This window comes from Arthrobacter sp. 05N33_2, assembly GCF_056397425.1.
Genome location: NZ_JBFTNJ010000001.1, coordinates 508091 through 564777 on the forward strand (window position 1 = coordinate 508091; position 56687 = coordinate 564777).

52 protein-coding genes (2 of these 52 running past the window's edge) are annotated in these 56687 nt (G+C 67.7%); 32 read left to right on the forward strand and 20 right to left on the reverse strand.

Annotation, left to right across the window (positions count from 1 at the left end):
• The 7 genes from AC1DHX_RS02360 to AC1DHX_RS02390 form a co-directional block, all read left to right on the forward strand.
• A protein-coding gene (locus AC1DHX_RS02360; RefSeq protein ID WP_476859621.1) for a lyase family protein crosses the window boundary here: on the forward strand, positions 1-58 show its end. It extends 1490 nt beyond the left edge of the window; only the last 58 of its 1548 coding nucleotides appear in the window; its start codon lies beyond the left edge, outside the window; the stop codon is at positions 56-58.
• Positions 51-869: an alpha/beta fold hydrolase gene (locus tag AC1DHX_RS02365; RefSeq protein WP_230007407.1), complete on the forward strand. Its 819-nt coding sequence runs from the start codon at positions 51-53 to the stop codon at positions 867-869. The genes AC1DHX_RS02360 and AC1DHX_RS02365 overlap by 8 nt, the downstream gene beginning before the upstream one ends.
• On the forward strand, positions 866-1351 hold the full coding sequence (gene pcaC, locus AC1DHX_RS02370) for a 4-carboxymuconolactone decarboxylase (RefSeq protein WP_476859620.1): 486 nt from the start codon (positions 866-868) through the stop codon (positions 1349-1351). The genes AC1DHX_RS02365 and pcaC overlap by 4 nt, the downstream gene beginning before the upstream one ends.
• Entirely contained in the window at positions 1348-2547 is a 1200-nt protein-coding gene (locus AC1DHX_RS02375) for a thiolase family protein (protein WP_476859619.1), read from the forward strand. Before pcaC ends, AC1DHX_RS02375 begins: the two co-directional genes overlap by 4 nt.
• 18 nt (positions 2548-2565) lie before the next feature.
• On the forward strand, positions 2566-3225 hold the full coding sequence (locus tag AC1DHX_RS02380) for a 3-oxoacid CoA-transferase subunit A (protein WP_476859618.1): 660 nt from the start codon (positions 2566-2568) through the stop codon (positions 3223-3225).
• 1 nt (position 3226) lies between these two features.
• Positions 3227-3934: a 3-oxoacid CoA-transferase subunit B gene (locus AC1DHX_RS02385; RefSeq protein WP_476859617.1), complete on the forward strand. Its 708-nt coding sequence runs from the start codon at positions 3227-3229 to the stop codon at positions 3932-3934.
• Positions 3935-3995: 61 nt separating this feature from the next.
• Positions 3996-4802 (forward strand): IclR family transcriptional regulator domain-containing protein, encoded by an 807-nt coding sequence (locus AC1DHX_RS02390; protein WP_476859616.1) that lies wholly within the window; start codon positions 3996-3998, stop codon positions 4800-4802.
• Positions 4803-4855: 53 nt separating this feature from the next.
• On the opposite strand, the gene AC1DHX_RS02395 is transcribed toward AC1DHX_RS02390, so the two are convergent.
• Positions 4856-5092, reverse strand: a complete 237-nt coding sequence (locus AC1DHX_RS02395; protein ID WP_476851420.1) for a hypothetical protein — start codon at positions 5090-5092, stop codon at positions 4856-4858.
• Between the two features lie 172 nt (positions 5093-5264).
• Between AC1DHX_RS02395 and AC1DHX_RS02400 the strand changes: the two genes are divergently transcribed.
• Positions 5265-6224 (forward strand): diacylglycerol/lipid kinase family protein, encoded by a 960-nt coding sequence (locus AC1DHX_RS02400; protein ID WP_476859615.1) that lies wholly within the window; start codon positions 5265-5267, stop codon positions 6222-6224.
• A gap of 63 nt (positions 6225-6287) precedes the next feature.
• On the opposite strand, the gene AC1DHX_RS02405 is transcribed toward AC1DHX_RS02400, so the two are convergent.
• The 3 genes from AC1DHX_RS02405 to mscL all read right to left on the reverse strand — a co-directional run bounded on the left by AC1DHX_RS02405 (position 6288) and on the right by mscL (position 8484).
• Positions 6288-7169, reverse strand: a complete 882-nt coding sequence (locus AC1DHX_RS02405) for an ACT domain-containing protein (protein WP_476859614.1) — start codon at positions 7167-7169, stop codon at positions 6288-6290.
• 96 nt (positions 7170-7265) lie between these two features.
• Positions 7266-7859: a DinB family protein gene (locus AC1DHX_RS02410; protein WP_476859613.1), complete on the reverse strand. Its 594-nt coding sequence runs from the start codon at positions 7857-7859 to the stop codon at positions 7266-7268.
• Positions 7860-7953: 94 nt separating this feature from the next.
• Positions 7954-8484, reverse strand: a complete 531-nt coding sequence (gene mscL / locus AC1DHX_RS02415) for a large conductance mechanosensitive channel protein MscL (RefSeq protein ID WP_476857685.1) — start codon at positions 8482-8484, stop codon at positions 7954-7956.
• 243 nt (positions 8485-8727) lie between these two features.
• On the opposite strand from mscL, the gene AC1DHX_RS02420 reads away from it, so the two are divergent.
• Positions 8728-9807 (forward strand): FUSC family protein, encoded by a 1080-nt coding sequence (locus tag AC1DHX_RS02420; RefSeq protein ID WP_476859612.1) that lies wholly within the window; start codon positions 8728-8730, stop codon positions 9805-9807.
• Positions 9808-9820: 13 nt separating this feature from the next.
• Here the strand turns inward: AC1DHX_RS02420 and AC1DHX_RS02425 are convergent, their stop codons facing one another.
• Positions 9821-11122, reverse strand: a complete 1302-nt coding sequence (locus AC1DHX_RS02425; protein ID WP_476859611.1) for an MFS transporter — start codon at positions 11120-11122, stop codon at positions 9821-9823.
• A gap of 133 nt (positions 11123-11255) precedes the next feature.
• Here AC1DHX_RS02425 and AC1DHX_RS02430 point away from each other — a divergent pair, with 133 nt between their 5' ends.
• The 4 genes from AC1DHX_RS02430 (at position 11256) to AC1DHX_RS02445 (ending at position 14926) form a co-directional block, all read left to right on the forward strand.
• Positions 11256-12035: an IclR family transcriptional regulator gene (locus AC1DHX_RS02430; RefSeq protein WP_476859683.1), complete on the forward strand. Its 780-nt coding sequence runs from the start codon at positions 11256-11258 to the stop codon at positions 12033-12035.
• A 93-nt stretch (positions 12036-12128) separates the two neighbouring features.
• Complete coding sequence (locus AC1DHX_RS02435) at positions 12129-13319, forward strand: 4-hydroxybenzoate 3-monooxygenase (RefSeq protein ID WP_476859610.1); 1191 nt, start codon at positions 12129-12131, stop codon at positions 13317-13319.
• 117 nt (positions 13320-13436) lie between these two features.
• Complete coding sequence (locus AC1DHX_RS02440; RefSeq protein WP_043436380.1) at positions 13437-13829, forward strand: nuclear transport factor 2 family protein; 393 nt, start codon at positions 13437-13439, stop codon at positions 13827-13829.
• Between the two features lie 44 nt (positions 13830-13873).
• Positions 13874-14926 carry an FAD-dependent monooxygenase gene (locus AC1DHX_RS02445; RefSeq protein WP_476859682.1) on the forward strand — a complete coding sequence of 351 codons (1053 nt, stop codon included), beginning with the start codon at positions 13874-13876 and terminating at the stop codon, positions 14924-14926.
• Here AC1DHX_RS02445 and AC1DHX_RS02450 read toward each other — a convergent pair.
• The 5 genes from AC1DHX_RS02450 to purB all read right to left on the reverse strand — a co-directional run bounded on the left by AC1DHX_RS02450 (position 14865) and on the right by purB (position 23157).
• On the reverse strand, positions 14865-15299 hold the full coding sequence (locus tag AC1DHX_RS02450; protein WP_079555099.1) for an acyl-CoA thioesterase: 435 nt from the start codon (positions 15297-15299) through the stop codon (positions 14865-14867). The genes AC1DHX_RS02445 and AC1DHX_RS02450 overlap by 62 nt on opposite strands.
• 70 nt (positions 15300-15369) lie before the next feature.
• A complete protein-coding gene (locus AC1DHX_RS02455; RefSeq protein WP_043436378.1) occupies positions 15370-15873 on the reverse strand; it encodes a GNAT family N-acetyltransferase in 504 nt (167 codons plus the stop codon).
• A 160-nt stretch (positions 15874-16033) separates the two neighbouring features.
• A complete protein-coding gene (locus AC1DHX_RS02460; protein ID WP_476859609.1) occupies positions 16034-20890 on the reverse strand; it encodes an NAD-glutamate dehydrogenase in 4857 nt (1618 codons plus the stop codon).
• 156 nt (positions 20891-21046) lie between these two features.
• On the reverse strand, positions 21047-21718 hold the full coding sequence (locus AC1DHX_RS02465) for a histidine phosphatase family protein (protein ID WP_476859608.1): 672 nt from the start codon (positions 21716-21718) through the stop codon (positions 21047-21049).
• A complete protein-coding gene (gene purB / locus AC1DHX_RS02470) occupies positions 21715-23157 on the reverse strand; it encodes an adenylosuccinate lyase (protein ID WP_476851431.1) in 1443 nt (480 codons plus the stop codon). Before purB ends, AC1DHX_RS02465 begins: the two co-directional genes overlap by 4 nt.
• Positions 23158-23427: 270 nt before the next feature.
• On the opposite strand from purB, the gene AC1DHX_RS02475 reads away from it, so the two are divergent.
• Positions 23428-23733, forward strand: a complete 306-nt coding sequence (locus AC1DHX_RS02475; RefSeq protein WP_476859607.1) for a hypothetical protein — start codon at positions 23428-23430, stop codon at positions 23731-23733.
• Positions 23734-23756: 23 nt separating this feature from the next.
• Positions 23757-25211 (forward strand): hypothetical protein, encoded by a 1455-nt coding sequence (locus tag AC1DHX_RS02480; protein WP_476859606.1) that lies wholly within the window; start codon positions 23757-23759, stop codon positions 25209-25211.
• Here AC1DHX_RS02480 and AC1DHX_RS02485 read toward each other — a convergent pair.
• Positions 25162-25548 (reverse strand): phage holin family protein, encoded by a 387-nt coding sequence (locus AC1DHX_RS02485; protein ID WP_028277592.1) that lies wholly within the window; start codon positions 25546-25548, stop codon positions 25162-25164. The two genes, AC1DHX_RS02480 and AC1DHX_RS02485, sit on opposite strands and share 50 nt — an antisense overlap.
• A 128-nt stretch (positions 25549-25676) precedes the next feature.
• Between AC1DHX_RS02485 and AC1DHX_RS02490 the strand changes: the two genes are divergently transcribed.
• The 4 genes from AC1DHX_RS02490 (at position 25677) to AC1DHX_RS02505 (ending at position 30739) form a co-directional block, all read left to right on the forward strand.
• Positions 25677-26795: a histidinol-phosphate transaminase gene (locus AC1DHX_RS02490; RefSeq protein WP_476859605.1), complete on the forward strand. Its 1119-nt coding sequence runs from the start codon at positions 25677-25679 to the stop codon at positions 26793-26795.
• 147 nt (positions 26796-26942) lie between these two features.
• Entirely contained in the window at positions 26943-28208 is a 1266-nt protein-coding gene (gene pdhA / locus AC1DHX_RS02495) for a pyruvate dehydrogenase (acetyl-transferring) E1 component subunit alpha (protein WP_476859604.1), read from the forward strand.
• Positions 28208-29188, forward strand: a complete 981-nt coding sequence (locus AC1DHX_RS02500) for an alpha-ketoacid dehydrogenase subunit beta (protein ID WP_090582226.1) — start codon at positions 28208-28210, stop codon at positions 29186-29188. The genes pdhA and AC1DHX_RS02500 overlap by 1 nt, the downstream gene beginning before the upstream one ends.
• A 9-nt stretch (positions 29189-29197) precedes the next feature.
• Positions 29198-30739 (forward strand): dihydrolipoamide acetyltransferase family protein, encoded by a 1542-nt coding sequence (locus AC1DHX_RS02505; RefSeq protein ID WP_476859603.1) that lies wholly within the window; start codon positions 29198-29200, stop codon positions 30737-30739.
• Between the two features lie 104 nt (positions 30740-30843).
• On the opposite strand, the gene AC1DHX_RS02510 is transcribed toward AC1DHX_RS02505, so the two are convergent.
• Positions 30844-31182 carry a hypothetical protein gene (locus AC1DHX_RS02510; RefSeq protein ID WP_476851437.1) on the reverse strand — a complete coding sequence of 113 codons (339 nt, stop codon included), beginning with the start codon at positions 31180-31182 and terminating at the stop codon, positions 30844-30846.
• Between the two features lie 256 nt (positions 31183-31438).
• Between AC1DHX_RS02510 and AC1DHX_RS02515 the strand changes: the two genes are divergently transcribed.
• Positions 31439-33082, forward strand: a complete 1644-nt coding sequence (locus tag AC1DHX_RS02515; protein WP_476859602.1) for an AMP-binding protein — start codon at positions 31439-31441, stop codon at positions 33080-33082.
• A gap of 4 nt (positions 33083-33086) precedes the next feature.
• Here the strand turns inward: AC1DHX_RS02515 and AC1DHX_RS02520 are convergent, their stop codons facing one another.
• The 3 genes from AC1DHX_RS02520 to AC1DHX_RS02530 all read right to left on the reverse strand — a co-directional run bounded on the left by AC1DHX_RS02520 (position 33087) and on the right by AC1DHX_RS02530 (position 35641).
• The gene (locus AC1DHX_RS02520; protein WP_476859601.1) at positions 33087-33515 is read right to left on the reverse strand and encodes a universal stress protein; all 429 of its coding nucleotides are present in this window, start codon (positions 33513-33515) and stop codon (positions 33087-33089) included.
• A 106-nt stretch (positions 33516-33621) separates the two neighbouring features.
• Positions 33622-34914, reverse strand: a complete 1293-nt coding sequence (locus AC1DHX_RS02525) for an aminotransferase-like domain-containing protein (RefSeq protein ID WP_476857699.1) — start codon at positions 34912-34914, stop codon at positions 33622-33624.
• 163 nt (positions 34915-35077) lie between these two features.
• The gene (locus AC1DHX_RS02530; RefSeq protein ID WP_018775397.1) at positions 35078-35641 is read right to left on the reverse strand and encodes an NAD(P)H-dependent oxidoreductase; all 564 of its coding nucleotides are present in this window, start codon (positions 35639-35641) and stop codon (positions 35078-35080) included.
• Positions 35642-35767: 126 nt separating this feature from the next.
• On the opposite strand from AC1DHX_RS02530, the gene AC1DHX_RS02535 reads away from it, so the two are divergent.
• The 6 genes from AC1DHX_RS02535 (at position 35768) to AC1DHX_RS02560 (ending at position 43895) form a co-directional block, all read left to right on the forward strand.
• Entirely contained in the window at positions 35768-36400 is a 633-nt protein-coding gene (locus AC1DHX_RS02535) for a TetR/AcrR family transcriptional regulator (RefSeq protein WP_476859600.1), read from the forward strand.
• Between the two features lie 357 nt (positions 36401-36757).
• A complete protein-coding gene (locus tag AC1DHX_RS02540) occupies positions 36758-37744 on the forward strand; it encodes an ABC transporter permease (protein ID WP_028277582.1) in 987 nt (328 codons plus the stop codon).
• A gap of 2 nt (positions 37745-37746) precedes the next feature.
• Positions 37747-38769 carry an ABC transporter permease gene (locus AC1DHX_RS02545; RefSeq protein ID WP_476859599.1) on the forward strand — a complete coding sequence of 341 codons (1023 nt, stop codon included), beginning with the start codon at positions 37747-37749 and terminating at the stop codon, positions 38767-38769.
• Positions 38766-40934: a dipeptide ABC transporter ATP-binding protein gene (locus AC1DHX_RS02550; RefSeq protein WP_476859598.1), complete on the forward strand. Its 2169-nt coding sequence runs from the start codon at positions 38766-38768 to the stop codon at positions 40932-40934. The genes AC1DHX_RS02545 and AC1DHX_RS02550 overlap by 4 nt, the downstream gene beginning before the upstream one ends.
• 68 nt (positions 40935-41002) lie before the next feature.
• Complete coding sequence (locus AC1DHX_RS02555) at positions 41003-42700, forward strand: ABC transporter family substrate-binding protein (protein ID WP_230006921.1); 1698 nt, start codon at positions 41003-41005, stop codon at positions 42698-42700.
• Between the two features lie 139 nt (positions 42701-42839).
• Positions 42840-43895 carry a Gfo/Idh/MocA family protein gene (locus AC1DHX_RS02560; RefSeq protein WP_476859597.1) on the forward strand — a complete coding sequence of 352 codons (1056 nt, stop codon included), beginning with the start codon at positions 42840-42842 and terminating at the stop codon, positions 43893-43895.
• Positions 43896-44068: 173 nt separating this feature from the next.
• On the opposite strand, the gene ald is transcribed toward AC1DHX_RS02560, so the two are convergent.
• Positions 44069-45187, reverse strand: a complete 1119-nt coding sequence (gene ald / locus AC1DHX_RS02565; RefSeq protein ID WP_079555133.1) for an alanine dehydrogenase — start codon at positions 45185-45187, stop codon at positions 44069-44071.
• A gap of 245 nt (positions 45188-45432) precedes the next feature.
• Between ald and AC1DHX_RS02570 the strand changes: the two genes are divergently transcribed.
• Positions 45433-46653, forward strand: coding sequence for a PucR family transcriptional regulator (locus tag AC1DHX_RS02570; RefSeq protein ID WP_223914951.1), 1221 nt, complete (start codon positions 45433-45435; stop codon positions 46651-46653).
• An 8-nt stretch (positions 46654-46661) separates the two neighbouring features.
• Here AC1DHX_RS02570 and AC1DHX_RS02575 read toward each other — a convergent pair whose 3' ends face one another.
• From AC1DHX_RS02575 to ptsP, 3 genes are all read right to left on the reverse strand, one after another.
• Positions 46662-46931, reverse strand: a complete 270-nt coding sequence (locus AC1DHX_RS02575) for a hypothetical protein (RefSeq protein ID WP_476859596.1) — start codon at positions 46929-46931, stop codon at positions 46662-46664.
• A 74-nt stretch (positions 46932-47005) separates the two neighbouring features.
• Positions 47006-47428 (reverse strand): helix-turn-helix domain-containing protein, encoded by a 423-nt coding sequence (locus AC1DHX_RS02580; RefSeq protein WP_476859595.1) that lies wholly within the window; start codon positions 47426-47428, stop codon positions 47006-47008.
• Between the two features lie 22 nt (positions 47429-47450).
• Complete coding sequence (ptsP, locus tag AC1DHX_RS02585; RefSeq protein ID WP_223914954.1) at positions 47451-49136, reverse strand: phosphoenolpyruvate--protein phosphotransferase; 1686 nt, start codon at positions 49134-49136, stop codon at positions 47451-47453.
• Positions 49137-49320: 184 nt separating this feature from the next.
• On the opposite strand from ptsP, the gene AC1DHX_RS02590 reads away from it, so the two are divergent.
• From AC1DHX_RS02590 to AC1DHX_RS02610, 5 genes are all read left to right on the forward strand, one after another.
• Positions 49321-50049 (forward strand): TetR/AcrR family transcriptional regulator, encoded by a 729-nt coding sequence (locus tag AC1DHX_RS02590; RefSeq protein ID WP_028277575.1) that lies wholly within the window; start codon positions 49321-49323, stop codon positions 50047-50049.
• 58 nt (positions 50050-50107) lie between these two features.
• The gene (locus AC1DHX_RS02595) at positions 50108-52078 is read left to right on the forward strand and encodes a PTS mannitol transporter subunit IICBA (RefSeq protein ID WP_476851444.1); all 1971 of its coding nucleotides are present in this window, start codon (positions 50108-50110) and stop codon (positions 52076-52078) included.
• Entirely contained in the window at positions 52078-53226 is a 1149-nt protein-coding gene (locus tag AC1DHX_RS02600) for a mannitol-1-phosphate 5-dehydrogenase (protein WP_476859594.1), read from the forward strand. The genes AC1DHX_RS02595 and AC1DHX_RS02600 overlap by 1 nt, the downstream gene beginning before the upstream one ends.
• Before the next feature lie 184 nt (positions 53227-53410).
• Complete coding sequence (locus tag AC1DHX_RS02605) at positions 53411-53875, forward strand: MarR family winged helix-turn-helix transcriptional regulator (RefSeq protein WP_223914957.1); 465 nt, start codon at positions 53411-53413, stop codon at positions 53873-53875.
• Positions 53876-53913: 38 nt separating this feature from the next.
• Complete coding sequence (locus tag AC1DHX_RS02610) at positions 53914-55140, forward strand: MFS transporter (protein WP_028277571.1); 1227 nt, start codon at positions 53914-53916, stop codon at positions 55138-55140.
• Positions 55141-55260: 120 nt separating this feature from the next.
• On the opposite strand, the gene AC1DHX_RS02615 is transcribed toward AC1DHX_RS02610, so the two are convergent.
• Positions 55261-56687: the 3' portion of a sugar porter family MFS transporter gene (locus AC1DHX_RS02615; protein WP_223914958.1), read on the reverse strand. It continues 49 nt past the right edge of the window; only the last 1427 of its 1476 coding nucleotides appear in the window; its start codon lies off the right edge, out of view; the stop codon is at positions 55261-55263.

The window sequence follows — 56687 nt, forward strand, 5'->3', positions numbered from 1 at the left end:
CACCGGCCAGGCCGGCGCCCTCGCCCACCAAATCCAGAACGGAGCTTCCCGTGGCTAGACCCACCGTCAAAGCAGTCCTGCTGTCGCCCCAGCGCGAACTCGGCGACAAGCCCCTCCTCATCGTCGGGCCCTCGCTCGGAACATCCTCCCTGCTGTGGAGCCAGGCCGGCACATTGCTGGGCGCCGACGTCGACGTCATCGCCTGGGACCTGCCGGGGCACGGCGTCTCGCCCGCGGCGGAGGAGACCTTCACGGTCGCCGACCTCGCGGATGCCGTGATCGGCCTGGTCGATTCGATCGCCCCGGGCGCGCGCTTCCACTACGCCGGGGTATCCCTCGGCGGCGCCACCGGACTGCAGCTTGGCATCAAGCACGGCGACCGGCTCAAGAGCCTCTCCGTGCAGTGTTCCGGCGCGAAGCTCGGCACTGCCGAGGGCTGGCTGGAACGCGCAGAAACCGTGCGCACGCAGGGAACCCCGGTGATGATCCAGGGTTCCGCGCAGCGCTGGTTCGCGCCGGGCTTCATGGAGAGCCAGCCGGAGCTCAGCAGCCGGCTCCTGCACAGCCTCAGGGACGCCGACCGCTTCAGCTACGCCTTCTGCTGCGAGGCCCTGGCCGGCTTCGACGTGCGTGACCAGCTCGGCACCATCCGCGTTCCCACCCAGGTTGTGGCGGGCGCCCTGGACGACGTCGCCCCGCCGTCGATGGCCGGGGAAGTCGCCGCGGGCATCACCTCCGGCGGCGGCACTGCCACGGCCGTCAGCCTGGAGGGCGTGGCACACCTGGCGCCGTTCGAGGCGCCGGGTCACGTCGCCGAGCTGCTCAAGGGCCTCATCACCTGGACCGAGTCCCAGGGAGCGGGAGCATGACTCTCTCCGAAGCCGGCAGTGCTGAACTCCACGGGCCCGAACGCAACGGTGTGGTCCAGCCCGGCGCGACCAGCCAGGAGATCTACGACGGCGGCATGAAAGTCCGCCGCGAGGTCCTCGGCGCCGCGCACGTGGACCGCGCCAACGCCAACAAGGATTCCTTCACGGAGGACTTCCAGGACATGATCACCAGGATCGCCTGGGGCGGCATCTGGACCCGGCCCGGGATCAGCCGCCAGATGCGCTCAGCCGTCACCCTGACCGCCATGGTGGCCCACGGGCACTGGGAAGAACTGGCCATGCACATCCGCGCCGCCATCACCAACGGCCTGAGCCGGGACGAAATCAAGGAAATCCTGCTCCAGACCGCCATCTACTGCGGGGTCCCCTCCGCCAACACCGCGTTCAAGACCGCCCAGCAGGTCTTCCATTCCATGGACGACGCAGCCATGGACGAAGCAGAAACGGACAAGAACCCATGAATCAGGCATTTATCTATGACGCTGTGAGGACGCCGTTCGGGAAGTTCGGTTCCGGCCTCGCCGGGATCCGCCCGGATGACCTCGCCGCGCACGTGATCCGCGAATCCGTGAAGCGCGCCCCGGCCCTGGACGTGGAGCGGATCGATGAGGTGGTCTTCGGAAACGCGAACGGCGCGGGCGAGGAGAACCGCAATGTCGCCCGGATGGGCACCCTGCTGGCCGGGCTGCCCGTCTCGATCCCGGGCACCACGGTCAACCGGCTCTGCGGGTCCTCCCTGGACGCGGCGATCATCGCCTCCCGCCAGATCAACACCGGCGACGCCGAACTGATGCTGATCGGCGGCGCCGAATCGATGTCCCGCGCCCCCTGGGTGCTGCCCAAGACCGAGAAGCCCTACCCGGCCGGGGACCTGACCCTGGCCTCCACCACGCTGGGCTGGCGGCTGGTGAACCGGGCCATGCCGAAGGACTGGACCATCTCCCTGGGCGAGGCCACCGAACGGCTCGCCGAGAAGTACGGCGTGACCCGCGAGCAGCAGGACGAGTTCTCCGCCGCCTCCCACAACCTCGCCGCCGCGGCCTGGGACGAGGGGTTCTACGACAACCTCGTCGTCCCGGTCCCGGGCACGGACCTGGTCCGTGACGAGGGCATCCGTCCCGGGTCCTCGGCGGAGAAGCTCGCCGGGCTCAAGACCGTGTTCCGGACCGGGAACGGCACCGTCACGGCCGGGAACGCATCCCCGCTCTCCGACGGCGCGTCCGCGGCGTGGCTGGGCAGTGAAAAGGCCGCCGGGCTCCTGGGCCTGGAGCCGTTGGCCCGGATCGCCGGGCGCGGCGCGCACGCCAACGATCCCCAGTACTTCGGCTACGCCCCGGTCGAGGCCGCGAACAAGGCCCTCGCCAAGGCCGGGATCGGCTGGGACCAGGTCGGCGCGGTCGAACTGAACGAGGCGTTCGCCGCGCAGTCCCTGGCCTGCATCAACGCCTGGGGCATCGATGCGGGAATCGTGAACCGGCACGGCGGCGCGATCGCCATGGGCCACCCGCTCGGCGCCTCCGGCGGCCGGATCCTGGGCACCCTGGCCCGGTCCCTGCAGGCCTCCGGGCAGCGCTGGGGCGTCGCCGCGATCTGCATCGGCGTCGGCCAGGGCCTCGCCGTCGTGCTCGAAAACGTAACTTCCCGCGATGCGGCATAGAGGACAGGGCTAAGAGAGATGCTGAATTTCATTGACACCGTCGGCGAGGCCGTCGCCGACATCAAGGATGGCTCCACCGTGATGATCGGCGGCTTCGGGAACGCCGGGCAGCCGTTCGAGCTCATCGACGCGCTGCTGGAGTGCGGCGCCACCGGCCTGACAGTGGTGAACAACAACGCCGGCCAGGGCGACCAGGGCCTGGCCCTGCTGATCAAGGAAGGCCGGGTGAAGAAGATGATCTGCTCCTTCCCGCGTCAGTCCGACTCCTGGCATTTCGACGCCAAGTACCGCGCCGGCGAGGTTGAGCTCGAACTGGTCCCGCAGGGAAACCTCGCCGAGCGGATCCGTGCCGCCGGCGCCGGGATCGGCGGTTTCTTCACGCCCACCGGCTACGGCACCACGCTCGCCGAAGGCAAGGAAACCCGCTTCCTGGACGGCAAGTGGCAGGTGTTCGAGACCCCCATCCACGCCGACGTCGCCCTGATCAAGGCCCTCACGGCGGACGGCCGGGGCAATCTGGTCTACCGTAAAACCGCGCGGAACTTCGGCCCCATCATGGCCGCCGCCGCGAAACACACCATCGCCCAGGTGTCCGGGATCGTCCCCACCGGCGGCCTGGACCCGGAAAACATCGTGACCCCCGGCATCTACGTCAACAGCATTGTGAAGGTGGCCTGAGATGAGCATCCCAACCAATGACCAGAGTCTGCGGACCGGCAACCAGGCTGGCCTCCAGACGTCCGGCAAGCCGCTGGGCCGTGACGATCTCGCCCGCCTCGTGGCCCGCGACATCGCCCCCGGATCGTTCGTGAACCTCGGCATCGGCCAGCCCACCCTTGTCTCGAACTACCTCGAGCCGGAGCAGAACATCACGCTCCACACCGAGAACGGCATGCTCGGCATGGGCCCGGAGGCCACCGGGGACCAGATCGACGGCGACCTCATCAACGCAGGGAAGATCCCCGTGACCGAGCTGCCGGGGGCGTCCTACTTCCACCACGCTGACTCGTTCGCCATCATGCGCGGCGGACACCTGGACATCTGCGTCCTGGGCGCCTTCCAGGTTTCCGCCACCGGCGACCTCGCCAACTGGCACACCGGGGCCCCGGACGCGATCCCCGCCGTCGGCGGCGCCATGGACCTTGCCACCGGCGCCAAGGACGTCTTCGTCATGATGACGCTCCTGACCCGCGACGGCGCGTCCAAACTCGTGGAGACCTGCACGTACCCGCTCACCGGGATCGGCTGCGTGACCCGCGTCTACACCGACAAGGCCATCTTCCTGACCGGACCCGACGGCGTCCAGGTGCGGGAGACCTTCGGCTGCACGCTCGAGGAACTCCAGGCCATGGTCCCGATGCCGCTCCGGGCGGCGGACCCAAGCTGACGGCCCGTGGCCGGACAAGCTGTGGGCACCGCTAAAGTGATGCGGGACCGAGAGGCGGAAAATGACTGAGCCAGCCAAGAGCGGCGGCGCGCCCGCGGCCAGCGACCAGTACGTGCAGTCGCTGGCGCGCGGGCTCGCAGTGATCCGTGCCTTCGACACGGAACACCCCAAGATGACGCTGACCGAGGTGGCGGCCCGGACCGAGCTGACCCGGGCCACCGCCCGGCGGTTCCTGCACACGCTCGCGGAGCTGGGCTATGTCCGCACGGACGGCAAGATCTTCGCTCTGACTGCCAAAGTGCTGCAGCTCGGCTACGCCTACCTGTCCGGGCTCTCCCTGCCGCAGCTCGCCCAGCCGCACCTGGAAGAGCTCTCCCTCGAACTGGGGGAGTCGACGTCGGCCGCGGTGCTCGAAGGCACCGACATCGCCTACATCGCCCGGGTGTCCACCCGGCGGATCATGACGGTCGGCATCACGGTGGGCACCCGCTTCCCCGCCTACGCCACCTCCATGGGCAGGGTGCTGCTCGCGGCCCTCCCGCCGGCGAAGCTGGAAGAGTACCTTGCGGCCGCCGAGATCCGGCCCCTGACTCCCGGAGCCATCGGAACGCGGGCCGCCCTCCTGGCGGAGCTGGATACTGTTCGCGCCCAGGGCTGGTGCCTGCTGAACCAGGAGCTGGAGCTGGGCCTGATGTCCATCGCGGCGCCCGTCCACGACGGGCCGAAAGTCGTGGCGGCCATCAACGTCTCGCTGCAGGCCCAGACGGTGTCCGCGCAGCCCGAACCGGACGCCTACCTCAAGGCCGTGCGTGAGGCGGCGCTGGCCACGGCGGAAATTATCTCCGAGGACCTGACCTCGGGCCGGTGAACCGCGACTCAGACGGGACGTCTGGGAAGGGGTACGTCCTGGAAAGAGAACCGTCAGGCAGCGGGATCCGGGATGGGCTCTGTCGAAACCGTGATCGTCACGCCACCGGGTTCGTCACCGATTTTCAAGTGCAGGTCCCTGCCCACCAGCAAGGCATGGATGTCTTCGCTGCCTCCGGGCGCGATCTGCTCGGCCAGCCGTGTGAGCGCCAGCGCCATCGCCCGGCCCCAGTCGTGCGGATCGACGCTGGATGATTCTGCCGTCGCTGAGTAATTCTCTGTTTCAGTCATCTGCCCCCGCTTTCGGCGTCCGGAGCGCAGCCTCCGGCACATCACGAAGTCCAGTCTAGTGAGCCTGCGGAGCGCACGTCCACGATTCGCGCCAGCCCTGCGCAGGTTACCCGGGCACTGCGGCTAGGATTTTAGTTCGGGAACCCTCCGCCGAATTGCCCCTAAGGACGCCATGACAGAGAACAGCACCGCGACGTCGGAGACCCTGGAAACCGGGGACAATACAGCGTCCCGGCGCGCCGCCGTGGTTATCAACCCCATGAAGTCTCCCGGTGAGAGCTTCCGCGCCTCCTTCTTCCGCCTGTGCGAGACCCAGGGCTGGGCGGAGCCGCTGTGGCTGGAAACCACGAAGGAGGACACCGGGCTGGGCCAGGCCCGCGAGGCGCTGGAGGCCGGAGTCGACGTCGTAATCGCCGCAGGCGGCGACGGAACGGTCCGCTGCGTGGCGGAAGTCCTCGCAGGCACCGGAACGCCGATGGGCCTGGTGCCCCTGGGGACCGGGAACCTGCTGGCCCGCAATCTCGGCATCGACATCACCGACCCCGTGGCGGCCAGCTACGACGTCCTGAGCGGCACGGACACCAAGGTGGACGTAGTGAAGGCCACGCTGGACCACGCCGAGACGGAATCCACCTTCCTGGTGATGGCCGGACTTGGCTACGACGCCGCCATCATGGCCAACACCGTCGACGAACTCAAGGACCGCGTGGGCTGGCTCGCGTACGTCGAGGCGGGCATCCGGCACCTGCCGGGCAAGCCCATCAGGGCGAAAATCAGCATTGACGGCGAGCACCCGGTACGGCGCCGCATCCGCAGCGTGATGGTGGGTAACTGCGGCAAGATCATGGGTGGCGTGGAGATCTTTCCCGACGCCAAGATCGACGACGGCATCCTGGACGTCGTGATTTTGGCCCCCATCGGCCGGTTCGGCTGGCTGGATGTGCTGGCCGGCGTCTTCGGCCGGAGGAACGCCAAGAACGCGTCGGTGGAATATTTCGCCGGAAAGTCAGCCGAGATCGAACTCGCCCACGAGCAGGAATTCCAGCTCGACGGCGACCCGCTCGGCAAGGCCAAGCACCTCAAGGTCACGGTCGAGCAGGATGCCCTCACCATCCGGATGACAGGCATCTGACCCCGCGCCAACCACCGGCCGGCTATTTCACCGGCCAGCCGGGCCACCGGCCGGCCGTGCCGGCTAACGCGCCGCCGGCCGGTGCGCCAGGATCTCCGCGAGTTCGGCCAAACGGTGCGCGCGGGCGGACTCGGCAGGCGTAAACGGCTCGCCGGGCCGGGAAAACATAATGGGCCCGTGCCACGCCGTAGGGATTTTCAGGACCGTCCCGTCACCGCCCGTCTGCGGTGGGCCCTCGGTGTTGCCGGCGGCCGGTCCGGGGATGATCCGTGCCCGCAGCAGTTCCGCGACCGCCAGCGGCAGCTCCTCCGGGCTGGCGGCGATCCGGGCGGCCAGGCTCAGTGCGCCGGTTTGCCCGTCGGCCATGGCCAGGGCGGTGGTCGGCCAGACGTGCGGGTCCGCTCCGCCGCCGGCCCGCAGCGCCCGGAGCAGCTCGGCTTCGCGGACTTCGCCCGGGGCCGAGAGCACAAACTCGTCCAGCACACCGCCGGCCACGGGATGAACATGAATGCTGAGGATGTTCGTGTTCAGGCCGGCCAGGGCCTGCGTCAGTTTCTGCAGCGACCCGGGCTTGTCTTTCAGGACGGTCCGCGCCCGCCACAGGGCGGGTGCGGCGCCGAGCCGTTTGCGGTGCCGCAGGGCCGGGGCATGCAGCCAGCCCCTGAGCATCCGGGCCGCCGAGGGCTCGGCCACCCAGATCACCAGGATGGTCGCGGTCAGGGTCAGCACCAGGACCTTGGCAACGTAGGGCAGGTGGGTTTGCACCACCGCCGCGTGCACCAGCAGTTCGATCGGGAGCATCACGGCGACATTGGCCAGGGTCAGCCGTGCCTTGGTCGGTTCGGGCATCTGGCCGCACACTTCGCAGCTCAACTCGGAGGTGGCCGGGGACTGGGCTTTGCCGGTGGTTTTGGCAGGGTTTTTGCCTGCGGAGGTGCGCGTCATGCTCCCATGATCCCGGCCGGCTGTTTCGGCCCGGTTGCCGCCGGGTGACGGTTTCGCGCCGGGACCGGGACCGGGCCAGGCCAGGTGATCGTGCTGTTACAGGCCCGGTCCACCCTCCGGGCCGCGCAGGAGCAGGTGGCGGTGGGCGTAAAGGTCGCGGAGCAGGGCGACCTCGGCCAGGTGGTGGATCATCTCACGGTTGATGTGCAGGACCAGTGCTGCCATGGGGGCATCGGCGTACGGGCCCTCGGCCGGCCCGCAGGGTGCCGCCAATCCCGATTCGTGGAGGCCCTTCACGCCATGGATCCACCGGCCGTAGTACGCGTCCAGCTGGGCCAGCGCCCCGGCCGCGGTGCCGGGGTAGGCGAAGCTCTGGTAGTCCACCGGTGGGCCGCCAAAGTGCGATGCCGTGCGTGCGCCGAGGACGCCGACCAGAATGTGGCACAGGCGCCACGCAATGGTTGTCACCGGGGCAGGAACGGGCTCCGGGTAGCTGAAATCTATGGTGAATTCGCCCGAACCCGGCGCGGCCGGGGGTGTTGAGGCGTCTTTGCGGCGGACATTCCAGCCCGGTACCGGCTCCCAAAAGTACTCGTGGTCAGTCAACCCCTCCAGCCGCGGCCGGGCCTGATTGGCAAAATGCCAGTCCAGTTGGTCCACCAGCTCGTGGTTCCAACTAAGGTCCGGCATGGTGTTCCTCCTTGGCAGCCAAGCTCGCGCGGCGGGGCCCCTACATCAAAGCACTCCGGTCCGGCCGCCCGCCAGAGGGCCCGGCAAGGACGGGTCAGACGTGAGTTCGGCTTGCGGTTCCGGCCGGCTCGGACGAGTGTGCCTTCCCGTCTGGGTACTCCCCGTCCCGGTGTTCCCCGTCCGGGTGTTCCCCGACGCGGGCACGGGTGGCGGCGGAGTCCGGGCCGGCCAGATTGGCCAGCAGGTCGCGGATCTCGGCCAGCAGCGCGGTGTCGGCCGGGATCGGTTTCTCCTCGGGCTCGGCTGCCTTGAGCCGGTTCTTGACCATTCGGTTGATCCGGTTCATGGGGGCCACGAAAATGAAGTACACCACCGCGGCGGTGATGAGGAAGGTCAGGAAGGCCGTCACCACGGCGCCGATGTTGACGAAGGTCTTGTCGTTGCCAGGCCAGACGTAGAAGCCCAGGCCGTGGGTCTCGACTCCGCCGGCGGCAGCCAGGATCGGGTTGACGATGTTTGCGGTGAACGCGCTGACCAGGGCGGTGAAAGCGGTGCCGACCACGACGGCGATGGAAAGTTCGATCACGTTGCCGCGCAGGATGAAATCCTTGAATCCTTTGAGCATGGGGAACCTCCGGTGTGCGTTGCGGGCTTGATTCAACCGATAGACGCTACCACTTCGCGGTGCAGCCGGCCGATCCCGATCAACGGATTTCGATGCCGCCGCCGCGCCGTTCCGGCGTAAACTCCCTCTTGGATGCCAGCGCCGCCGTCGTAACACTCCGGCTGTAACGAAAGGCGCCTGAACTCATGAACAAATGCGTGAGAACCCGCCCATGAAGAGCTTTTTCGCTGTGAGGCCGGCGCTATGAAGGTGTTCGCCGAGATGTTCACCATCGCGCCGGGCAACAAGGACCACCAGGTTGCCTTCCGCTGCGCCGTGGGAGTCTTTGTTCCGCTGATCACGCTGGTGCTGCTGGACCGCCTGGATCTGGCAATCTTCGCTTCCTTCGGCGCCTTCACCGGCATCTACGGCCGCAACGAGCCGCACGCCAGGCGTCTGACCCTGCAGGTCCGCGGCGGCGGGCTGATGCTGCTGGTGATGTTCCTGGCCGCCCTCACCGCGCGGGTGGACGCCCTGGCCGGGCTGTCGGCGGCAGGCACCACCTGGGTCCTCGTGGTGGCCACCACCGTGATCGCGTGGGGCTGCTCCCTGGTTGTCGCGTGGTGGCGCCTGCGCCCCTCCGGTTCGCTGTTCCATATCTTCGCGTTCGCGGCCATCGCGTCAATCCCCAACCAGCCGCCGCTGTGGCAGGCCATGCTGGTGGCCGTCCTCACGGTGGCCTTCTCCCTGCTGCTCGGCCTGTCCTCGCGGGTGGCCCGGAGCCACCGGACCCCGTGGGTGAATCCGAGACCGGCGGCCCTCACTCCGCGGGAGAAACGCACCGCGTGGCATGAAAGCTGGGGTTACCTCGTGGCGGCAGGCCTGGCGGGAACGCTGGGAACCCTGGCCGGGGAATGGCTGGGCATTGGCCACAACTACTGGGCGATGGTGGCCGCCGTCGTTCCGCTGGTGGGCCACACCACCCGGCACCGCGTCAGCCGCGGCCTGCAGCGAATCGCGGGCACAGCCCTGGGGCTGGTGCTGCTCGCCGGCATCCTGCTCCTGCAGCCGACGCCCTGGCAGACGGTGCTGGTCATTGCCGCGTGCCAGTTCGGCGCCGAGATGTTCATCGCGCGCCAGTACATGCTGGCGCAGGTTTTCGTCACGCCGCTGGCCCTGACCTCGACGCTTCTCGTGGCACCCGTGCCGCCCGGCCTCCTGCTCCGCGACAGAATCGTCGAGACCATCATCGGCGCCGCCGTCGGCATCGCCGTCGTGCTGGCGCCCGGCGCGTGGCGCAAACTCAGGGGCCGCCGCGAGGCGCGGACCCCGGAGCGCTCCTAGGAGCGACTGACGGCTACGAGTGCCCGACGCTGGCGCCGGCGCGGGACACTGCCGGGACGGTCTGCGGGACGAAGGCGAGGGCGAGGACCGCCAGGACCGCGGCGGCGGCGAAAACATAGAAGCCCCACGGGTAGGCGATGCCGGCGGCCACCAGCGCGCCGGTGACGGCCGGGCCCATTATTGCCCCCAGCCGGCCCACGCCGGCGGCGAAGCCCAGGGCGGTGCCGCGCAGGCGGACGGGGAAGAGCTGGGTGACCCAGGCGTAGACCAGAACCTGGGAGCTGAAGACGAACACGCCGGTGACGAAGACGGCGGCATAGAGCACCACTTCGTTCTGGATCTGGACGCTGAGCGCGGCCAGGAACACGGCGGAGAGGCCAAACCAGAGCAGGACGATCTTCTTGGTCCCGTGCCGGTCGGCCAGGACGCCGGCGATCAGCAGGCCCACCACGGCGCCCACGTTCAGGACCAGGAGCAAGGCGAGGCCGGCGTTCAGGCTGTAACCGGCGGAGGCCATGAGCTGCGGCAGCCAGGTGTTCAGGCCGTAGACCAGCAGCAACCCCATGAAGGACGCCACGGCCACACCGGCCGCAATCAGCGGGTAGGGCTTGCGGCCCAAATCCCGGAAGCCGGCGCGTTCTTCCGCGGGCGCGGCCGCAGCCTGTGTGCGGGTCTGGCTGCCGGCCGGGGACTTGGCGGCCGCGGGGATGTGGTGGACCGGCGGGAGGGTCTCCGGAAGCTTGAACCACAGGAAGGGGACCAGGGCGAAGCCGGCCAGGCCGCCGGCCACGAACATGGTCCGCCAGCTTGGAATGACCATGAGGGCCAGGAACGCGGTGGCCACGGCACCGACGTGGTACCCGGTCATGGTCCGGGTGGTGGACTTTCCGGCCGTTCCGGCGGGTGCGTAGTCGTTCATGTAAGCCAGCGCGGCGGGCAGGCAGGCGCCCAGGCCCAGGCCCGCCAGCAGCCGGAACGTGCTGAACCACGCAACGTTGGGTGCGAAGACGACGGCGATCGTAAAGAGGGAGAACCACGCCACGCAGGCCACCAGCAGGTTCCGCCGGCCAAAGCGGTCCGAGAGCGGGGCGATGAAGAGCGCGCCGAGCCCCACACCCACCAGGGAGACGGTTGCGGCGAACGTCGCCCCAACGGCGTCGAAGCCAAGTTCCTGCGACTTGATGAGGGTCGGGATGACCGTGCCGAGCACCACCAGGTCAAAGCCGTCCAGCACCATGGCCAGCCAGCAGAGCCACACGGGCCACCGTGATTTCTCTCCCGATGACGACGACTTGTCCAATGACGACGTTGACATTGTTACCCCAGCGCTAGTGTTTAGGTGATTCCGTGCCCCGGCCGGTGTTCGCCGGGCCTCTTTCCATTGTGAGAGTTGTATCACCGGGCCGTGTTGCATGGGACACTTAAAACCATTCAACGGAAGGGATATGGTGGCCAACTCGAACTCCGGCGACTCGGTGGTGGACCGGGTCCTGCGGTTGATTGCCGCGTTCCCTGAAGGCGTCACGGCGCTGCCGCTCTCGGAGCTTGCCGCGAGGGCGGAGCTCCCCCTGACCACCGCGCACAGGCTCGTCCGGCAGTTGGCCGGGCATGGCCTGCTCGACGTCGGCCCCGGCGGCTCCGTCAGCCTGGGCCTGCGGCTCTGGGAGCTCGCCAACCGCAATTCCCCCACGCTCGAACTCCGCCATGCAGCCCTGCCCTTCATGGAAGACATCCAGCAGGTGCTGCATCAAAACGTGAACCTCGCGGTGCTGGACGGGCGGGAAGCGCTCTTTGTGGAGCGGCTGTCCCGCCGCGGCTCCGTCGCCAACCGGGCGCAGGTGGCCGGCCGGATGCCCGTGCACGTGTCCTCCGCCGGGCTGGTGCTCATGGCCAACCAGCCCCGCCCCGTCCAGGCCGAGTACCTCGAGGGATTCAGTGATCCGGCCGGCCGGCTGGCTCTGGAGGATCTCCGCGCCCTCCTTGGCGAGGCCGCCCATCGGGGCTATGCCCAGCTGGCCGGCGTCGTGGACCCTGACACGTGGGGGATCGCGGTTCCGGTGCTGGACCGCAGGAAGCACGCTGTGGCGGCCCTCGGCGTCGTCGTTCCCCTTCGCGAGGTGCGCCTGCAGGCGCTTGTTCCCGCCCTCCAGACGGCGGCGCGGGGGATCGGGCGGCGGCTGGGAGAGCCCCGCGAGAATCCAGTATTCCATTCAGCGGAATCCATGTAACGCGCATCACCCCCGGGGGAGCACACTGTTAGCCGGAAGACGAAAACGGCCCCGGCCCCGACCGCCCGGACCCCGCAACGAAGCGAGAAGCACATGGCACAGCGAAAAGTCATCACCACCCAGGTAGCCATCATCGGGGCCGGCCCGGCCGGACTCATGCTGTCCCACCTGCTGGCCAAGGCCGGCATCGAATCCACCGTCCTGGAGATCCGCAGCCACCAGGCGATCTCCGAGACGGTCCGTGCCGGCATCCTTGAGCACGGCTCGGTCAACATGCTCGTCGACAGCGGTGTCTCCGACCGCGTGCTGCGTGACGGCGACCGGCACGACGGAATCGAACTGCGTTTCAACGGCGAAAGCCACCGGATCGACTTCCAGGACCTCGTCGGGGAATCGGTGTGGCTGTACCCGCAGACGGACGTGTTCCTGGACCTCGCCGCACGCCGGAAGGCCGACGGCGGCGATGTCCGCTACGGCGTCACGGACACCACCATCCACGACATCGAAGCCAAGCCCAAGGTCTGGTTCACGGACGCGGACGGCGTCGAGTACGAGCTCCAGGCCGACTTCATCGCCGGCGCGGACGGCTCGCGCAGCCACTGCCGGTTCCAGATTCCCGAGGCGCACCGCAAGTGGTACTTCCACGAGTACCCCTTCGCCTGGTTCGGCATCCTGGCCGAGGCGCCGCGCAGCTCCGACGAGCTGATCTACGCCAACTCGGAGAACGGCTTCGCCCTGATCAGCCAGCGCACGGAGACGGTTCAGCGGATGTACTTCCAGTGCGACCCCAACGAGGACGTCAACAACTGGGATGAGGACCGCATCTGGGAGGCCTTCCGCAGCCGCGTCAACGGCAACGGATTCGAGGTCAAGGAAGGGCCCGTGATCGACAAGACGGTCCTGAAATTCCGCAGCTTTGTCCACGCCCCCATGCGGCACGGCAACCTGTTCCTCGCCGGAGACGCCGCGCACACGGTGCCGCCCACCGGGGCCAAGGGCCTGAACCTGGCGCTGCATGACGTCAAGGTCCTCTTCGAGGGATTCGACAGCTTCTACGCCACCGGCTCCGCCGCGCTCCTGGACGCCTACAGCGACCGCGCCCTGAACAGGGTGTGGAAGGCCCAGCAGTTCTCCTACTGGATGACTTCAATGCTGCACACCCCGGCCGGCGCCGATGATTTCTCCCGCGCCCGCCAGCTGGGCGAGCTCCAGTCCGTGGTGTCCTCCCGCCACGGCAGCGCCTACCTCGCGGAGGCCTACACCGGCTGGCCGGGGGCCCGCTAGACCGGCGGCCGGAATCCCGGCAGGGGGTTGATATTTCCATCGACAGGCCCAGGGGCCAGGACTAGCCTTGAACCGTCCCAGCACGACCCGACAAGGACGATGGAGAGGTGTCCGATAATGGGAACCGCAGAGAATGTTGAACTGGTCCGGCGGGGTTACACGGCCTTCAACGCAGGGGATATGGCGACCCTCAGCGACCTGTTCGCGGAGGACGCAGTCTGGCACGTTGCCGGAAGTGGCGTGCTATCCGGAACCAAACAGGGCCGCGACGCGATCCTGGCGTACTTCGGTGAACTGGGCGCGCGCACCCAAGGTCACTTCCAAGCCAACGTCGAGGACATCGTCGGCGGGGAAAACCACACGGTCGCGATCCAGCAAACCCACGGGGAAGCCAACGGCAAAACCCTGGACATGCCTACCGTCATCACGTTCGTGGTTCGCGACGGACAGATCGCGGAAGGGCGGGAGTTCTTCGAGGACACCGCCAAGGCAGACGACTTCTGGACCTGACCGAACAACCGCATGATCGGCCCCGCCCGCAGGCTGTTTCCATCATCGGCGGCGGCATCGCCGGGCTGGCTCTTGCAGCCCGGCTGGATCCCGCGCGTTTCGAGGTCACGGTCACCGAACAGCGGTCCGGGCTCCCGACCGTGGGGACATCCTTGGCCATGTGGCCCGCGGCCCAGCGCGCCCTCGGCGACTTGGGCATCCTGGACGCCGTCAGGGAGGCCAGCCCGGTGATCGACGGCATGACCGTCCGGGCGGCCTCCGGCATGGCATGGACATCAGCGCAGGCGACGGGGCTGATCGGCGTCTCCCGGGTTGATCTCGTCCGGCTCCTCGACGGTGCAGTCCCGGCCAGCGTGCGCCGGGTGTCCGGCCGCCTCGACGTCGTCCGACCCGGTCCTGCCGGCCTCCTGGTGGGCGCTGACGGTGTCCACAGCGCGGTGCGCCGCAGCTGCTGGGGTGCCCGCTCCGGTGCCCGGTACACCCGCTACCTCGCGGTCCGCGGCGTGGTTCCCGGATCGCTGTGGCGGGGGCACACGGGCGAATACTGGGGCCGCGGGCAGCTCTTCGGGATTGGTCCCGCGGCGGCCGGGACCAACTGGTACGCGGCGTTCCGCTCCGGGGCGGGACACGGAAGCCTCGACGTCGCCGCGGTCCTGGCGGAAACCCGCGCCCGCTACGCAGGCTACGCCCCGGGCATCCGCGACGTCCTGGCCGCTGCGGAACCGGAAACAACCCTGGTGCAGCGGATCTGGACGACGCCGCCGCTTGGCAGCTATGTCCGCGCCCGGGTGGCACTGCTCGGGGATGCCGCCCACGCGATGACACCCAACCTTGGCCGGGGTGCCTGCGAGGCGCTGGTCGATGCCGTGACCCTCGCGGCGCTGCTCAATACCCGGCCCGTGGACGAGGCGCTGGGCGCCTACAACCGGGCGCGCCACCTCCGCACGCAGGCGTTGCGGTGGGCGTCGTCGGCCGTGATGCGGCTGGCCCTGGCGGAGCGGGGCCAGCCTGTGCGGGACGCGCTGCTTGGCTTGGCTAGTCCTGGTCCAGGGTCTCGGTCAGATGGTGCGTTGGAATCCGGTCCCGGTCGTAGGTGATCTCGGTATAGCCGTGCGGCTCTGGCTTGCCGGACGGGCTCAGGTTCACGAAGACGATCTCATCAATGGTGAGGATGCTGCGGCGCGTGATCATGTTCCGGACTTCGGCCCGCATGGTCAGCGATGTCCGGCCGAAACGGGTCGCGGTCAGGCCCATTTCGATCAGGTCGCCCTGGACCGCGGAGCTGACGAAGTTGATTTCGGAGATGTATTTGGTGACGGCCCGGCCGTTGCCCAGCTGCAGGATGGCGTAGATGGCCGCCTCCTCGTCGATCCACTTCAGCAGGCTCCCGCCGAACAGGGTGCCGTTGGCGTTGAGGTCCTCGGGCCGCACCCATTTGCGGGTGCGGAAGGTGATGTCGGCCGATTCCATAGTGCGAGGTTAGCCGACTCCGTGACCGGCGGCGTTGTGTGACGCAGCCGGCCCGGGGCGGCGCGCGGCCTCACGCCATGGCGGTGTGCGCGGCGCTGTGCGAATCGATCGGCTTCGCGTAGCAGTACGAGTGCACCAGGCCGACATAAGGCCCAAAGTTCGGCACGGAAACGAAGCCCGAGTTCTCGTAGAACTGCCGGCCGTCGGTCTGCACCGAGCCGGCCTCCGCAGTCAGGGTGGTGATTCCCAGCGCGTGGGCGTGGGCTTCGAGGGCCGCGAGGATGGAGCTCGCCACTCCTGAGCCACGGGTGTAGGGCAGTACGTAGAGGCGTTTGATTTCAGCGGTGGTGGCGTCCAGCATGCGAAGGCCGCCGCAGCCCACCGGCTGGCCTGAGGCTTTGTCGTGCGCCACCAGGAACACCGCCGTGTCCGCTTCCGACGGCGGCGGGCCGGGTTCGTGGTCGGGCCGGCCGAAGCGGGCCTCGAGTTCCGCCTGCTGGGCTGCCCTCAGGTCCGCTCCGACGGGGTTCGCCCAAGTGACCTGACGGATGTTGAGCCGCGGGTTGGTCTGCATCACTGCCTCGATTCGCCGAAGTGTTATGCAGTCCAAGGCTAGGCACCAGCGGTTTCGGCTGTGTTTCCTGCCGGTAAGCGTCGCGAGAACTGTGGGCGGATGGCAGTGCAGTTGCGGCTTCCGGCTCGACTTTCCGGGTCGACGCGGCGACGGCCACAGCCTAGCGGCGCACTAGTGTCCGCAGGAGTTTCAGCGCCACGGAGATCGAGGCGATATCCACTTGGCCCGGTTTGGTCACTTCCGCGAAGGTGTCCTTGATCCGTGCCAGCTGCTCCTGGTGCCCGCGTTCCCAGGCCACGATGCGCTCCACGGCATCGGACGTGCCGGCGTCGGTGGCATTCAGGCCCTGGGTTGTCGCCATTACCGAGACGGTCATGTCGGCTACGGCGGAATACACATCGTCGCGCAGGGCTGCCCGCGCGAGAGACTCCCAGCGGCTCTGCCGGGGCAGGTCGGTGATGCTGAGCAGCAGGTTCGCGGCGCCGATGCGCTGGAACACCGCGTAGTACAGGTCAGCAATAGTGGGGATGGGTTCGCGCACCTGTTCGGAGATCAGGGAGATGTCCAGCAACCCGAAACTCTCCAACAGGTCCGAGGCGCGCAGGCCCAGCTCCCGGGGCATCCCCACGGCGGCCCAGTGCGCGAGTCTGTCTTCCACGCGGTCCAGGTCGGAGCCGCGGAGGTAGTCCAATGTTCGGGTCCGCAGCAGTTCCAGGGTGGGCATGATCCTGTCCACGGCCGCGGCCACGGGCTGGTCGCGATGGTCATGCGTCACGTACCATCGCGTGGCCCGGTCGAGGATCCGGCGCATGTGCAGCGTCGCCTCGGCGACGTGTTCGGTGGGATATCCGGCGGGGAGTGCGGCCAGCCGGGTGACGATCCACGGCAGGTCGTAGGCCTCGCGCGCCACCACAAAGGCCCTGGCAACGGCGGCGGCGGTGGCAGTGGTTTCCTCGATGGCACGGAAGGCGAAGGTGATTCCGCCGAGGTTGATCATGTCGTTGGCCACCACTGTGCACACGATCTGGCGGCGCAGCGGGTGGTCCGCCAGCTCTGCTTCAAAGCGTTCGGACAGCTGGCGTGGAAAATAGCCGCGGAGCACGCGCCGGAACCACGGGTCATCGGCAAGGTCGCTGGCGTTGAGCTCCGCTGCCAGTTCGATCTTTGCGTAGGCGGCCAGCACCGACAGTTCCGGCGCGGTCAGGCCCTTACCTGACCGCAGCCGTTCCCTGAGTTGTTCGTTGCTTGGCAGGCCCTCCAGCTTGCGGTCAAGGTCCGTGGCGTTCTCGAGCCAGTCCATGGTCCGTTCGAAGCCCGGGCTCCATTCCCGCACCAGGTGCCGGTCGTTGAAGAGCAGGACATTCTGGTCCGCGTTGTTGGCCAGCACAAGGCGGGCCACCTCGTCCGTGAGGGAATGCAGGAAGCCGGCGCGTTCCGGCGACGGCATCTTTCCCGCCGCGATCATCCGGTCCACGAAGATCTTGATGTTTACTTCATGATCCGAGCAGTCCACGCCGGCTGAATTATCGATGGCGTCGGTATTGAGCAGGACGCCTGCCAGGGCGGCCTCGATCCGTCCGAGCTGCGTGATTCCGAGGTTCCCGCCCTCGGCGATGATCTTCGCCCGCACCTCATTGCCGTTGACCCTGACGGGGTCGTTCGCCTTGTCGCCAACCCCGGTGTTGGCCTCTGATGAGGCCTTGATGTAAGTTCCGATGCCGCCGTTGTACAGCAGGTCCACGGGCGCCCGGAGGATGGCCTGAAGCAGAGCGTGTGGCGGCAGGGACACGGTGCCCGGTTCCAGGCCCAGAGAGCTCCTGACCTGTTCAGTGATGCTGATGGACTTGGCCCGGCGGGAATGGACACCACCGCCCTCGCTGATCAGTGCTGGATCGTAGTCCGCCCAAGATGAGCGGGGGAGGGCAAAGAGCCGCCGCCGTTCCTCGAACGAGGCCCCCGCATCCGGCGCCGGGTCAAGAAAGATGTGGCGGTGATCGAAAGCCGCCACCAGCCGGATGTGGCGGGAGAGGAGCATCCCGTTCCCAAAGACGTCGCCGCCCATATCGCCGATGCCGGCAACTGTGAAGTCCTCTGCCTGGCAGTCCATCCCGAGTTCGCGGAAATGCTGTTTCACCGATTCCCAGGCCCCGCGGGCCGTGATGCCCATCTGCTTATGGTCATAGCCCACGGTCCCGCCGGACGCGAAGGCATCGCCCAGCCAGAAGCCGTACTCCGCGGCCACCGCGTTCGCAGCGTCCGAAAATGACGCTGTTCCCTTGTCCGCCGCCACCACGAGGTAATAGTCGTCGACGTCGTGCCGCACCACTCGCGCCGGAGGCACCACTGTTTCGCCGTGGGCGGTGGTGACCAGGTTGTCGGTGATGTCCAGCAGCCCGCGGACGAAGGTCCGGTAGCATTCCAGGCCCTCCCTCAGCCAGGCGTCGCGGTCCATGGCCGGGTCCGGCAACTGTTTGGGATAGAAGCCGCCCTTGGCGCCGGTTGGCACTATCACCGAGTTCTTCACGTTCTGCGCCTTGACCAGGCCAAGGACCTCGGTGCGGAAATCCTCGCTCCGGTCGGACCAGCGCAGCCCGCCCCGGGCCAGTGCCCCGAAGCGCAGGTGGACGCCTTCCACGCGGGGCGAGTACACCCAGATTTCGTATTTGGGACGGGGAAGCGGGGCACCCGCGATCGCGGAAGGGTTCAGTTTGAAACTCAGGTGGGGCTTCGCTTGGAAGTAGTTAGTGCGGAGCGTGGATTCCACCAGGTTCATGAAGGTGCGCAGCAGCCGGTCGGCGTCGAGGACGGGAATGTCGTCGATCGCGGCCAGCAGATCCCTCCGAGCCGCGTCGGTGTCCCCGAACCGGCGTGCCGCCTCCAGCTCGGGATCGAACTTGGCCCTGAACAATGCCAGGAGCGCGTGGGTTGCCCGGACATTGACCAGCAGGGTATCGGCCATGAAGCCGTAGGAGGTCGTTGTGCCCAATTGCTGCAGGTACTTGGCATAGCTGCGCAGGATTGCCGCCTGGCGCCATTCGATGCCCTCCCGGAGGACGAGGCCGTCAAAGCGGTCCGATTCTGAGTCCCCACGCATGGCAGCTCCGAAGGCATCCCCCAGCAGCCCGCTGGTGCGGGACGGATCCACGCCGGCCGGGTAGCGGACGCCAAGGTCATAGAGGAACAAGGCCCGGTCCCTCCCGCGCACCACATCGAAGGGCCGTTGGTCCAACACCTCCAGTCCGAGGTTGTGGAAGAACGGCAGGATCCGCGTCAGGCTGTGGGCGGTGGTCAGGTAAAGCCGGATCCGTGCGTCTTCGGCCAGCGTCGGGGAGGCGTCGGTGCGGACATAAACGGCCAGCTGAGGATCGTTCAGCGGTCGCCCGCCCGTGCCGTCGAGATCGAACCGCTCGAACGTATTGATGTCCTCGACCGCGTCCTCGACCTCGAAATCAGCCCGGTAGCTGGCCGGGAAGGCGGCGGACCACAGCGCCGACAACCGGCTGGCCTCCGCCGACGGCAACCTGTCACGGAGCGCTTCGTCCAGGCCCTGGGCCCACGTCCGCGTTGCGCTGACAACGCTCCGCTCCACTTCAGCGGGATCGACGTCGGGCATCCCGCCGGCGGGCAACAGTATCCGGAAGAACACGCGGGCCATCGGGGATTCACTAAGCCTGACTTCGAACTCGAGCGAGGAGGACCAGAAAGCCTGTTTAAGCTCGTGTTCAATCCGGAGGCGGACGGCCGTGCTGTACCTGGCCCGGGGGAGGAACACCAGCGCGGTCATGAAGCGCCCGTAGCTGTCAGCGCGCAGGAACACCCGTGTCTGGTGGTGGGCCTGCAGGCGCAGGATCTCCCGGGCAAGCCCGGAAAGTTCATCCAGGTCCCGGTGGAACAGCTCGTCCAGGGGGAAGGACTCGAGGACGGTGAGGAGCTGCCTGCCAGGGTGGGAGGCCTCGGTGAAGCCGAAGCGCTCCTGGATGGCGCGTACCTTGTCCCGGATGACCGGGATGCGCCGCACGGACCGGCCCGTGGCGCCCGGGGCGAAAAGGCCCACAAACCTGACTTCTCCCGTGGCCTTCCCGGCGCTACCGAAGGTCCGGACGAGGATTTCATCCAAGTAAGCCGGACGGGGGACGGATGATCTCAGATCCGAAATGGAGATGGTGAGGACCTGCGAATGAGGCAGCCCCGTAACAGGCTGGCGGGCCTCCGGCCGCCCGTCCCTGAGCAGGCCCAGCCCCGCGCCGGGCAGCAACGACACAACATCCGGGCCCTCCGCCGTCGAGTATTCATATTCGCTGTATCCCAGAAACATGAAGTTGCCGCGGTCCAGCCAGCCCAGGAGCTCACCGAGCTGCTCCGGAGTCGGAACCGTGCCGGCGGGCAGCAGGTCCAAGGAGTTGATGGTGCGGGCGAGACGGGCGTGGATGGCTGGGGTGTCATCAGCGACCAACTGGACGTCCGCCAGGACACGCCGCACGTTGGCGATGAGCTCCGCGATGGCCCGTGACCCCGGCAGGCGGCCTATCTCTGCCGCCACCCACGTTTCGGATCTCCACCCCGGCGGGTCCTGGACCGTGCCGGTCGCCGCGGCGCCCGGGACGCCAGCAATTGGGCCCGTCGGTCCGGACTGCGAGGACCCATGCCGTACCTCCACCAACCGATCAGTCCGCGGATCCCGCCGCACCAGAAAATTGGGATGCACCAGTAACCGGATGGACTCGTTTTGGCGGGCCAGCTCCGCAGTAAGCGAATGGATCAGGTGCGGGATGGCGTCGGCAACCACCAGCAGGACGCTGGCGTCGCTTTCGTTCAGGATGTCGACGGCCGCCGTGCCCGCCGGACGGCCGTCCGCTAGTTCCGCATGGTGCCTGGAGCGCTGCTCCAGGTTTTCGGGACTGTAGCCTTGGAGGTCCTCCGGCGCAGCGTGCTCGTAGTACGCCGCGAGGAACTGTTCATCGAAGCCAGGGAAAACGCGGCCGGGCGCATGCCCCCGGTGTACCGATTTGCGTGACATGCCCCTGCGCCTCCACTGCGCGGGCTCAACCGCATGCCGCGGCCGACCATCCTGTCCCCACGCCTGTTTTCATCATCGCCGCGTTCCCGTGAGGAGTCCAGACCCGGTACGCCCCGCCGGGACGGCCGGTACGCCCGCCGGGGACGGACGGGCCCGCTACGCCGGACGGCCGGTGGGATCCTCCGCCGTCGGATCCGCCAGTGCCAGTCCGCCCACGGGACTGTCGTCCCAGTGGATGAGTTCCCAGCCGTTGGCGGGATCGCCTTCCAGCGCCACGATTCCGGTGTTGTCCAGCACGTGCCTGATGGCAAAGTCCGGTTCGATGTTGTCCGCACGCAGGCCGGCCCACACCCGGATGGCTGCGCCGTGGCTGACCACGGCCACGGATCCTGAGCCCCCCGCCCCGTTTGTCCGCGCCGCTATTTTGGCGATCGCGGCGTCGTAGCGCTCAAAGAAGTCCCGGCCGCTGGGACCGGCAGGCATCCGGCGGTCCAGCTCGCCGTCCGCCCACGAAAAAATGGTGCCGATGTACTGCTTGTGCGATTCGTGGTCCGTGCGCTTTTCCAGCGACCCGGCCTCGATCTCGTGAAGGCCCTCCAGCACCTCGGTTTCCAGCCCGTGCACCCGGGCGAGCGGTGCCGCTGTGATCTGGGTGCGAACCAGGGTGGAGGCGTACAGGGCAAGGATCCGCTCGTTCGCCAAGGCGCGGGACAACGTCTCGGCCTGACGCTCGCCGAGTTCGGTCAGCCCGGGCCCCGGGTGCGCCGTGTCCAGCTGGCCCAGCACATTGCCGGGCGTCTGGCCGTGCCGGATGAGCAGAAGCCTCACTTGAGGTGGTCCACCAGCTGGTCCGCGATGCCCGTGTACTTGCCCGGGGTCAGCGCCAGCAGGCGGGCTTCGGCGTCGGCGGACAGGCCGAGGCTCTGGACGAATTCCTGCATCCGGGCGGCATCCACGCGCTGTCCGCGGGTCAGGTCCTTGAGCCGCTCGTACGGGTTTTCCATGCCGTCGACGCCGGCGATGGCCTCGGCGCGCATGACCATCTGGATGGCCTCGCCGAGGACTTCCCAGTTGGTGTCCAGGTCCGCGGCCAGCACGTCCTCGGCAACCTTGAGCCGGTCCAGGCCCTTGGCAACGTTCGAGATGGCGAGCAGCGAGTGGCCGAACGCCACACCGATGTTGCGCTGCGAGGAGGAGTCGGTGAGATCGCGCTGCCAGCGGGAGGTTACCAGGGTGGAGCCGAGGACGTCCAGCAGGCCGGAGGAGATCTCGAGGTTGGCCTCGGCGTTTTCGAAACGGATCGGGTTCACCTTGTGCGGCATGGTTGAGGAGCCCGTGGCGCCTGCCACCGGGATCTGCACAAAGTACCCGATCGAGATGTAGCTCCAGATGTCGGTGCAGACGTTGTGCAGGATGCGGTTGAAACGCGCGACGTCGGCATAGAGTTCGGCCTGCCAGTCATGGCTTTCGATCTGCGTGGTCAGCGGGTTCCAGGTCAGGCCGAGGCCTTCGACGAAGCCCTTGGCGACGTGCTCCCAGTCGGCGCCCGGGACGGACGCGACGTGGGCGGCGTAGGTGCCGGTGGCGCCGTTGATCTTGCCGAGGTATTCGGTGCGGGCGATCCGGTCCAGCTGCCGGTTGAGCCGGTGCGCGATGACTGCCAGTTCCTTGCCCAGCGTGGTGGGCGTGGCGGGCTGGCCGTGGGTGCGGGAGAGCATCGGCACGGCGCGGTTGTCCCCGGCCATGGCGCTGATCTGGCCGACGAGGGCGCGGGCCGCAGGCAGCCACACGTCCTCCACGGCCCCCTTGATGCCCAGGGCGTAGGAGAGGTTGTTGATGTCTTCCGAGGTGCAGCCGAAGTGCACCATGGCGGTCAGGTGATCGATTCCGATGCCGGGCAGGCGGCGGCCGATGTAGTACTCCACGGCCTTGACATCGTGGACCGTAACGGCCTCGATCTCGGCGAGTTCGGTGACGGAGGCGGCGTCGAACTCCGTGACGATCGCACGCAGTTGCTCCTGTTGTTCCGCCGTGAGCGGTCCGGCCCCGGGCAGGACGCTGTTGCCGGTCAGGTGGATCAGCCACTCGACCTCCACAGCCACGCGGTCGCGGTTCAGGGCAGCCTCGGAAAGGTAGTCGACCAGCGGCGCGACGGCGGACTGGTAGCGGCCATCCAGCGGGCCGAGCGCGATCTGGTGGTCGGACGCGGCGAGGGCCAGGCGTCCGGACGGCGTGCGGGTATCAGCTGTGGCGGCAGTTTCAGGCATATGGCGATTCTTTCACGAAGTGCCGCCGGGCCTTAAGCGCCCCCGTCCTTATGACATTGCCGGATGACATTGCCGGATGACATTGCCGGCTGGCGGCGCATGGCGGTCCGGGACGTTGTCCACATAGCCGGGCGGCTCTCTTTAGCGGGCACAGGCCGCCCCGCTAGCGTCGGTTCATGGGCAGCTGGATGAGGCAGGTCACTGGGATGAGGCCGGGGTGAGGCCGGGATGAGGCCGGTCAACGGGATAGCACCGGGACCGGCGCGCAGTATGGCGGTGCAGGACATGGCGGTGCAGGACATGGCGGTACTTGGCGTGACGGCCGCCGACGCCCTTGAGTGCGCTTCGCGCAGTTATGAAGTCCAGCAGTTTGCTGCGCGCGTTGCGCGGTGCGCCGATGAGGCTGATGCGGTGCTCGCCGCCCTCGCCCGCCTTGAGCTGCAGTCGTGGCAGTCACCGGCCGGCCGCGCCTACCGTGTGGCCTTGTCCCTGCACGCGGCGGCGCTGCACCGAAGCCGGGATGCGCTGCTCGATGCTGTTGCCGTGGTGCTCCGGCATGCCCGGAACGTGGCGTAGCCCACGGACCAGATGGGACCCTGATGGCCGAGTCGAGTCCGGCGGGCTCCGGCGGCGGCCCCGGGGTTTTCGCGCCGCCGCGCGACGGCAGCCTGCTCATCCGGGGCGGAATCGGCGGGGTGAGCTTCCAGTTTGAGGAGCTGCTGGCGGGTGCCGCGGCACTGGACGGGCTGGTGCGGCAGCTGCAAATGGTTGAGGCGGAGGCCGACACCGTCCGGCGGGCACTCTTTCCCTACCAGTCCGACTCCTACACCAGCGGCAGCAACGCCATCATCGCTGTGGGGGAGGCCGGCCGGGAGGTCGGACGCGTCCGGTCCCAGCTTCAGCGGATCGGCGACGACGTCCGCGCCAGTCACCGCGAATACGAATACGCCGAAGCCCGGAATGCCCTGCTGCTGCGGATGGGACTGCACGGCTCCGAGTACGGCGCAGCACCGGAGCCCTTCGCCCTGCCCGGGGTGCGCGGCACTGTTGAAGGCTGGGTCGCCATGGCGCCCCGGAATCTCGCCGTGCTGCTTGGCCTGCCCTGGCCTTTGGCCGCCGTGGCCAGCGCCCTGGCCGGGCCCGCTGACGTCCGCCGCCTGGTGCGGGACGCCTCGGAAGCGCCGGGGCTTGTGTTCCTCAAGCCCCGCCCCGTCAGCATCGTGGGCCGGGAGACGTTTACGGCCGACGTCGACCTCTCACCGGCCGGGCTGCTGCGGCGGGCCGGGGCAGTGGGAGAGCAAGGCGGCCGGATCGAGGTTATCGAGGTCGACGGCGGTTCCCGGCCAGCGTGGGTGGTGATCATCCCCGGAACCCAGCAGGGCGCCCTGCCGGAAGGAACCAACCCCTTTGACCCCGCCGGAATCGCCGAGGCCCTGGGCTATGACTCGGCGTCGACGGCGCAGGCCATCAGGGAGGCGTTGCGGCAGGCCGGGGCCGAGGCCGGCGATCAGCTCGTGGCCGTCGGCTACAGCCAGGGCGGGATCCACGCGATGAATCTCAGCAAGGACCGTGCTGTCCTGGCCGAGTACGACCTCAAGTTCGTGCTGACCGCGGGCTCGCCGGTGGGCGGAATCAGCCCCGCGCCGGGGATCCGCAGCCTGCACCTGGAACATGAGCAGGACTGGGTGCCGGGGGCGGACGGACTGGCGAACCCGGACACCAGGGACCGGGTGACCGTGACCCTCACCAACCCGCTGGCGGTGCCGCCGCCACAGGATTTCGGCCTGGGTCCCGGGCACCGGTTGGAGAATTACGCTGACGGGGCCGCGCTCGTCTCCGCGAGCCGGGACAACACCCTGCAGGACTCCACCGCGGCACTGGCCGCAGTGGTGGGGACCGGAGGGGCGGCGTCGGTGACCAGGTTCTCGCTCCGGCGCGAGGCCCGGCCGGAACCGCGGGCAACGCCCGCAACCACTTCGGGCACGCCGCGCGGCACGGGCGCTTCTAACGATCGAGGGCAGGAAGGAAGCTCGCCACGAGGGACACCAGACTGATGATGATGGCGGCGAACACGGCAGTCCAGAAGAACGAGTCGATGGTGAAGTGCACGGTGGTGTAGCTGCTGATCCAGGAGGTCAAGTAGAGCATCGCGGCGTTGATGACCACGGTGAACAGGCCCAGGGTGAGGATAGTGATCGGCAGCGAGAGGAGGCTGACAATGGGCTTGACGAAGGCATTGACCAGACCGAAGATCAAGCCGATGAACAGGTAGCCCAAGATGATGCTGATGGTGCCGTCACTCTGGGTGGAAATATCCAGTCCGGTGAGGATCCAGCAGGCGATTGCAAGGGCCAGCCCGTTGATGATGACTCGTACGATGATTGAGCGCATGGCCCCATGCTGTCATACGCCCGGCGGCGACGGCAGGGACCATATTCCCCATGTCAGCAACGGCTATCCCCTACGGACAGCAATCGGCTCCCGCAACTGCGGCAGCGACCCGAAGTAGGCTAGTTGGCATGACTTCATCAGAGAATCCGGCCGGGGGCATCAGGCCCCGTCCGGTGGTAGACCTCCTCCCCCGCTACGCGGCCGGAAAACCCCCCGTCCCCGTGGAAGGCCTGACCAGCTACAAGTTGTCCTCCAACGAGAACCCGTTGCCCCCGATCCCTGCAGTGCAGCAGGCCATCGCGGCGCAGACCGATTTCAACCGCTACCCCGATCCGCTCAGCAGCAGGCTGCGTGAAGCGCTCGCCCGCTTCCTGGATGTTCCCGCCGAGGACATCGTCACGGGCGCCGGCAGCCTGGGCGCCCTGAACCAGCTGCTGACCACCTTGGCCGGCCAGAACGACGACGGCAAGGCCGACGAGGTCATCTACGCCTGGCGCTCGTTCGAGGCCTACCCGATCTGCGTCGGACTGGCCGGCGCCGAGAGCGTCCGGATCCCGCTGACATCCGACGGGCGGCATGACCTGGACGCCATGGCCGCCGCAGTGACTGCGCGGACCCGGATGATCCTGCTGTGCACGCCCAACAACCCCACCGGACCCATCCTGACGGCCGAGGAAACGGAGCGCTTCATCCATGCCGTTCCGGCCGACGTCGTGGTGGTCATTGACGAGGCCTACCAGGAATTCGTGCGCGCCGGCGACGCCGTGGACGGCATCGCCATGTACCGCAAGTACCCCAACGTCGTCGTCCTGCGGACCTTCTCAAAAGCGCACGGCCTCGCCGGACTCCGCGTGGGCTACAGCGTCTCCAGGCCCGAACTGACGCAGCACCTGCGCGTCAGTGCCACCCCCTTCGCCGTGTCCCAGATCGCGGAAACGGCAGCCGTGACGTCGCTCGAGCACTTCGCCGATGTTGTAGAAAGGGTACAAAGCCTGGTGGACGAACGGGACCGGGTCACGGCGGGACTGCGTGAGCTCGGGTGGTTCGTCCCGGAGGCCCAGGGCAACTTTGTCTGGCTCAATCTGGGCGAAAACAGCGCGGAATTTGCCGCCCTGGCGGCGGAACGGGCGCTGTCCGTACGGGCCTTCGGCAACGAGGGCGTCCGGGTCAGCATCGGCGAAACGGAAGCCAACACCCGTTTCCTGGAGCTCTGTGCGATCTATACAAAACCGCCGCGGCGTTCCTAGCGCTTAACACTGCGCGCTCAGGCCGCCCCTTGCGGATAAAGTAAGGACCAGTAAGCCAAAATATATGCCGGACCTGGAATGTATTCCTGGTCCGGCATATATCCCAGCGATTGCGGCGCATTCGGATGCGGCAAGCAAGGAGACGGTATGGGCGCCACACATCTGCCCTCTACCGAGTTCGACGGAACCGGGATGGATGACCAGCTCGAAGCGGAGGCCGAGGCCCAACTGGGTGCCCCGGCCGAGCCGATGGTGCAGTTGCTGGACCCGGACGGCACCCTGGGCTCGGACCCGGTTTTCTCAAAATACGCCGAGAAGCTGGACCCGGGCACCCTGCGCGGCTTCTACGCGGATATGGCCAAGATCCGCCGCTTCGACGTGGAGGCCACCGCCCTGCAGCGGCAGGGCCAGCTGGCCCTGTGGGTCCCGCTCACCGGACAGGAAGCCGCCCAGATCGGCTCCGGACGGGCCAGCCAGCCGCAGGACTACATCTTCCCCACCTACCGCGAGCACGGCGTGGCCCTGACGCGAAACGTGGACCTGGCCGAGCTGCTGCGCCAGTTCCGGGGCGTCTCCAACGGCGGCTGGAACCCGAAAGACACGAACTTCCACCTCTACACGCTGGTCCTGGCCGCCCAGACCCCGCACGCCGTCGGGTACGCCATGGGCATCCAGCGGGACCAGAAACTGGCGGCCGCCAACGCCGTCGCCAGCGGTGAGGCGGGACAGGCCGTGGAGCCGAACGCCGCCGTCATGGTGTATTTCGGCGACGGCGCCAGCTCCGAAGGGGACGTCCATGAATCCATGGTGTTCGCCGCTTCCTACCAGGCGCCCGTGGTCTTCTTCTGCCAGAACAACCACTGGGCCATCTCCGTGCCAAGCTCCGTGCAGACCCGCATCCCGCTCGCCAACCGCGCCAAAGGCTACGGCTTCCCCGGTATCAGGGTGGACGGCAATGACGTGATCGCCGTCCACGCCGTCACGGAATGGGCGCTGGAGCGGGCCCGCGAGGGCCATGGGCCCGTACTCATCGAGGCGTTCACCTACCGGGTCGGGGCGCACACCACGGCCGATGACCCCACCAAATACCGCGCATCCGCCGAAGAAAGCCTCTGGCGTGCCAAGGACCCGCTGGCGCGGCTGGAGAAGTATCTCCGGGCCCAGGGCCTCGCGGATGACAGCTTCTTCGAGCAGGTCAAGGCCGACGGCGACGAGCTCGCCGCCTATGTCCGCAAGACCACCCACGACCTCGAAAACCCGGACATCCGGACCGCCTTCGCCAACACCTATGTGGAGGCCCACCCGCTGGTGGCCGAGGAACTGGCCTGGTTCGAGGAATACAGCGCAGGGTTCGCCGACGAGGCGTCCGCCGATGAGGCACGCACAGCCGAGACAGACAGGGCGGCCCGCTGATGACCACCATGACCATTGCGAAAGCCATCAATGAGGGCCTGCGGGCCACGTTGAACAACAACCCCCGCTCGCTGCTGATGGGCGAGGACATCGGGGCCCTTGGCGGCGTCTACCGGGTCACCGACGGGCTGATCGCCGAATTCGGCGCCGACCGCGTGGTCGATACCCCGCTGGCCGAATCCGGCATTATCGGCACCGCGATCGGCCTCTCCCTGCGCGGCTACCAGCCGGTCTGCGAGATCCAGTTCGACGGTTTCGTGTTCCCGGGGTTCAACCAGATCACCACCCAGCTGGCCAAGATGCACTCGCGCAGCAACGGCAACCTGACCGTTCCCGTCGTCATCCGGATCCCGTACGGCGGCGGCATCGGCTCCATTGAACACCACTCCGAATCGCCGGAGGCACTGTTCGCCCACACGGCCGGGCTGCGCATCATCACCCCCTCCAATCCGCACGATGCCTACTGGATGATCCAGCAGGCCGTCGACTGCCAGGATCCCGTGATCGTCTTCGAGCCCAAGCGCCGCTACTGGCTCAAGGGCGAGGTCGACACCGAGACCCCGGGCGCGTCCGCTGACCCCTTCAAGGCGCATGTGCTCCGCGAGGGCACCGACGCGACCGTCGTCGTCTACGGCCCGCTGGTGCCCGTGGCCCTCGCAGCGGCCGAGGCCGCCGCCGAGGACGGCCACAGCGTCGAGGTGATCGACCTCCGTTCCATCTCGCCGATCGACTTCGACACCGTCACGGCCTCGGTCCGGAAAACCGGCCGGCTGATCGTGGCCCACGAGGCCCCCACATTCGGCGGCATCGGCGGCGAAATCGCCGCGCGGATCAGCGAGCGGGCGTTCCATTCACTGGAGGCCCCCGTCATCCGCGTCGGGGGATTCCACATGCCCTATCCCGTGGCCAAGGTCGAAGAAGACTACCTGCCGGACATCGACCGCATCCTTGAGGCGCTCGACCGCGCCCTGGCGTACTGACGAGGACCCATGACGCTCAACAAGTTCAACCTTCCCGACGTCGGCGAAGGGCTGACAGAGGCCGAAATCGTCGCCTGGAAGGTCAAGGCCGGCGATACCGTGGCCGTCAACGACGTCCTGTGCGAGATCGAGACGGCCAAATCCCTGGTGGAACTGCCCTCACCGTTCGCCGGGACCGTCACGGAACTGCTGGTGCCCGAGGGAGTCACGGTGGATGTCGGCACGCCGATCATCAGCGTGAGCGACGCCGTCGACGCCCCGGCGCCGGCCGCCGCGGCACCCGCCCCGGCGCCCGTAGCCCAGGAGCAGGCTGCCGCCGCGCCCATGTACGGCACGCTTCCGGCTGATGACTCCGACGCCGGCGAACCAGCCGGGCGCCCGGCCGGCGGGCCGCTCGTGGGCTCCGGCCCCAAGGCCGACGCCGTCAAGCGCCGGCGGCGGATTTCCGCCCCTGCGGCAGCCGGCCACGACGCCCCGTCCGCCGCGGCAGCCACCGGCGCTGCCGCCCCGGTGGTGGAGCAGGTGGGGGTGGAGGCCCACGACATATGGATCAACCCGGACGCGGCCAGCCGCCCTGCCGACGCGGCCGCGGGCCCGGCCGGCTCCGTTGAGGCGCGCCCCACCTTCGGCGGTGCCATCAGCGGCCTGGTCGGCAAGGTGCTGGCCAAGCCGCCGGTCCGCAAGATCGCCCGGGACCTCGGGATCAACCTGGCCGATGTCGTGCCTACCGGCGCCCGCGGTGAAGTGACCCGCGAGGACCTGGTGAGCTACCAGGCCCAGCGGGACGCCGAGGTGGACAAGGCGGACTCGTTCTGGGGCAAATCCGGCCGCCCGCAGGACCAGCGGATCGAGCGGATCCCGGTCAAGGGAGTCCGCAAAGCCACCGCGAAGGCCATGGTCGAATCCGCGTTTGCCGCGCCGCACGTCAGCATCTTTGTCGACGTCGATGCCAGCCGCACCATGGAATTCGTCAAACGCCTCAAGGCCTCCCGCGACTTCGAAGGCATCAAGGTCTCCCCGCTGCTGATCCTGGCCAAGGCGGTCATTTGGGCCGCGGCGCGAAACCCGAGTGTCAACGCAACGTGGGTGGACAACCCGGACGGCAGCGATTCCGCGGAGATCCACGTCAAGCACTTCATGAACCTGGGCATCGCGGCCGCCACGCCCCGCGGGCTGATGGTGCCGAACATCAAGAACGCCCAGGACCTCTCGCTCAAGCAACTGGCCCTGGCCCTGAACGAGCTCGCCACGACTGCGCGGGCCGGCAAGACCCAGCCTGCCCAGATGCGCGGCGGCACGCTCACCGTGACCAACATCGGCGCCCTCGGGATCGACACCGGAACGCCGATCATCAACCCTGGCGAGGTCGCCATCGTGGCGTTCGGCACCATCAAGCAAAAGCCCTGGGTCCTGGACGGCGAAGTCATTCCGCGCTGGATCACCACCCTCGGCGGCTCCTTCGACCACCGTGTGGTGGACGGCGACCTTTCGGCCCGCTTCATGGCCGACGTCGCCGCCATCCTGGAAGAGCCGGCCCTGCTGCTGGACTAGCCGGCGAAACCGGCCGCGAAACCGCAGAACCCCGCCGCTGAACCTTTCAGCGGCGGGGTTTCTCAGTGTTGGGGTTTCTCAGTGGCCAGCCTGGCCCGGGCCGCTCAGTTTCCCGAGTATGCGGTCAGGATCTGGACCAGCGCGGGATCGCCGCTCATGCCGGCGAGGGCGGCCGAGGCGGCAAACATCAGGCCCGCGAGCCCCGCGCAGCACGCGCTGATTCCCGTCAGGAACTTCCAGTCCTCACGGAACACGCTGCGCAAGGTGTCGGGCATGCGCAGTCCCGGGGCAATCAGGTTGGGTGCGCTGTCCGTCGATCCGTCGTCCAGGAACGCGACAACGCGACCGGCACCGCGGTCCACGCGCATGGCGCTGATGTGGTTGCCGTGCCGGGCCAGCAGGATGTCGTGGCCAACCAGCTGTCGGCGCTGAAGAGTGATCATGGGGCTCCCTTGGTAGGTGGGTTCTCGGACGTCCGCACCATCGCAGGGCACCTCCCATTTTACTGAGCCGGTCCGCGCCGGGCGGCCCGCTGGGCGGTGAGGCTGCCCACGACAGAGGGTGATCCTCATCAAGTCCGGACACGGCCACGACCGGACACAGCCAAGTCCGCGCCCTCCTGTCCCGCGGCTACGCCCGGCACTAGAGTGGCACCAGCCGCCGACAGCCCGGGCGGAAGCGGATCAAAGGAGATGTTGCGTGTTTTCAAGCCCGTACCCCGACGTCGATGTTCCCAACCTCGGCATTTACGACTATCTCTTCGGCGCTCTGGCAGAGGAGGACCTGGACCGGGTCGCCGTCGTCGATGGCGCCAGCGGTGCGGAGACCACCTACCGGGCGCTGCGCGGGCAGATCGACGCCCTCGCCGGTGCCGTCGCCGCCCAGGGCCTGGGCGTGCACGGCGTGGCCGCCATCCTGTGTCCCAACGTCCCCGCCTTTGCGACCGTCTTCCACGGCCTGCTCCGGGCAGGCGCAACGGTCACCACCATCAACGCCCTTTACACGGCCGACGAGATCGCCACCCAGCTCACCGACGCCGGCGCGGACTGGCTCTTCACCGTATCGGCGCTGCTGCCGGCCGCCCGGGAGGCCGCCGAAAGGACCGGGATCCCTGCCTCACGGCTCGTGGTGCTTGACGGCGCCGACGGCCACCCCTCGCTGGCCGACTTGCTCGCCTTGGGCGCACCGGCACCCCGCGTCTCGTTCGATCCCGCCACGCATGTGGCCGTGCTGCCCTACTCCTCCGGCACCACCGGCCGGCCGAAGGGGGTCATGCTCAGCCACCGCAACCTGGTCGCCAACGTGGAACAGGCCAGGGGTCTGCTCGACGTCGGCCCCGAAGACCGGGTCCTGGCGCTGCTCCCGTTTTTCCACATCTACGGGCTGACCGTGCTGCTGAACCTCGCGCTGCGCCAGCGGGCAAGGCTTGTGACCATGCCCCGGTTCGACCTGCCCGAGTTCCTGCGGATCATCCAGGACCACCGGTGCAGCTACCTGTTCATCGCGCCTCCCGTGGCCGTGGCGCTGTCCAAGCACCCGCTCGTTGCCGAGTACGACCTCGGCTCGGTGCACACCACCCTTTCGGGCGCGGCACCGCTGGACGGCGAACTTGGCAAGCGCCTGGCCGAACGCCTCGGCTGCCAGGTCCTGCAGGGCTACGGCATGACCGAGATGAGCCCGGTATCGCACCTCATTCCGCGCCAAAGTCGCGATGGGCTCAGGGTCCCCGTCAGTTCCGTCGGGTATACGGTGCCGAACATGCAGTGCCTCCTCGTGGACCCGGCCACGGGGGAGGAGATCCCGGTTCCCGCGGAAGGGACCAGTGCGCCGGGGCACCTGTTGTGCCGCGGGCCGAACGTGATGCTCGGCTACCTCAACCGGCCGCAGGAAACCGCGGACACCCTGGACGCGGACGGCTTCCTGCGCACCGGGGACATCGCCACGGTACGGGCGGACGGGGTGGTGACGGTCGTGGACCGGCTTAAGGAACTGATCAAGTACAACGGCTACCAGATCGCCCCGGCGGAACTGGAGGCGCTGCTCCTCACCCACCCCGGCATCGCCGACTCCGCGGTGGTCGGTTCCCTCGACGCCGACGGCCAGGAAGTGCCCAAGGCGTTCGTGGTCCGCCAGCCGGGCGCGGACGGCGATGCCTTGGACGTGGCGGGCGTCATGGACTTCGTGGCGGCCCGGGTGGCGCCGTTCAAGAAAGTCCGACAGGTCGAGTTCATCGAGGCCGTGCCGAAATCCGCCTCAGGAAAAATCCTGCGACGGATGCTTGGGTCTGCAGGCTCAGACACCGGCCAAGCCGCCGTGCCAGCAGCGGCACCGAAGCAGCGGTAGCGCCTCAGCCAGCGTCGGTTTTGGCGATGTAGACGTCACAGGGGGCGTTGTGGGCCACGCTGTTCGCAACGCTCCCCAAGACCCGGCCGATTCCGCTCATGCGCCGGTTGCCGACCACGATCATCAAGGCACTGGTCCGTTCGGCTTCCCGGATCAGGGCCTCGGCCGGCTTGCCCCGCGCTGCGGCGTACGTGACGGTGATGTCTGGGCGGCGCAGGCCTTCCGCGACCGAGCGCGCAACCGTTTCCGCGTTGCCGGCGTCGGAAACGATCCACTGGTCACTGCCGCTGCCGAAGACCTGTGTCTTGTCGCTGTCAAAGGCGCTGACCACATGAAGTGTCGCCCCCACGGAAACTGCGAGGTCGCGCGCGGTGTGCGCCGCCCGCAGGGCAGTTTCACTGCCGTCGACGCCGACAACGATTATTCCGGTCATGGACCGCTCCTCTTTCAACGAGTAATGCTGTTTAGTGTGTCTGGCCGATCAACTGGCCCAGCGCGCCCCAGTCGAGGCCCCGCAGTGGATCCTGCCGCTGTTCACGCTACAGGGCGGCCAGGGCTTCCCGCAGGACCGGCGCGAGCCGCCGCACACCCTCGCGGATCGATTCGGGCGGCACCGCGCTGAACGCCAGCCGGATCTTGTTCGACGGGTCGTCCGAGTTTGTAAAGGCCGCTCCCGGAATGAAGACGACGCCGGCGTCGATGGCCTTCCTCAGCAGCGGGTAAGTATCCACGCCGTCGGGCAGCGTGACCCACACGAAGAAGCCGCCCTCGGGGCGCGTCCAGGTCAGTCCCTCCGGCATGTAGTCGGCCAGGGCGGCCAGCATTGCCTCGCAACGTTCCTGGTATAGCCCCCGGTACGTCTCGATCTGGCCGCGCCAGTCGTAGTCGCGCAGATAGGCCGACACCAGCATCTGGTTCAGCGTCGGCGGGCACAGGGTGACGGCCTCCGACGCCAGGTAGTACCTGCGCTGCAGGTGGGCCGGGACCAGGGCCCAGCCGATCCGCAGGCCCGGGGCGAAGATCTTGGAAAAGGACCCCATGTAGATGACGTCATCCGGGTTGGCCGCCCGCAGGGGGGTGAGCGGCTTACCGTCGAAGCGGAGCAGGCCGTAGGGGTTGTCCTCCAGCACCAGAATATTCGCGCGACGGCATATATCCACCACGGATTGCCGGCGTTCCGCGGACAGGGTGATGCCGGACGGGTTGTTGAAGCTGGGAATGGTGTAGAGGAACTTGACGTTCTTGCCCGCGGTCTGGAGGGCGGCGATCTTTGCCTCCAGCAGATCAGGGATGATGCCGTCACCGTCCATCGGCACCGTTTCGACCTCCACCTGGTAGGCCTCGAAGGTGTTGAGGGCCCCGACATAGGTGGGGTCCTCCACGAGGACCACGTCGCCGGGATTGCAGAAAACCTTGGTGGCCACATCCTGCGCGGACTGCGAGCCGGCCGTGATGACGATGTTCGCGGGGTCGGCGTCCAGGATCCCCTCTGCCGCCATGACCTCGCAGATCTGGATGCGGAGCTCTTCAGTGCCTTGGCCGCCGCCGTACTGCAGGGCGGTCATCCCCTGCTCGGCGATGATCTTGGCGGCGGTCTGGCCCAGGCGTTCCAGCGGCAGGGACTGCAGGTAGGGGCTGCCCCCGGCGAGGGAAACGAGCCCGGGGCGCATCGAGATGTCGAAGACATCCCGGACGGCCGACTGCTTGATATTTGCTGCGCGCTCCGAGAACAGGATCTCGTGGCGGTGGGCGGACGTAGCCGCACGTTCGATTGCGTCAATGGCCTCGGCCGGAAGTACTGCTGCGGCGGCATCAAGTGTTTCGTGGGTCACAAACCCAAGGATACTACCCGTGTTGTCTTGGGGGAAACGATTGTTTCCAGATAATGCCCGGGCCGAAAGCGACCGGGCTGCTCCGGGCGGCCCGAGGCCCCCGGCAGCCGTGTGCTGCCGGGGGCCCGGGAGGTATCTGGAGCGGAGTGCGGGGTGCGGAAGCTTACGCCGCTTCCGCAGCGGGAGCCTCGGCCAGCGCGTCGAACACGCCCTTGATCTGCTCGACAACTTCGGCGTCGTCCTTGGGGTGAACCTCGGCGAAGCGGACCATCGAGCCCGGGACTGCCAGCTTGACGTTTTCGAGGACCTGGGCGCCGGCGATGCCGACGGCCTTGCGGGCCTCGTCCTGGGCCCATACGCCGCCGAACTGGCCAAAGGCGGTTCCGACAACCGCGGTGGGCTTGCCGGACAGGGCGCCTGCGCCGAAGGGGCGGGACAGCCAGTCGATGGCGTTCTTCAGCGATGCCGGGACGGTGCCGTTATGCTCCGGGGTGACCAGCAGGATGGTGTCGGCCTCGTTGGCGGCGGCCCGCAGGGCGGCGGCGGCCGCGGGCACCTGGCCTTCGACGTCGATGTCCTCGTTGTAGAAGGGGATGTTGCCCAGGCTCTCGTGAATGACCACGTCCACCTGTTCCGGGGCGTTGAGCGCGATGGCCTCGGCCAGCTGCAGGTTGGTGGAGCCTGCGCGAAGGCTGCCGACGAGAGTGAGGATGGTCTTCTTGGACATGTGTACTCCTGTGCATCACGCCGCGGGGTGATTCCGGCGGCTGGTGGATCGTGAGGCTTTGGGGGCCTTCACCAATCCTAAACGGACTGCGGTCCGGTTATATTCCGGGGCGCTAGAATCAGCGGTGTGAGCCTCATCCCGATCCGTCCCGGTGCCCAGTCCGGGGCAGGGCGCCCCGCCGCGCCCGCCGCAGAATCAGCGCGCAGCGACGCGATGCGCAACAGGGAGCTCCTGCTCTGCGCCGCCCGGGAAATCGTTGAGGAATCCAGCGTCGACGCCCTCACCATGGACCGGCTGGCGCAGCGCGCCGGAGTTGGAAAAGGGACGGTCTTCCGGCGGTTCGGCAGCCGTGCGGGGCTGATGATGGCGCTCCTTAGCGACGCCGAGGCCGAATTCCAGGGCCGGTTCATGTTTGGGCCGCCCCCGGTAGGTCCCGGCGCGCCGCCCCTGGAGCGGCTGATCGCCGTGGGCGCCGCCCGCATTGACTGGATCCTGGAATTCGGGGAGCTGGCGCGGGCCGCCGACGCCTCGGTCTACAACAGGTTCGATGTCCCGCCGGCCGTCCTCTGGCGCCGTCATCTCGAGATGCTGCTGCGCGAAGCCGGCGTGACGGCGGACCCGTGGGTCATGGCGTCGGCCCTCGGGGCGTCGCTGGAGCCGGAACTGTTGCTTCATTCCGTCGGCGTGCACGGGATTGCGCCGGAGCGCCTTGCGGACACCTGGCGGGAGCTTGTCACGCGCGTAGTGTGCGGCTCCTAGCGGCGCAGCCGGTTCCGTGGTCCAAATCCATTCCACGGAGTTATTCATAACGATCTGTAGCGAAGCCGCCGTGTCGCGGCCCGTGAGAGCCCGGCGGAGCCCGGCTAATGTGATAGCTTCCTCTGGAATGTGACCCGCAACATAGCCCACAAGGGCTCAGCCGCAAGGCATGCGGGCGGCCGGAAACCAGCTGGCCCATACTCCCGAACCGGCTGCGGAACCCGCTGCCGGATGGGGACGACGGAAGGATCGACGTTGTGAATAATCTTGTCCCTGGCACAGGCGGGCCCGCCCGTGCGGCCGCAGCCGTGACGCACGGATCTGCTCAGGCAACGGCGATCCAGAACTAGCCGCTCCATGCTTCGATATCTCGCCAAACGTGCGCTCACGTATGTCTTCATGATCTTCCTGACCACCAGTGCCGGCTATCTCCTGGCTGTGAGCACGCTGCAGCCGGCGCTGCTTGAGCAGGAGCGGATTCCGCGGCCCACGCCCGAGCAGGTGGTCAATTCCTTCCGACTCAAGGGGCTCGATCCCACCCTCAACCCGTGGGAGCGCTACGTCGACTGGCTCACCGCCATTCTCACCCGCTGGGACTGGGGACGGAGCCCCAACGGTGCCTTCATCAACGCCGAGTTCGGCGACCGGGTCTGGATCTCAACCCGGCTCTTCCTGGCCTCGATCATCCTGACCCTCGTGATCGGCGTCGCCCTCGGCGTCTTCACCGCGGCCCGGCAGTACAAGGCCTCGGACCGGGCCATCACCTCGTACAGCTACCTCATGTACATCGTCCCCGCACCGATCGCCTACTTCCTGGTGCAGCTGGGCGCCATCAACATCAACGAGTCGGTCGGGGAGCGGGTCTTCTTTGTCACCGGCATCTCCACCCCGGGTCTGGACGGCGACGGCTGGGCCCAGTTCGTCGACATGCTCGCCCACTACGCCGTGCCCACGTTCGCCATCACGATTGTGGGCTGGGGCGCGTACCAGATCGCCCAGCGCCAGTATCTGCTGGACAACGTCAACGCCGACTTCGTCAGGACGGCGCGGGCCAAGGGCCTGACCCGCAACCAGGCCATCAGCCGGCACGCCCTGCGGGTGTCCTTCATCCCCGTGGCGCAGAGCATTGCGTTCACCATCCCGGCCATCTTCGCCGGCGGCTTCTTCGCCGAGAAAATCTTCGCCTGGCACGGCGTCGGGTCCTGGTCCATCGATTCAATTGCCCTGCAGGACGTCAACGCGGCCACCGCGACCCTCGCCTACGGCTCCGTCATCTTCGCGGTCGGAGCGATCCTCGCCGACTTCGCCACCACGCTCGTGGACCCGAGAGTGCGGGTGCAGTAATCATGACCAACCTCAACACGATTGACCCAGCCGCCGTCCTGGACGAAGGAAAGTTCGGCGACGACGAGGTCGTGATCGGCAAGTCGCGGATCATCCTGCGGCGCTTCCTGCGCAACCGGACAGCCGTCGCCGGCCTCGCCATCTTCCTGGCCCTGACCCTCTTCTCCTTCATCGGCGGCTTCTTCGGCAGCTGGGACAAGGAGACCATCGACCCCTTCAACATCGGCATGCCGCCCTCCGCGGAGCACCTGCTGGGCACCTCCCAGGCCGGGATCGACCTCTACGCCCTGACCGTCGAGGGCACCAGGGTCTCCATCCTGATCGGCGTCGTCGTCGGCCTCGTCTCGGTGCTGATCGCCGCCGTCTACGGCTGCACCATGGCGTTCTTCGACCGCAAGGTGGACAAGGTCATGCTGTTCATCCTCGAAGCCCTGATCATGATGCCGGCCCTGCTGGTTGTCGCGGTGGCCACGAGCGGCGGCGCCAACGGCCTGAAGAACACCGTCCCGAGCTGGCTGCTGCTCATCATCGTGCTGCTGGTCTTCAGCTGGATGGGGACCGCACGTCTCATCAGGTCCCTGTCGCTCTCCCTCATGCAGCGTGACTTCGTCAAAGCCTCCCAGTACATGGGCATCCCGCCGCGCCGGATCGTCTGGCGCCACCTCGTGCCGAACATCGGCTCCCTGCTGGTCCTGGAAGTCACCCGCGGCGTCACTGGAGCCATCCTCGCCGAGGTTGCGTTCTCCTTCATTGGCATCGGCATCAAGGTCCCCGACGTTAGCCTGGGCGTCCTGATCGGCCAGTCGACCTCCCAGGTTTCCACCTTTCCGTGGATGTTCTGGGCGCCCCTGATCGTGATGTTCCTGCTGACCGGCTCGCTCGCCATGATGAACGACGGCCTCCGCGACGCGTTCGACCCCAGCTCCAGCTCCGTTGGCCGCGCCAAGAGGAGCAAGGCCACTGGCCGCGCCACTGGCAACGCCACCGGCGGCGCCACCGGCAAGACACAGAAGAAGAGCAAATGACCAGCAACACCACCGCACGGGACACCGCGCAAGGGACCGCCGAGCGCCTCCACTCCGCCGGGCTGCACGCCCCCACGAGCGCGGTCCTCTCCGTCCGGGACCTCAACGTCCGCTTCAACACGGAAAACGGCGTGGTGCACGCGGTCCGCGGTGTCGACTTCGACGTGATGCCCGGCAAGACGCTGGGCATCGTGGGCGAGTCCGGCTCCGGCAAATCCGTCACGTCCATGGCGATCATGGGCCTGCTGCCCGCGACGGCGGAAATCACCGGTTCGGTCCGGCTGCAGGGCAAGGAGCTCCTGGGGCTCAGCGACAAGGCCATGTGCCGCCACCGCGGCAGCGACCTCGCCATGGTGTTCCAGGACCCGCTGTCCTCCCTGACCCCGGTCTACACGGTCGGCACCCAGATCATAGAGGCCCTGACCGTCCACAACCCGACCATGAGCAAGCAGGCCAAGGAGGCACGCGCCGTCGAACTCCTGGGGTTGGTCGGCATCCCCAGCCCGAAGGACCGGCTCAAGGCCTTCCCGCACGAGTTCTCCGGCGGCATGCGCCAGCGCGTCATGATCGCCATCGCGATCGCCAACAACCCGCGGGTTCTGATCGCCGATGAGCCGACGACGGCGCTGGACGTCACCATCCAGGCGCAGGTCCTCGAGGTGCTCCACGCCGCCCAGGAGGAGACCGGCGCCGCGGTCGTCATGATCACGCACGACCTCGGCGTGGTCGCCGGCATGGCGGACGACATCATGGTGATGTACGCGGGCAGGCCGGTGGAGACCGGCAGCGTCGATGACATCTACTACAGCCCGCGGATGCCCTACACGATGGGCCTGCTCGGTGCGGTCCCGCGCGTGGACGTCGCGGAAAAATCGTCGCTGGTGCCGATCGACGGCATCCCCCCGAACCTCACCCAGCCGCCCACCGGCTGTTCGTTCGCGCCGCGGTGCCCGCTGGCCAGTGAGGCCTGCCTCGACGGCGAACCTGACCTTCGGGCGGTGGCGCCCGGCACCGGGCACAGCGCCGCGTGCATCAAGAGCGAGGCCCTCGCCGACGTCGATGTCCACACTGTTTTCGCCGTCCCGGCCGTGCCGGTATCCCGCTTTGACAGCCTTCCCCGGCACGAACGCAAGACTGTCCTGGAACTCCGCGACGTCAGGAAGCACTTTCCGCTGATGAAGGGCGCCCTGATCAAGCGCAGGATCGGCACGGTGAAGGCCGTGGACGGGCTGAGCTTCGATATCCGTGAGGGCGAGTGCTTCTCGATCGTGGGGGAGTCGGGCTGCGGAAAGACCACCACCCTGCTGGAAATCATGGAGTTCCACAAGGACCAGGACGGCGAGGTGGTGATCGGCGGGCTGAGCAACAAGCAGGCCGCGGACGCCCGGGCCAAGAGCGCCATGCGCAAGGAACTGCAGATGGTGTTCCAGGATCCCACCGGGGCACTGGATCCGCGCTTCACCGTCTACGAGGTCCTGGCCGAGCCGATGGAAAACCTGGGCATGCCCAAGGCTGCCATCCGGAAGCGGATCATGGAGCTCATGGAGCTGGTGGGCCTGCAGGCGGACCACGTCAACCGGTTCCCCAACCAGTTCTCCGGCGGCCAGCGCCAGCGCATCGGCATTGCCCGCGCCCTCGCGGTGAACCCCCGGCTGGTGGTCCTGGATGAGCCCGTCTCCGCCCTCGACGTATCGGTGCAGGCCGGCGTCATCAACCTCCTGGACAAGCTCCGTGCCGAACTCGGCCTCAGCTACCTCATGGTGGCCCATGACCTCTCCGTGGTCCGGCACATCTCCAACCGCGTTGCCGTCATGTACCTGGGCAAGATCGTGGAGATCGGCGACGTCGACGCCGTCTTCGACAACCCCCGCCACCCCTATACCCGTGCCCTGCTCTCCGCGATCCCGGTACCGGATCCGGAGCTGGAGCGCACCCGCGAGCGGATCATCCTCCAGGGCGACCTGCCCTCGCCGCTGGAAGCGCCGGCAGGCTGCAACTTCGCCACCCGCTGCCCCGTGTTCGCGGCCCTGCCGCCGGCCAGGCAGGAGAAGTGCCTGACCCTGGAGCCGGCCCTCGAAGCGTCCGCCACCGACCAGCAGTTCGCCTGCTTCTACCCGGACGGCGAACTGGACGCGGACATGCTGGTTGTCCACGAAAACCACTGAATCACCGGACCAGCACACTACCCGAGAACCCACGCATCACACTCGCATGAAAAAATGAAGGGGATCACATGAAAAATCGGACCAGGATCGGCGGCCTCACCGCCGTCGTGGCAGCCCTCGCGCTGACCGCTTGCGGCAGCGGTGGCGCCTCAACCACCGCCCAGAGCGCCAAGGCACAGGATGCCTCCGGCGACCTGAGCAAGCTGGTCAGCGTCAACGCCAAGAAGGCCGCCGACCTGCAGCAGGGCGGTACCGTGACGCTGCCGCTGGGCAACATCGGACCGGACTTCAACGGCTTCTCCAACGCGGGCAACTCGGCGGACAACACCGAACTGCACTACCCCATCGACGAGGCCGGCTACGTGGGCTGCTGGAAGCTGGACTTCGACGGCACCGCCAACCTCAACAAGAACTTCTGCGAAGACTTCAAGAGCGAGGTCAAAGACGGCAAGCAGACCATCACCATCAAGATCAACCCGAAGGCCGCCTACAACGACGGCACCCCGATCAACGCCGCCACGTTCGAGAACACGTGGAAGATGCTCAATGGCCAGAACAAGGACATCGACATCGTCAGCTCCGGGGCCTACGAGTTCATCGACTCCGTCAAGGCGGGAAGCAGCGACAAGGAAGTCGTTGTCACCACCACACAGCCGGTGTACCCGCTCAGTGACATGTTCGGCGGCTTCATCCCGCAGACCGTGAACACTCCCGAAATCTTCAACACCGGCTTCACGGGCGAACTGCACCCCGAGTGGATGGCAGGCCCGTTCAAGGTCGACAAGTTTGACTCCGCCGCGAAGACTGTCTCCCTCGTGCCGAATGACAAGTGGTGGGGCGAGAAGCCGGTCCTGGACAAGGTGATCTTCCGCCAGTTGGAGGCCAGCGCCGAGATCGCCGCCTTCAAGAACGGCGAAATCGACATGGCCGACGGCCGCACGCTGACGAAGTACAAGCAGCTTGAAGGCTCCAAGAACTCCGAGGTCCGCCGCGGCCAGCGCCTCTTCGCCGGCGGCCTGAACCTCAACGCCCTCAAGGCCCCGCTCACCGACGTCGCAGTCCGCAAGGCAATCTTCACCGCCGTGGACCGCCCCGCCATCCGCGCCGTCCGCTTTGGCGGACTGAACTGGGAAGAGAACAGCTCGGGCTCCATGATGCTGATGCCGTTCTCGAAGTACTACCAGGACAACTACCCGGTCAAGGAAACCGGCGCCGACGCGGCCAAGAAGGTCCTGACCGAGGCCGGCTACAAGGCCAACGCCAAGGGCATCATGGAAAAGGACGGCGTCCCGGCGTCGTTCAAGATCACCAACTTCGGTGACGACCCCACCGGCCTCGCCACCGTTCAGACGCTGCAGAAGCAGCTTCAGGCGGCCGGCATGGACGTTGGCATCGACCAGCGCGGTGACGCCGACTTCGGCAAGGTGGTTGGCAGCCGCGACTTCCAGCTCACCATCAGCGGCTACACGGTAGGCGCCGACGCCACCTCCGGCGTGAAGCAGTTCTACGATTCCAAGACCAACGAGAACGAACTCGGCGACGCCGAACTGGACAAGGCCATCAAGGACCTTGCCTCCATCCAGGATGACGCCCAGCGCAACAAGGCCGCCATGGACGTCGAGAAGAAGCACATGGAGAAGTACTTCTCCATGGGCGTGATCATGAACGGCCCGCAGATCTACTTCGCCCGCACGGGCCTAGCCAACTACGGTGCGGCCCTGTTCCAGACCCCGGACTGGAGCGTCGTCGGCTGGCAGAAGAGCTAGTCCCGGCAAGCACCACGCACTAACAAGCAGCACGGCCGAGGCCGGTGCCCCTGGAAGCTTCCGGGCGGCGCCGGCCTCGTTCGATTAAGCCCTGCCGGACAGGCGCCCCGGTGCATGCCCAGCCGGTAGCCTTGGCACCATGAGCAACGATTCAACCCGGCCCATCCGCACCGCCGTCGCCGGTTTCGGCCTTTCGGGCAGCGTCTTCCACGCCCCGTTCATCGCCGCAAACCCGGCCTATTCGCTCGATGCCATTGCCACCTCCGACGCCGCCAGGAGATCTGCCGCCGCACACAGCTATCCGGCGGCCAGGATCGTCGACACCCCGGCCGATATCCTGGAGCTCGCCGGCGAACTGGACCTGCTGGTGCTCGGCACGCCGCCCGCCACCCACTACCCACTCGCGAAAGCGGCGCTGGAAGCCGGCCTCGACGTCGTCGTCGACAAGCCCTTCGCTGTCAGCAGCGCCGAGGGGCAGGAGCTCATCGACCTGGCCGGGCGGCTGGGCCGGGTGCTCACGGTGTTCCAGAACCGGCGCTGGGACGGCGACTTCCTCACCGTTAAGGCCCTCATGGACACCGGAGCCTTCGGCACCGTGAGCCGCTTTGAGTCCCGCTTCGAGCGGTGGTCGCCCGACGTCCCCAAAGCATGGAAGGCGGCCGCAACGGCGGACGACGGCGGCGGGGTGCTGTTTGACCTCGGCACCCACCTGCTGGACCAGGCCGTGCAGCTTTTTGGGCCGGCCACGCTCATTCACGCGGAACTGGCGGCCCGGCGGCCCGGAGCCAAGGCGGACGACGACGTCTTCCTGGTCCTGCGGCACAGCTCCGGGGTGACCAGCCACCTGTGGATGAACATGCTGTGCGCCCAGCAGGGCCCGCGCTACCGCATCCTGGGCAGCGAGGGCGGTTTCACCAAGCACGGCGTGGACCCGCAGGAGCCGTACATCCTGGCCGGGGGAAGCCCGCTGGATGCCGACTACGGCGTGGAAGATCCGGACTGGGCCGGGCTGCTGGGGCGCGACGGGCACCTGGACCGGCTGCCCACCGAGCGCGGGGCCTACCCCGAGTTTTACCGGATCCTGGCCGCCAAGATCGCCGACGGCGGCGCAAGCTCGGCGCTGCCCGTCCCCGTCGACCCCGCGGGCCCGCTCCAGGTGCTGCAGCTGATCGAGCAGGCCCGGTCCCTGGCCTAGGTTCTCGGCGCGGTGCGGGCTTAAACAGCCATCGGCTGCTCCGAAAACGCCCTTCTGGGTGTCCAAAAAAGGGCGGGTTGGGCCCACGCCGGCAGGGTTCCCTGGCCGAGCTTGCGAGGCGAGGGGGCCGGTGGGGAGGAGCAGCCGATGAAGTGCTGGCTACGCGGTGCTGGCTAGGCGGAGACCAGCTCGTGCCAGTCGGCGACGAGGGGCAGGTTGTGCGCCTCGGAGACCGAGCGGTGCGCAACCTTGCCGCCGGCGATGTTCAGGCCGGCGGCAAGGGCGGCGTCGCGCTCAAACGCAGCCTTGACGCCCAGGTTCGCCAGCGAGACGGCGTAGCGCAGGGTGACGTTGGTCAGCGCGTACGTGGAGGTGTTCGGGACGGCGCCGGGCATGTTGGCGACGCAGTAGAAGATCGTGTTGTGGACCTTGTACGTCGGTTCCTGGTGCGTGGTGGGGTGCGTGTCCTCGAAGCAGCCGCCCTGGTCCACGGCGATGTCCACCAGCACGGAGCCGGGCTTCATCCGGGACACGAGCTCGTTGGTGACGAGCTTCGGTGCCTTGGCGCCGGGGATCAGGACCGAACCGATCACGAGGTCGGCGTCGACCACGGACTTCTCGATCTCGTACTTGTTGGACGCGACAGTCTTCAGGCGGCCTTGGTACTGGGCGTCCAGTTCGCGCAGGCGGTTGATGTTGATGTCCAGGATGGTGACGTCGGCACCCAGGCCCAGGGCCATGGCGGCAGCGTTGGTGCCGGCAACACCGGCGCCGAGGACAACGACCTTGGCCGGACGGACGCCCGGGACGCCGCCGAGCAGCACGCCCTTGCCGCCAGCCGGCGCCATCAGGGACGTGGCGCCGACCTGCACGGACAGCCGGCCGGCAACCTCGGACATCGGGGCCAGCAGCGGCAGGGACCTGCCCTCCTGGACCGTCTCGTAGGCGATGGCGGTGACGCCGGAGTTGATCAGGGCCTGGGTCAGTTCCGGTTCGGCGGCCAGGTGCAGGTAGGTGAAGAGGATCAGGCCCTTGCGGAAGCGGTGGTATTCGGCCTTGACCGGTTCCTTGACCTTCAGCACCATGTCGGCGCGGCCCCAGACGTCGTCGGCTTCGGCGACGATCTCGGCACCGGCGATCGCGTATTCCTCATCCGTGATGCCGGAGCCCAGGCCCGCGCCGCGCTCGACGAGGACCTCGTGGCCGTGGGTCCGGAATTCATGGACGCCGGCCGCCGTGATGGCGACGCGGAACTCGTTGTTCTTGATCTCTTTGGGTACGCCGATGATCATTTGTTAGCTCCAGTAGGTGGTGGCCTCGTGGGCCTGGATGAGCGGGGGATTCGTACTTCCAGAATAAATCCCGCTGTGAGGCACGCGACAGGTGCCGCCGCCGGGCGTTGGGCGCCCGCCGCGTCATTCCGGGGTTTTTCAAAACCGGGGATAGACATTTGTCGATGGAGCGGGCGTCAGGTGTCGGCTCGTGTCCGTCCCGGCTGCATTCGCAGTGCGGCAGGCAGGGGCAGTAGTCTGGCAGGATGCAGCAGCAGGACGTGGAGCAGCTCGTGGAGCAGGTGGCGCAGCGGCTGGGCCGCGGCCTCTCCCTCGAGGACCTCGACGGTCTGCTCCTCGCCTACAGTTCCAACCAATCCCATGCGGACCGCGTTCGGGTGAACTTCCTGCTCAGTAAGCGTGTCCCCGTGGACGTCATCGCGTGGCAGCTCTCCCACGGGATCGCGACGGCGGTCCGGCCGGTCGTCGTGCCGGCCAACGCGGACCTCGGCATGCTCGGGCGCGTGTGCGTGCCGCTGCTGGTGCGGGGCTTCCGGGTGGGGTACCTGTGGGTCCAGCTCGACGCTGAGGAACCCAGCGCCGCGACCGTCCTCGCCCAGCTGCCGGACGTGGCCCCGGAGCTGGAACAACTGTCCACCCTGCTGCTGGATTCCAATACGGCCGAGTCCGAGTTCCGGCGCCGGCGCGAACAGGAGTTCCTGGCCGCGTGCGCCGGCGAGGCCAACGCGGCGGCGGCCGTCGCGGGCTGGAAAGAGGTCCAGGGCAAGGGACCCTGGCAGCTGGTGACCGTCCTGGACGCGGATGGCTGGGCCGGTGGCTCGGATCCCATCGCCGACACGCTCATTCACCGCTCCGCGGCGCTGCAGGCGACCATCGGGGTGGATGCCGCACTGTTCAGCGCCGGCACGGAGACCCACGCGGTGGTGCTCTTCAAGGAATCCACGGGACGCGCCGACCACGCCCAGGTGCTGGTCCACTACCAACTCGAACTCGCCAAACGCTCCGGGCGCACGGTCCGGCGGATCATCCTGGGCACGTCCGAGGGATTCGCCAAGCCTCGGGAACTGGCCGAGGCCTACCGGCAGTCACGGCAGGCGGCCCAGGCCGCGGCGGTGGATCCCCAGTTGGGCGAGCTCGTCGACTGCCGGGCCACCGGCGTCTACCAGCTCCTGGCCTCGGCCGGCGGCGGCGCGGGAGCCTGGGCAGACGCGGGTTCCGTGTATTTCCGCCTCCTCGAGGACCATGACCGCAACCACGAGCTGCTGCCCGTGCTGGAGCTGTTCTACGACAACGACGGCTCGGTCCAGGAAGTCGCGGCCAAACTGCACCTGCACCGGAGCAGCATCTACAACCGGCTCGGCCGGATCCGCCAGCTGCTGGGCGTGGACCCGTTGAAGGGAATGGTGCGGCTGGAACTGCATGCCGGGCTCAAGGCGCGGCGCTGGGCTGGCCGGCCCAGAATCTAGCGGCGCGCTTAGCCCTCGCGCTTGGAGGGGTCGGCGTCGAGGGCCGGCTTCGCGTCGTGGCCAGCGTCGTGGCCAGCGTCCTGGCCGGGGCCGGCGATGCCGGCGGCACTGCGGCGGCGGGAAATCCGGCTGTCCACCCAGAGCGACACCGCTACGAAAGCGACGCCGCTGGCCAGATACGTGGCGGTGTTGTTCAGGCCCATCGCGGTTCCGAAGATGCCAGCGAGCAGCATGGCGGCGATCCCTGCCACGATGTGCCACCCTCTGAATTTACCCACATTCCAAGCTTAACCCGCGGGATATCAGTGCTTTCGCGCCGGACCGGGATCGTTGCTTGATCCTTATCACTGCTTCATGAAGCACCGGCAGCCTCGTCATCCTGGCCGGCCGGCGTCCCGGCGTCCGCACCGTTCTTCTTCTGCGTTTCAAGCCACGCCATGATGTCGGCCAGCCGGATCCGGCGGTGCGTTCCGCGGTATTCCACCGGGATCTCGCCGCGGTCGGTCATGTTCCGCAAATACGTGTGCGAGATCCCCGCAAGCTCCGCGGCCCGGGACGTCGTCAGCATTTCCTCGACGCTGCTGACCGTCACGGCCTCGCCGCGGCTGAAGCGGCCCAGCAGATCGACGACGGCGTCCCGCGCCGCGGGCGGCAGCCGGTGGACGGTGCCGTCCACGAACACCGTGATGTCGTGGCTGCCGTCGAGGGCGTACCTGAGCTTCTGCGCATCCTCGGCCGGGAGGCCGGCCGTCACCCGGGGGGCTATCAGTGCCATGAGTGCATCCTAGCGGCAGCAGCTACAGCCCAAGGTCCTCCAGGACCGGCAGTTTTGCCCGCACCCAGGCCCGGGCCTCGGTAGCGCTCGGCGCGGACAAGGCCAGCTTGGCAAGCTCCCGGGCTTCAGCCAGGGTGACGGTCTTCAGCACGGCGGCGACGGCCGCGATGGAACGCGCCGTCATGGACAGCGTGGTGACGCCCAGCCCCGTGAGGACGACGGCGAGGGCAGGGTCCGCCGCGGCCTCGCCGCACACGCCCACCGGCTTGTTGTGGCCCTCGGCCGCGGAACCTTCCACGGTCAGGCCCACGAGCCGCAGTACGGCCGGCTGCCAGGGGGTGTTCAGGGCGGCCAGTGGGCCGAGCTGGCGGTCGGCCGCCATGGCGTACTGGGTGAGGTCATTGGTGCCCAGGCTGGCGAAGCCGACCTCGCGGAGGATGGCCTCGGCCGTCAGCGCCGCCGACGGGACCTCCACCATGACGCCGGGCGTCTTGATCCCTGCCGCGGTGCACAGCGAGGCAAAGCGGGCCGCCTCCTCAGCGGTGGAAATCATCGGGGCCATCACCCAGACGTCCGCCTCGGATGCCTTCTCCGCCAGGGCAATGGCCTGCAGCTGGCGCTCCAGGACCCCCGGCGTGGTGAAATCGGTCCGGTAGCCGCGGACGCCAAGGGCCGGGTTGGGCTCGGTGGCGTCGGTCAGGAACGGCAGCGGCTTGTCCGCGCCGGCGTCGAGCGTGCGGAGCACCACTTTCTTGCCCGGGAAGGCGTCGAAGACGCCCTGGTAGGCGGCGGCCTGTTCCTCCACGGTCGGTTCGGTGTCCCGCTCCAGGAAGCAGAACTCGGTCCGGAACAGTCCCACGCCCTGGGCGTTCAGGCCGGCCGCGGCCACGGCGTCCTTGGCGCCGCCGACGTTGGCCAGGAGCGGCACGAGGTGGCCGTCCGCCGTCGTGCCGGTCCCGTCGAAAGCGGCAAGCAGCGACGCCGTGGCGGCCCAGTGGGCTGCGGCCGCGCGCTGGGACTCGTCCGGGTTCGCGGTGATGAGGCCGGCTGCGCCGTCCACGTACACCTCGGTGCCGTCGGCGAGCTCGTCGACCCCGACGGCGGCGACCACGGCCGGCAGGCCCAGCGAGCGGGCGATGATCGCGGTGTGGGACTGCGGGCCGCCACCGGCGGTGACCAGCGCCAGGACCTTTTCCGGATCCAGAGTGGCGGTATCGGCCGGGGCCAGGTCCTCGGCGATGAGGATGAACGGGGTGGGGGACACGGGAATGCCCGGCGCGGGGACTCCGCGCAGTTCCGCCACGATCCGGGAGCGGACATCCAGGACGTCCGTGGCGCGCTCGGCCATGTAGCCGCCCAGGTTGTGCAGCATCTCCGAGACCGAGGCGCCGGCTTCCCAGATTGCACGCTGCCCGGAGGTGCCGCGGCCGATCAGTTTGGCGGCGGATTTGAGCAGCATGGTGTCAGTGGCCATGAGGGCCGTGGCCTCGAGGACGGCCTTGCCGTCGCCCGAGACGGTCTCGGACCGGGCCTTCAGTTCGTCGTGGACGGATTTCGCCGCGGCCTTCAGCGCCGCCGTCGCGTCCTCCGCCGTGACGCCGGCGGGAAGCTGCTCTCCGGCAGGCGGTTCGCTGATCGGTTTGGGCATCTGCCGGACGGTACCGATGATGCGGCCCGGGCTAACGCCTACTCCTGGGAAGTTCTGCACTGAAGGTCCTCATTTTCTGTCGTAGGCCAGTGGCCACTAAGCCGGTAAACCAGGTGCCGCAGCGACCCTGCTGATCATCTGCGCCTGCGGCTGACGGCTGCGGCAGCGGGCGGGTCACGGCACCTGGAAAAATTGTATGTGATGCAGTTCATATAGCGTTGCTATAGGTGCTAGGGTAGCGGTTATGAGTATCGATGGCCAGCTACCACCCAAGGCCCGGCTGCTGCGTGCGGCCGCCGAGCTGCTGGCCAACTCCGGCGGATCCGCAGTCTCGACCCGCCAGATCACGCAGCTGGCCGGTGTCACGGCACCGACCCTCTACCACCACTTTGGTGACAAGGAAGGGCTGTTCGACGCCGTCGTCGCAGCAGGTTTCGACGAATATGTCGCGGGCGAACGTGACTTCGCGCCCTCTGGCCAACCTCTGGAGGACATCCGGAGGATGTGGGACAACCATGTCCAGTTCGGGCTGAAACAGCCGGAACTGTACCTCGTCATGTTCGGCAATATCCGCCCTGAGAGCCGCCCGGCCATCGTCGCCGATGCCGAGGCCCTTATGGAGGAAATGCTGAACAAGGCGGCTGTCTCCGGCCAGCTCAACGTCCCGCCCAAGGAGGCGGCCAGGTCCATCCTGGCGGCCAATGTGGGCATGACCCTCATGCTGATCGCGGAAAAGGTGCCGGAGCGGAACCTCGAGCTCTCCGCCATGACCCGCGACGCCATGATCTTTGCGGTTTCCACCGAGCAGGCCCGGGACAACGGTTCTGTGGACAGCGGAAAGTCCTCAGTGGTTGTGGCGGCCATCGCATTGAATGCAGCACTCCAGGCGTCCCACTCGGACCAGCTCTCCAGCTCGGAACTCAAGCTCTTCCTCGAATGGCTCCACCGGATCTCCAACAGCTCCACCAGCTAGCTCGGCGAAATTATCGGACCATCCTGCAATGCAGCGGGAACGACGGTTAGGAACTCACATGGCAACAGAGACAGTTGCGAAACCACGCACCAGCATGCGCGTACACGTCCAGAAATTCGGGACGTTCCTGTCCGGAATGATCATGCCCAACATCGGCGCCTTCATCGCCTGGGGCTTCATCACGGCGCTCTTCATCCCGGCCGGCTTCTTCCCCAATGCGGAGCTCGGCAAGCTTGTCGGGCCCATGATCACGTACATGCTCCCGCTGCTGATCGGCTACACCGGCGGCCGGATGGTCTACGGCGTGCGCGGCGGCGTGGTGGGCGCGGTGGCCACCATGGGCGTCATCGTCGGTACCGACATCCCCATGTTCATCGGCGCCATGATCCTTGGCCCGCTCACTGCCTGGATCATGATGAAGCTGGACAAGATCTGGGAAGGCCGCGTCAAGCCCGGCTTCGAAATGCTGATCGACAACTTCTCGGCAGGCATCGTTGCCGCTGCCATGGCGGTCGTGGGCATGCTGGTGGTCGGCCCGATCGTGAAGGCCTTCAGCAATGGCGCCAGCGCCGTGGTCGAATTCCTGGTCACCAACGGCCTGCTGCCCTTCACGAGCATCTTCATCGAGCCCGCAAAGGTCCTGTTCCTCAACAACGCCGTTAACCACGGCATCCTCACCCCGCTGGGCACGCAGCAGGCGCTCGAGCAGGGCAAGTCCATCCTGTTCCTGCTCGAAGCCAACCCCGGTCCGGGCTTCGGCATCCTGCTCGCCTTTTCATTCTTCGGCAAGGGTCTGGCCAAGGCGTCCGCGCCGGGCGCAGCCGTGATCCAGTTCGTCGGCGGTATCCATGAGATCTACTTCCCGTACGTCCTGATGAAGCCGATGACGATCTTCGCCGCAATCGGCGGCGGCATGACCGGCATCTTCACGCTCGTGGTCACCGGCGCTGGACTCCGGTCCCCGGCAGCCCCGGGCAGCATCATCGCGGTCTACGCCTCTACGGCACGCGACAGCTACGTTGGCGTGACGCTCTCCGTCCTCTTTGCCACCACGGTGTCCTTCCTGATCGCCTCGGTGGTCCTGAAAGCCAGCAAGGCGCCCGCCGAAGACGACCTCGATCAGGCCACCCACCGGATGGAGGCCCTGAAGGGCAAGAAGAGCTCGGTGTCCGCAGCCCTGATCGGTGAGGGCGTGGGTGCCAGCGGCGTCGCCGTCCTCGCCACCCCGATCAAGAACATCGTCTTTGCCTGCGACGCCGGCATGGGTTCCAGCGCGATGGGCGCCTCGGTGCTCCGCAACAAGATCAAGGCCGCCGGCTTCTCGGACGTCAAGGTCACCAACTCCGCGATCGCCAACCTCACCGACACGTACGACGTCGTCATCACCCACCAGGACCTGACCGAACGGGCCAAGCCCGCGACCGCCAGCGCCGTGCATGTCTCTGTGGACAACTTCATGAACAGCCCGCGGTACGACGAGATCGTGGAACTGGTCGAGGCCAGCAACACGGAAGCCGGCACCACGGAAACGACCCCTGCCGCGGCCGCCGCCGGCACCGCCCCCGCGGCCGCCGAGGCAGAAGCCGAGCAGGGTCCCGCCGGCATCCTGGTGGCCGAAAGCGTCGTCCTCAACGGCCACGCGACCACGCGGGACGCCGCGATCGACGAGGCCGGGCAGCTTCTGCTGGACCGCGGCGCCGTCGACTCCGGCTACGTGGACGCCATGCACGAACGCGAGGAATCCGTCTCCACGTACATGGGCAGCTTCCTGGCCATCCCGCACGGCACCAACGCCGCGAAGGACCACATCATGAAGTCGGCGGTCTCCGTTATCCGCTACCCGAACGGCATCGACTGGAACGGCAAGGAAGTGAAGTTCGTCGTCGGTGTGGCCGGCGTCAACAATGAACACCTGCACATCCTGTCCTCAATCGCCAAGGTCTTCACCAACAAGGCCCAGGTGGCCCAGCTCGAGGCGGCCACCACGGTTGACGAAGTGCTGGCCCTGTTCGGAAAGGTCAACTCCTAGTGAAGGCTGTTCATTTCGGAGCCGGAAACATCGGGCGCGGCTTCGTGGGCCTGCTGCTGCACGACGCAGGGTATGAGGTGGTGTTCGCCGACGTCGCGGACGCCCTCATCACCGAGCTGGCCGCCGCGGACAGCTACGAGATCCACGAAGTCGGAGAGAACCCCGCCGTCCGTACCGTCAACAACTTCCGGGCGCTGAACTCCGGCACCCAGGAAGCCGACGTCGTCGCGGAAATCGCGACGGCGGACATCGTCACCACCGCCGTGGGGCCGCACATCCTGAAGTTCGTGGCGCCCGTGATCGCCAAGGGGATTGCCGCCCGTGCCGCCGGGCTGGCGCCGCTGCAGGTGATGGCGTGCGAGAACGCGATCAACGCCACGGACATCCTGAAGTCCGAGGTCATTGCCCAGTGGGATCCGGCCGCGGGCGCCCTGGACGCGGCCGCCGTGTTTGCCAACACGGCGGTGGACCGGATTGTGCCGAACCAGGAGGCCGGGCAGGGCCTGGACGTCACGGTGGAGACGTTCTATGAGTGGGTGATCGACCGTACCCCGTTCGCCGGGAAGGAGCCGGTGGTCCCGGGCGCGACGTTCGTGGACGATCTCGCACCGTACATCGAGCGGAAGCTGTTCACCGTCAACACGGGGCACGCGGCGGCGGCCTACTTCGGATTCGAGGCCGGCCTGGGCAAGATCTCCGAGGCCATGGCCGACCAGGACGTCGCGGCCGATGTGCGCGCCGTCCTGGACGAAACCAAGGAGCTGCTGGTGGCCAAGCACGGCTTCAACCGGGCCGAGCAGGAGGCGTACGTGGAAAAAATCCTGGGCCGCTTCTCGAACCCGCACCTGCCGGACACCGTCACGCGGGTGGGCCGTGCCCCGCTGCGCAAACTCAGCCGGCACGAGCGCTTCATCGGTCCCGCTGCCGAGCTGGCCGAACGCGGAATTGTCCCCGAGGCGCTGCTCGGGGCCATCGCCGCCGCCCTGCGTTTCAATGATCCGGCCGACGCCGAGGCCGTGGAGCTGGCGAAAATCCTCTCCGCGTCCACGCCGGACGAGGCCACGGAGAAGATCACTGGCCTGCCGGCGGACCACCCGCTTTTTGCCGCCGTCTCCTCACTCATCGAGGAGGCCAAGGCGGTCGTCTAGCCGCCCCAGCCCAACGACGCTCCCTCAGATCGCGCGGGTTTTGGACGACGCTCCCTCAGATGATTGTCCGATACACAGACCCTCCCTCACTTCTGGTGAGGGAGGGTCTGTGTTTTTGACGCGAAAAGTGAGGGAGGGACTGACTGTTGACCATTAGGTTGCCTAACTGTTAGGCTACCTAACTATGAACGCCAGTGAACCGGCTGACCCCGGCCTCCTCGCTCTCGCCGAGGACTTCCGCGAGGCCCTCCGCCACAGCATCTACCTCGTCCGCCGCCTGGACGCCGACGGCGAACTCAGCGCCGCCCAGCTCAGCATGCTCAAGATGCTGTTGGACGCCGGGCCCGCCGCAGGCGGCGTGCGGGTAGGCGAAATCGCCCGGAACCTGGGCGTCAAGGTGCCCAGTGCCACCGAGCAGATCATTAAGCTCGAGCGCGCCGGCCTCGCCCGGCGCGAGCCGGACCCCGACGATTCCCGCGCCGTCCGGGTCACCCTCACGGACGCCGGCCTCGCCGCCGTCGCATCCGCCAACGAGCGCCGCAACACCGTCATGGCCGGCGTCCTCTCGTCCCTTTCGGGCGAAGACCGCGCCGCCCTCGCGGCCGCCCTCCCGGTCATCGGCAGGATCAACGCGACGCTCCTTGCCTGATCTTCACCCAACAATTCCAATCACTTAGGAGTGCCCCCATGCACGGCCAGCCCGCCGACACCCTGCCGGCAGCGGAAGTAACCCTCGAGGCCGAGAAGGCCTCACTGCTCAAACAGCCCAAGGCGGTGTGGGCCACGGCCCTCGCGGCGGTGTTCGCCTTCATGGGGATCGGGCTGGTGGACCCCATCCTGCCGGCGATCGCCAAGAACCTGGACGCCTCGCCGAGCCAGGTGTCGCTGCTCTTCACAAGCTATTTCCTGGTGACCGCAGTCGCCATGCTGATCACCGGCTACGTCTCCTCCCGGATCGGCGGGAAGCGGACGCTGCTGATCGGGCTGGCGGTCATCGTCGTGTTCGCCTCCCTGTCCGGCACGTCGGGCAGCGTGGCTGAGCTCATCGGCTTCCGCGCCGGCTGGGGGCTGGGCAACGCCCTGTTCGTGGCCACGGCGCTGGCCGTGATTGTCGGCGTCGCAAGCGGCGGCGCCGGCACGGCGATCATCCTGTACGAGGCCGCGCTCGGCCTGGGCATTTCCCTCGGCCCGCTCCTGGGCGCACTGCTGGGCGGCTGGCAGTGGCGCGCCCCGTTCTTCGGTACGGCCGTGCTGATGGCCTCCGCTTTCATCGCGCTCATTGCCCTGCTGCCCAAGACGCCGCTGCCCGAGCGGAAAGTCCGGCTCCGGGATCCGCTGCTGGCCCTGGGGCACAAGGGGCTGCGGACGACGGCGGCCAGCGGCCTGTTCTATAACTACGGCTTCTTCACCGTCCTCGCCTTCACGCCCTTCATCCTCGGCATGGACGCCTACGGGATCGGCGGGGTGTTCTTCGGCTGGGGTGTGGCCGTCGCGGTCTTCTCAGTGTTTGCCGCCCCCGTGCTGCAGAACCGCTTCGGAGCGGTCCGGGTCCTCACCGGCACGCTCGTCCTGCTGATGCTCGACCTTGTGGGACTGGGCCTGGCCGCCGGGCACTCGGTGCCGGCCGTCGTCGTCCTCGTGGTTATTTCCGGGGCGCTCCTGGGCATCAACAACACCATCTACACGGAGCTGGCCATGGGCGTCTCCGACTCGCCGCGGCCGGTGGCCTCGGCCGGCTACAACTTTGTGCGCTGGATGGGCGGCGCCCTGGCACCGTTTGCCGCCGCGCAGCTGGGCGAGCACTTCGGCCCGCAGGTGCCCTTCTTCGCCGGCGCGCTGGCCATGGTGGCCGCCATTGCCGTCGTCTTCGGCGGACGCCGCTACCTGGCGGCGCACGAGCCGCACGTGGTGTAGCAACACCCGGTGTTGCGCAGAACCCGCTGAGGTGACAAAGAACGCCCATGCTTCCTCGCAAGCATGGGCGTTCTTTTGTCGGAACGCTGAAGGCGCGGCGGCCCTCACAGAAGCGCCGGCTCAGGCCCTGGCGGACTCTTTCGCGGATTCCTTGGCGGCTTCCTTCGCGGATCCCTTGGGCACGAACAGGGTTTCGGCCTGCTCCAGGGACATGCCGTTGGTCTCCGGGACCTTGAACATGACGAAGAAGAACGACGCCGCCGCGAACAGCGCGTACATGGCGTACGTCAGCGGCAGGGAGGCCGCGGCCATGACCGGGAAGCTCAGGGTGATGGCGAAGTTGGCGATCCACTGCGCGGCCGCGGCCAGGCCCAGGGCCCGGGCGCGGATCCGGGACGGGAAGATCTCCCCCAGCAGCACCCATACCAGCGGCCCCCAGGAGGCGCCGAAGCTGATGACGAACACGTTGGCGGCGACCAGCGCCGCCGGACCCCACGCCCCGGGCAGCGAGATCGCGTCGCCGGACCCGGTGGCCGAGCCGAAGGCCAGCGCCATGGTGCCCAGCGAGAGGGCCATGCCGATGGAGCCGGCCAGCATGATCGGACGGCGCCCGATCCGGTCCACCAGGGCGATCGCCACGAGCGTGACCAGGATGTTGGTGACGGCGGTGGCCACGGAGATGGTGAGCGAATCCTTTTCCTGGAAGCCCACGGCCTTCCACAGCGTGGTGGAGTAGTAGAAGATCACGTTGATGCCGACGAACTGCTGCAGCACGGACAGGATGATGCCGATCCAGACCACCGGCTGCAGGCCCAGGGCCTTGCCGCGCAGGGATCCCTTCTGGCCGGCAAGCTTGTCCTCGTCGATGGCCTTCTTGATGTCGCGCAGGTGCCGGTCCGAGTCCTCGTCCGGGGCGATCGACTTGAAGACCCTGAGGGCCTCCTCGTCCTTGCCCTGGAACACCAGGAACCGCGGCGATTCGGGCAGGGTGAAGGCGATCCAGCCGTAGACGACCGCGGGAACGGCGGCGGCCATGAACATCCAGCGCCACGCTTCCAAACCAAGCCACAGGGCCTGGTCCGCGCCGCCGGCCGACGTCGCGAACACGGCGTCGGAGAGCAGGGCGGCGAAGATGCCGGTGGTGATCGCCAGCTGCTGCAGCGAGGCCAGGCGGCCCCGGACGTGGCGGGGGGAAATTTCGGAAATGTAGGCCGGCGCGATCACCGAGGCCAGGCCGATGCCGAGCCCGCCCACCAGACGCCAGAAGATCAGGTCCCAGACGCCGAACGCGAACCCGGTGCCGATGGCGCTGACCAGGAACAGCAGCGCGCCCAGCTTCATGGCCGGGATCCGGCCGTAGCGGTCGGCGATCTTGCCGGCCAGGTAGGCCCCTGCCGCGCAGCCGAGGAGGGCCACGGCGACGGCGAAGCCGGTCACGGCCTCGCTGAGGGCGAACTCGTCCTTGATCGCGTCGACGGCACCGTTGACGACGGAGGAGTCAAAGCCGAAGAGGAAGCCGCCGACGGCGCCCGCTACGGCCAGCCAAA

Bases quoted from the DNA above. Each gene is read 5' to 3' on its own strand.
- pcaC (WP_476859620.1), top strand. From the start codon at position 866: ATGACTCTCTCCGAAGCCGGCAGTGCTGAACTCCACGGGCCCGAACGC.
- AC1DHX_RS02375 (WP_476859619.1), top strand. From the start codon at position 1,348: ATGAATCAGGCATTTATCTATGACGCTGTGAGGACGCCGTTCGGGAAG.
- AC1DHX_RS02380 (WP_476859618.1), top strand. From the start codon at position 2,566: ATGCTGAATTTCATTGACACCGTCGGCGAGGCCGTCGCCGACATCAAG.
- AC1DHX_RS02385 (WP_476859617.1), top strand. From the start codon at position 3,227: ATGAGCATCCCAACCAATGACCAGAGTCTGCGGACCGGCAACCAGGCT.
- AC1DHX_RS02390 (WP_476859616.1), top strand. From the start codon at position 3,996: ATGACTGAGCCAGCCAAGAGCGGCGGCGCGCCCGCGGCCAGCGACCAG.
- AC1DHX_RS02395 (WP_476851420.1), bottom strand. From the start codon at position 5,092: ATGACTGAAACAGAGAATTACTCAGCGACGGCAGAATCATCCAGCGTC.
- AC1DHX_RS02400 (WP_476859615.1), top strand. From the start codon at position 5,265: ATGACAGAGAACAGCACCGCGACGTCGGAGACCCTGGAAACCGGGGAC.
- AC1DHX_RS02405 (WP_476859614.1), bottom strand. From the start codon at position 7,169: ATGACGCGCACCTCCGCAGGCAAAAACCCTGCCAAAACCACCGGCAAA.
- AC1DHX_RS02410 (WP_476859613.1), bottom strand. From the start codon at position 7,859: ATGCCGGACCTTAGTTGGAACCACGAGCTGGTGGACCAACTGGACTGG.
- mscL (WP_476857685.1), bottom strand. From the start codon at position 8,484: ATGCTCAAAGGATTCAAGGATTTCATCCTGCGCGGCAACGTGATCGAA.
- AC1DHX_RS02420 (WP_476859612.1), top strand. From the start codon at position 8,728: ATGAAGGTGTTCGCCGAGATGTTCACCATCGCGCCGGGCAACAAGGAC.
- AC1DHX_RS02425 (WP_476859611.1), bottom strand. From the start codon at position 11,122: ATGTCAACGTCGTCATTGGACAAGTCGTCGTCATCGGGAGAGAAATCA.
- AC1DHX_RS02435 (WP_476859610.1), top strand. From the start codon at position 12,129: ATGGCACAGCGAAAAGTCATCACCACCCAGGTAGCCATCATCGGGGCC.
- AC1DHX_RS02440 (WP_043436380.1), top strand. From the start codon at position 13,437: ATGGGAACCGCAGAGAATGTTGAACTGGTCCGGCGGGGTTACACGGCC.
- AC1DHX_RS02450 (WP_079555099.1), bottom strand. From the start codon at position 15,299: ATGGAATCGGCCGACATCACCTTCCGCACCCGCAAATGGGTGCGGCCC.
- AC1DHX_RS02455 (WP_043436378.1), bottom strand. From the start codon at position 15,873: ATGCAGACCAACCCGCGGCTCAACATCCGTCAGGTCACTTGGGCGAAC.
- AC1DHX_RS02460 (WP_476859609.1), bottom strand. From the start codon at position 20,890: ATGTCACGCAAATCGGTACACCGGGGGCATGCGCCCGGCCGCGTTTTC.
- purB (WP_476851431.1), bottom strand. From the start codon at position 23,157: ATGCCTGAAACTGCCGCCACAGCTGATACCCGCACGCCGTCCGGACGC.
- AC1DHX_RS02475 (WP_476859607.1), top strand. From the start codon at position 23,428: ATGGCGGTGCAGGACATGGCGGTGCAGGACATGGCGGTACTTGGCGTG.
- AC1DHX_RS02480 (WP_476859606.1), top strand. From the start codon at position 23,757: ATGGCCGAGTCGAGTCCGGCGGGCTCCGGCGGCGGCCCCGGGGTTTTC.
- AC1DHX_RS02485 (WP_028277592.1), bottom strand. From the start codon at position 25,548: ATGCGCTCAATCATCGTACGAGTCATCATCAACGGGCTGGCCCTTGCA.
- AC1DHX_RS02490 (WP_476859605.1), top strand. From the start codon at position 25,677: ATGACTTCATCAGAGAATCCGGCCGGGGGCATCAGGCCCCGTCCGGTG.
- pdhA (WP_476859604.1), top strand. From the start codon at position 26,943: ATGGGCGCCACACATCTGCCCTCTACCGAGTTCGACGGAACCGGGATG.
- AC1DHX_RS02500 (WP_090582226.1), top strand. From the start codon at position 28,208: ATGACCACCATGACCATTGCGAAAGCCATCAATGAGGGCCTGCGGGCC.
- AC1DHX_RS02505 (WP_476859603.1), top strand. From the start codon at position 29,198: ATGACGCTCAACAAGTTCAACCTTCCCGACGTCGGCGAAGGGCTGACA.
- AC1DHX_RS02510 (WP_476851437.1), bottom strand. From the start codon at position 31,182: ATGATCACTCTTCAGCGCCGACAGCTGGTTGGCCACGACATCCTGCTG.
- AC1DHX_RS02520 (WP_476859601.1), bottom strand. From the start codon at position 33,515: ATGACCGGAATAATCGTTGTCGGCGTCGACGGCAGTGAAACTGCCCTG.
- AC1DHX_RS02530 (WP_018775397.1), bottom strand. From the start codon at position 35,641: ATGTCCAAGAAGACCATCCTCACTCTCGTCGGCAGCCTTCGCGCAGGC.
- AC1DHX_RS02540 (WP_028277582.1), top strand. From the start codon at position 36,758: ATGCTTCGATATCTCGCCAAACGTGCGCTCACGTATGTCTTCATGATC.
- AC1DHX_RS02545 (WP_476859599.1), top strand. From the start codon at position 37,747: ATGACCAACCTCAACACGATTGACCCAGCCGCCGTCCTGGACGAAGGA.
- AC1DHX_RS02550 (WP_476859598.1), top strand. From the start codon at position 38,766: ATGACCAGCAACACCACCGCACGGGACACCGCGCAAGGGACCGCCGAG.
- AC1DHX_RS02555 (WP_230006921.1), top strand. From the start codon at position 41,003: ATGAAAAATCGGACCAGGATCGGCGGCCTCACCGCCGTCGTGGCAGCC.
- AC1DHX_RS02560 (WP_476859597.1), top strand. From the start codon at position 42,840: ATGAGCAACGATTCAACCCGGCCCATCCGCACCGCCGTCGCCGGTTTC.
- ald (WP_079555133.1), bottom strand. From the start codon at position 45,187: ATGATCATCGGCGTACCCAAAGAGATCAAGAACAACGAGTTCCGCGTC.
- AC1DHX_RS02570 (WP_223914951.1), top strand. From the start codon at position 45,433: ATGCAGCAGCAGGACGTGGAGCAGCTCGTGGAGCAGGTGGCGCAGCGG.
- AC1DHX_RS02580 (WP_476859595.1), bottom strand. From the start codon at position 47,428: ATGGCACTGATAGCCCCCCGGGTGACGGCCGGCCTCCCGGCCGAGGAT.
- AC1DHX_RS02590 (WP_028277575.1), top strand. From the start codon at position 49,321: ATGAGTATCGATGGCCAGCTACCACCCAAGGCCCGGCTGCTGCGTGCG.
- AC1DHX_RS02595 (WP_476851444.1), top strand. From the start codon at position 50,108: ATGGCAACAGAGACAGTTGCGAAACCACGCACCAGCATGCGCGTACAC.
- AC1DHX_RS02605 (WP_223914957.1), top strand. From the start codon at position 53,411: ATGAACGCCAGTGAACCGGCTGACCCCGGCCTCCTCGCTCTCGCCGAG.
- AC1DHX_RS02610 (WP_028277571.1), top strand. From the start codon at position 53,914: ATGCACGGCCAGCCCGCCGACACCCTGCCGGCAGCGGAAGTAACCCTC.